Here is a 55,572-nt window from a genome sequence, read left to right on the forward strand (position 1 = left end):
GGGCGGAGACAACATCATCTGCGTCAGCTATTTCGGCTTCCCCGAGAAGATGGACAAACAGGCCCCCGAGGCCCTGGAGCGCATTCAAAGCGAGCTTCTCCGCAAATAGGCACCTAACTTACGCGCTTCTTTCCCTGTGAGACGCTTGATCGGAGTTCGGCTGGGTGTTTCACACAAAAAGCATATTGACAATTGAGCGGATATCGGATAAAACAAAGAGGAGTCATCCTACAAATAAAAGAAGGAGACCATCACCATGAAAATCGGATTCAACGAGGGCTGCAACCGTTTTTGTGAGAACCATTCTGTGCTGGAGGACCTGGCCCTGTGCGAAAAGTACGGATTTGACTATATCGACGTCCAGTCCGAGTGCCTGGACCGGGAGCTTGCCGCCGGGAAGTATACGCTGGAGCAGCTGGGCGACTTTTTCAAGACCCACAACCTTAAAATGCTCTCCTACAACGCGTTGATCTTCTTCAACATGAAGCAGACCCAGGCGGAGAAGGATGCCGTTATGGCGCAGCTGGATGAGATTATCCGCCGCTGCCAGATTCTGGACTGCAAGATGATTGTGGTGGTGCCCTCTATGGACCTGACGGTCCATGCCACCGTGGACGAGATCAAGGCCGACGCCGTGGCCGTTCTCAAAGAGATGGTGAAGAAGGTGGAGCCCTACGGCATCAAGCTGTCTTTGGAGTTCTGCGGCGCGCCCACCATGTCCATCAACCGCTTTGAGTATGCCTATGCCATTGTGGAGGAGGTGAATTCTCCCCTGGTGGGCGTGACCCTGGATCAGTTCCATTTTAACGCCATGGCCTCCGGCTGGGACACTCTGGAGAAGGCCGACGGTAAGAAAATCTTCGTCTGGCACCTGAACGGCACAGAAAACATGCCCTGCGGCGCAGCCTACAACAATGACGAAAAACGCCTCTGGCCTGGCGAGAGCGGCGACTGCCTGGACCACAAGCGCTTTGCGGATACCCTGAAAAAGATTGGCTTTGACGGGGACGTCTGCACCATCGAGGTGTTCCGGCCCGACTACTATAAGCTCTCCAGTGAAGAGAACATCAAAAAGGCCGCCGAGGTTACCCGTGCCCACGTGGAAAAGTACTGGTAAACCGCATATTGGAAATACGCGCCAGAATGGCCCCGGCATTGCCGGGGCCTTCGGCACAGTTTGAAAATGAAAAGGAGCGGAATTATGAGCAAGGTGTTTGGCTATCCCGAGTTTGACGCGTCCGGCGAGATGCTTCTGACCACCTACGACGGCGATTACGCCGCCATGATGATGGATATCCGGGTTTACACGCTGAAGGCGGGGGAGTCCCGCAAGTTCTGCCGGGTGGGGGAGGAGATCGCCGTGCTGCTGCTCGGCGGCCGTGCCGTCTTCACCTGGGAGACGCAGAGGGTGGAAGCCTCCCGCCGGAATGTTTTCAGCGAGGGGCCCTGGTGCGTGCATGCCTCCAGCGGCGTGGAAATTGCCGTTACAGCCGAAACCGGAACGGAGATTTTGGTGCAGTGTACGAAAAATGAGAGGAGTTTTCCCAGTCATCTCTACCGTCCGGAGGACGCCCCCTGGAAGTACTCCTGCGTGGGGAAATTCGGCGATGTGGCCAAACGGCGGGTCAATACCATCTTTGATCACGATATCTGCCCGGCTTCCAACATGGTTCTGGGCGAGGTGCTGAATGACCGGGGCAACTGGTCCGGCTATCTTCCCCACCGGCACCCCCAGCCGGAGACCTATTTCTTCCTCTTCGACCGTCCGGAGGGATTTGGGGCCAGCTTTGTGGGAGACGAGGTGTTTAAAAGCGTGGACCACAGCTTCTCCGCCATTCCCGGCGGGGCGCTTCATCCCCAGGCTGTGGCTCCTGGTTTTCAGATGTATACCACTTGGATGATTCGCCATCTGGACGGAAATCCCTGGCTTCAGACCGACCGCTGTGAGGATGAGCGGTACACCTGGCTTCATGAGATGTAAGAAAAATGGAGCAAGGGGCTTGCAAACTGCCGGAAGCTGTGTTAAAATGCAGATTAAAATTTCATAGATTGTGAGCCGGGGAGCCTGTGAGAACGGGCTGAGAGGAAGCGAACGCTTCGACCCGTAACCTGATTTGGGTAATGCCAACGTAGGGAGCCGTCCACTGTGCGTCATTTCGCATGGATTCAAAGCCCTCCCGGTTTTGGGAGGGCTTTTTGACTGCCGGAGCAGACCGGGCTTGCGATCAAAACAAAGGAGGAGCAAGGGATGCTGCAAGTGTTTGTCAACCATGAGGGAGGGCTCACAACCGCCGGTTATGGGCTGAGCGTTGCGATTCTGGCGCTGTGCCTTTTGGCGGGCTGGACGCTGGCGAATCGGGGAGAGAGGAAGCGGATGGACGTCCGGCAGCTGGCCTATTCCGCCATGGCGGTGGCCCTGGCCTATGCGGCGAGCTTTATCAAGGTTTTCAAAATGCCCTACGGAGGTTCCGTTACCTTGATGAGCATGCTGTTTATCGTGCTGGTGGGGTATTGGTATGGCGTGAAGACCGGGGTGCTGGTGGGATTTGCTTACGGGATTCTGCAATTTTTACAGGAGCCCTATTTCCTGTCGCTGTTCCAGGTCTGCTGCGACTATACGTTTGCCTTTGCCGCGCTGGGACTGGCGGGGCTCTTCCGGAAGCGGAAGGGCGGACTGGCGGCCGGTTACATTGCGGCGGTAATGGTTCGGGGAGTGTTTCACACTCTCGGGGGATATCTGTACTGGATGGATTACATGCCGGAGAATTTTCCCCAGGCGCTGCGGAATCTGTATCCTATCATTTACAACTATAGTTACCTGCTGGCGGAGGGAGCGGTGACGCTGGCTGTTTTGAAAATTCCTGCGGTAGAGAGTGCGCTGGAGCGTGTCCGGGGGAACGCCCTGCGGTGAGTCCGGTTCTTCGGGGGAGAGGGCGTATTGCGCCGGTCTGAGAAATACAATTCAAGAGACTTGTGCAAGCCGCCGGCTCAGCCGGCGGTTTGCATTTTTGAAAATAAAAATAAATCTTGACTTTCATAAAATTAAGGTTTATACTTAATTTTATGAAAGGAGGCCATGAGCATGACCAACATGCCCCCCTGGATGGCGGACCTGGACGAACAGGATTTGACTTTTGTGAAGCGCTTTTTGCTGGCCTCCGGCTCTTTAAAGGAGGTGGCGGCCCAGTATGGCGTCAGCTATCCCACGGTCCGGCTGCGTCTGGACCGCCTGATCCAAAAGATCCGCCTCAGCGACACGGTGGAAGCGGACCCCTATGTCTCCCTGGTAAAGCGTCTGGCGGTGGACGACAAGCTGGATTTCGACACCGCGAAGATTCTGATTGCCGCTTACCGGGAGGCCCGGAAAGAGAATGGAGGTTGAATGATGGCGATTGCGTCTAGATTTGTGATTGGTTTTTTGGTGTTTCTGCTGGTGCTTCTGGCGGGGGGCGTGTTCCTGCAAATCTTCCTCTCCAAACGGGAGAGCCGCTGGCCGGGGTTGGTTTTGCCGCTGCTGGCGTTTTTGCAGTCCCTGCTGCTGCCGCTGAACCTTATGGATACCGGCAGCGTGTCTCGGAATGTTCTGACGGTGCTGGTGACCCTGCTGGCGGGGAATATCCCCACGCTGGTTCTGCTAGCCGTCTATTGGGCGGTCCGGGAGAAACGCCGGGTGCGGGACCAGCTGGACAAAATGAAAATCGACGAGCTGTAAAGCGTGAGGGCCTCCCGGCGGGAGGCCCTTTTTCCGCCCCGGCGGCGTTTAGCGGGGAAAGAGGGGATTTTTCAGGAAAACCACTGTCAGGCCAAGTCCTCCCAGCATAGCCTGAACATGTAAAAACCTTTGGGAGGGCAAACCTATGGCACAAGTGACCAACTTTTTTGTAGGCGCCAACAGCGGCGAGGGCTTCCGGAATCTCTTTTCGGAGTTGGTGAACATGGAGGATACATATGATTTCATGGTTTTAAAGGGCGGTCCCGGCGTGGGAAAAAATACGTTTATGCGGGAAATTGGCCGAACCATGGAGAAGGCCGGAGCGGCAGTGGAGTACCTTTGGTGCTCAGGCGACCCCGATTCTCTGGACGGGGTGGTGATTCCGGAACTGCACTGCGCGGTAGCGGATGGCACGTCGCCCCACGTAATCGAACCCCAATACCCCGCTGCGGTAGACCGCTACGTAGACCTGGGCCGCTTCTATGACCTCACCGCCGCCAAAGCTGGGGCAGAAGAGGTCAAATCGCGTACGCATGCGTACAAGGCCGCCTATATCCGGGCGTATCACAGTCTGAAAGCCGCCCGGCAGGTGGAACTGGACGCGGTGGATGGCGTCAGAAAATCATTTGACTGCGAGCGCCTGGACCGGCGCGTGAAGGGGATCGTTGCCCGGGAACTCCGGGGCAAAGGCAGCGGCGGCAAAACGACTCGCCGGTTCCTCGGCAGCATCACGCATAAAGGCTATATCTGGCGCTACGACAGCGTAGATGTCCTGTGTCCCAAGGTTTACGAGTTTGCCGACGGTTGGGAGCTGGCGGGACCAGCGCTGTCCCGGCTTCATACCGCGGCGGTGGAACGGGGATGGGACGCCATTGCCTGCCTCTCTCCGGAGGACCCGGACCGCATTGAGCATCTGCTGATTCCGGGCCTGGGACTGGCGTTTGTCACTTCCCGTCCCGGTATGGATTATGGCAAAAAGCCCTACCGCCGCGTCCGGCTGGACGCCATGGTGGAGACGGAGGGGAAATCCCGCCTTCGGTTTCAGACGCGAATGGCGGCTCTGCTTCGGGAAGAGGCGGTGGACGCCCTGAAGGAAGCCAAGCAAAACCACGACGCGCTGGAGGCGGTTTATAACCCCTATGTGGACTTTGACGGCGTCCGGGCTCTGGCTGCGCTGGAGGCGGGGAGGCTCCTGAGTTATCTGAAATGACTTGCAGCAGCAAAGCCTGCCAGTTCTGGCAGGCTTTGCTGCTGTATTGTTAGTTTAGAAAATCCTTCAGCTTTTTGCTTCTGGAGGGATGCCGGAGCTTTCGCAGGGCCTTCGCCTCAATCTGCCGGATACGCTCCCGCGTGACGTTGAACTCCTTGCCCACTTCCTCCAGCGTCCGGGTTCGCCCGTCCTCAATGCCGAAGCGGAGCTTCAGCACCTTCTCTTCCCGGGGAGTCAGCGTGGACAGTACATCCATCAGCTGTTCTTTCAGGAGGGTGAAGGAGGCGGCCTCCGAGGGCTCCGACGCGCCCTCGTCCGGAATGAAGTCCCCCAAATGAGAGTCCTCCTCCTCGCCGATGGGCGTTTCCAGGGATACTGGCTCCTGGGCGATCTTCATGATTTCCCGGACTTTGTCCACAGGCATATTCATTTCCGCAGCAATCTCGTTGGGAGAGGGGTCGTGGCCCAGTTCCTGGAGCAGCTGGCGGCTGACCCGGATGACCTTGTTGATGGTTTCCACCATGTGAACAGGAATGCGGATGGTCCTGGCCTGGTCGGCGATGGCCCTGGTGATGGCCTGGCGAATCCACCAGGTGGCGTAGGTGGAGAACTTGAAGCCCTTGGTGCAGTCGAATTTTTCCACTGCCTTGATCAGGCCCAGGTTGCCCTCCTGAATCAGGTCCAGAAACAGCATGCCGCGGCCCACATAGCGCTTGGCAATGGAGACGACCAGACGGAGGTTTGCCTCCGCCAGCTTCTGCTTGGCGGTTTCCCCGTTCCGGAACTGCTTTTTCAGAAGGGATTCCTCCGCAGGATCAACCTCTCCGCCCTCCTCCCGGCGTCTCCGGAGCTCCGCCAGCTTTTCCGCCGCGTCGTTTCCGGCGGACATGGCCTGCGCGAGGCTGACCTCCTCCTCCGGCGTCAGCAGAGCGACCTTGCCGATTTCCTTCAAATACATGCGGACAGGGTCGTCGATGGAGAAGCTGTTGACCAGCGTGTTGGGGTCCACCAGCTCCTCTTCCTCCATGCCGGCGATCTCTTCCGCCGCCGGACCCTCCTCCGGCAGCTCCGGCAGAAGGTCCTCCTCGGCGCTGATGTCAATGTTCAGCGCCTCCAGGGAGTCGTAGAGCTGATCCATCTGCTCGCCTTCCAGGTTGAGATCATCCACGGCTTCCATCAGCTCGGCGGATTCCAGCTTGCCCTTTTTCTTGCTTCTGGCCAGCAGTTCCCGGAGCTTTTCGTTGTTAATCAGCCAGGAGGCGGCGGGGAGAGCGGCAACCTGCTTGTCGTCCAGGCGGACGATGCCGGCTTTTTTGGCCTCTTCGTCGGTCATGACGCGGGGAGCGCCTTCCGCCGGAGAGGCCGCCGCATCGGCGGCGGTTAAAATGGCGTCTTCCTGCTGGTCAAGCTCCTTGGGGGTGAATTCCTGTTTATTAGACATTCCGTTTTTCTCCCTTTTTGTCTTTATATTTTTCTGCCGCCGCCAACAAGGGGTCCGCCGCGCCGCCGGAGCGTTTTGCGGCTTCCGCCTGTATGATGCGTATGTAATCCGCCAAGGCCTGCCGCCCATTCTGAACGGATTCCGGCCGCTGGCAGACAGCGGTAATGTGGCTCATTTCCTCCGGGGTCAGCACCGCTGCCAGAGATGGCAACGCGGCGTCCCGTCCCTCTTCTCTGGCCTGCCAGAGAAGCGTGAAGACCCGGCCCAGCAGCGGGGAGGAAAATTCCGCCTCGCAAAGAGGCGGCTGATCGGGGAAGAGACTGCCGTCCAGCAGCAGCAGGCGGAGGACGCCCTCCTCCGCCCGGGCGGAGCGGAGATTTTCATAGCGCAGGGCCCGCTGGCTGGGCTGAGACTGGGCCGCCGGGTTCAGCTCCTTTCGGAGCTCGGCCCGGTTTTCCCTGGCAATTTTCCGCTTCCGGGCCCGCTGGACCTCCACTTTCATGGCGTCGGGGGTGATGCGGGCGGCTTCGGCGGCCCGGGAGGCGTAAATCTCCCGCTCCACCGCGCCGGGAAGTGTGGCCAGCAGTTCGCTGATTTCCTGGCTGTAAGCCACGCGGGCCTCGTCGCTGCCGAGGTCGTATTTTCCGGCGATTTGCGCCATGCGAAACTCCACGCCGTTCTCGCTGCCGCTGAGCAGCCGTTCGAAGGCGGCGGGGCCTTGATTTTTGATGAAATCGTCCGCGTCCTGCTTCACCAGCTCCCCCTCCCCGGTCCGCCGCCGGGGAAGCTGAAGGACCTTTACCGAAAATTCAGAGCCGTTCAGCAGCTGCAAAGCTCGCTCCGTGGCGATTTTTCCGGCGTTGTCGTTGTCGTAACAAAGCACCAGCTCCTTTGTAAATCGAGAGAGGAGGCGGATCTGCTCCGCCGTCAGGGCGGTGCCCATGGAGGCCACCGCATTGTCAAAGCCCGCCTGATGAAGCGTGACTGTATCCAGGTTACCCTCGCAGAGAATGATATTGGGGCGCTTGCTCTTCTTGGCCAGATTCAGACCGTAGAGAACCCGGCGCTTGCTGTACACCGGGGTTTCGGAGGAGTTCATATATTTGGGCTCGGATTTGTCCAGCACCCGGCTTCCGAAGGCCACCACGTCTCCCCGGGTGTCGATGACCGGGAGCATCAGGCGGTTTCGGAACTTGTCGTACAGTCCGCCGCTCTTGTTCTGTACCACCAGGCCGGCATCCAGCAGTTCTGATTTGGTATAGCCCTTTTGCGTCATGGCGATTAGCAGCGCGTCCCAGGCGTTGGGCGAGGCCCCCATGCCGAAGTTGACGGCGGTGGCCTTTCGAATCTGCCGCCGGCGCAGGTACTCCCGGACGGCCTCGCCCTCCGGCTGCTGGAGAAGCTGGTGGTAAAAACGGGCGGCGTCCCGGTTCAGGGCCAGGAGGCGGGCCCGGCGGCGTCCGGCCTCCCGGTCCTCCTCTTCCTCCGGAAGTTCCATTCCGGCCCGTTTGGCGAGAAAGCGCACCGCGTCGGGAAAGGGGAGGTTTTCCTCCTCCATGATGAAGTTGATGACGCCGCCGCCCCGTTTGCAGCCGAAGCAGTAATAAATCTGCTTGTCCGGCGAGACGGAAAAGGAGCCGGTTTTTTCACTGTGAAAGGGACAAAGACCAAAGAGATTGGAGCCCTTGCGGGTAAGGTGAACATAGCTTCCCACCACGTCCACAATGTCGCACCGGGCGGTCAGCTCGTCCATAAAGCTCTGCGGAAAGGCCACGTTTTGTCCCCTCCTTTTGGTAAGTCTAGCCGAAATATGCTGTTGTCATACCGAAAAAGTAGGATTTTCGGCAGAGGCGGGCATTTGACCACTATTTTTATATACGCCGCAGGTTTAAAATTTCCTCTTTTTTTCTTTGTTTTTTTAAAAAGTTTCCGGCGGGGGCTTTACAGGCCAGGGTGAGAGCGCTTAAAATAGAACGAGAAAGGAGGGTCCGCCATGCCCATTGAACTGTGGACGGCCCGGATGGAGCGTCCTCTGTCGGAACAGGAGCGGGAGGCGATTCTGCCTCTTCTGCCGCCGGCCCGGCGGGAACGGCTTGTGCGTATGCGGGAAGTGGAAAAGCAGCGGGAGCCCCTCTGCGCGTATCTGATTCTCTGTTTGGCCCTGCGGCAGCGCTATGGCTGGAAAAGCCTGCCCGAGGTGGCGCTGAACCAGCTGGGAAAACCTTATTTTCCAGAGCATCCCGGCGTACACTTCAACCTGAGCCACTCCAGCGGCGCGGTGCTGGTGGGTTTGTCGGACCAGCCCATTGGCGTGGATATCGAGCGCATCCGCCCGGTGGGCCAGCGGATAATGGTCCGGCTGGCTCATGTGAGCACGGAGGAGGCGTTTTTCCAGAGCTGGGTCCGCCGGGAGGCCCGGGCCAAGCGCAGCGGAAGCGGCCTGGGGACCGTTATGCGTTCCGAGTCTCCTTTGCAGCCGGGAGAATACTATTATGAGCTGGATACCTTCCCGGGATACGCCGCGGGCCTCGCCACCCGCAGCAAAGAGCCGCCGGGAAAGCTGCATCGCTATTCTCTGGACGAGATGCTGTAAGTGAATCACCGGGCAGGGACGCGCCTCTGCCCGGATTTTTTATCCCCAGGCGCAACCAAACCGTCCCCGCCGCCGACTATATAGGTGAAGGCGGCTTTCAAAAGGAGGGACCCATGTCATGGAGGATCAGGGCATCATCGCCCTATTTTGGGCGCGGTCGGAGGAGGCCATCCTGCTGGCGGCGGAGAAATACGGCGCGTACTGCGGGCAGATCATCCGCCGGGTGCTGGGGGACGGCCGGGACGCGGAGGAGTGCCTCAGCGACACCTGGCTGGGGGCTTGGAACGCCATGCCGCCCCAGAGGCCGGAGCGCCTGCCGCCCTTCCTGGGCCGCATTGCCCGGAACACGGCCCTGGACCGCTACGACTACAATACGGCCCAGTGCCGGAACAGCGGCTTCGAGGCGGTGCTGGAGGAGCTGGCGGACTGCGTGGGCGGCACGCCTCTGGAGGAGGATTTTGATTTTCGCCGCCTGGGGGAGTCCATCTCCGTCTTTCTGGACGGGGTGTCCCCGGCGGCCCGGCTGGCATTTCTGCGGCGTTACTGGTACTGCGAGGGCGTTGCGGAGATCGCCACGGGAATGGGGTTCAGCCAGTCAAAGGTAAAATCCCTGCTCCACCGGACCCGGAAGGGCCTCAGGGAGCATTTGAGGAAGGAGGGTTACGACCCGTGACAAGAGAAGAATTGTTTCGCGCCGTAGGAGAGGTCCGGGAGGACCAGATCGAGGCGGCGGAGACAGTGAAGAAGCAAAGCCGTCCCTGGCGGCGTCTTGCCGCTCTGGCGGCCTGTCTGGCGTTGGTAGCGACGGCAGCCGCGTTCCCTTGGCGCAGCAGAGGGCAGCCCCAGTGGAGCCACATTATATATAGCTTCAATCCAGGCGTGGTGAAGGAATTTTCGGAAGATGCCGGGAACACAGGCTCCGGCGGAGACCTGGACGGCGTCGATTACTGGACGGACAGCCCAACCCTGCCCAACCATCCCGACTATTCCGCCGGTGTGGAAATCGGCGAAATGGACGGCCCTGGGAATAATTCCGGAATGATGGGGCTTTCCTCCTGCGCGGCGTGGCTGTCCCCGGAGGAAATTTTTGCTCAGGACACGGAAATCTTCCGCGGAACCGTCCGGGAATTGCAATATTATCAGGTTGAGTTGGACGCCGTGGGGATGAGGACCTATTACACCCGTTGCCTGGTGGAGGTCACAGACCCCATCCGGGGGAGCTTGAAGGCAGGGGAGACATACAGCCTCCTCTGGCTGGGGGCCAAGGGCTATATGACGACCTCTCTCATTGGCCCGTTGGAGGACCTGGATGTGGGCAGCGAGGCTATTTTCATGCCCATTCGTACAGACCGGGACACCGGCTGGAAAGAAGGGGACAGCTATTTCTGCTACGCGGACCTTGCGGAGCTGTATCTTGGCGAGGGAATGCGCTACGTCTTCGCCTGTACCGGGGAGGGCCTGGCATTTGACCAGAGCGTCTATCCGGAGCTCGCGGAAGCGGAGACCCTGGACGAGGTGGCGGCGTATATCCGAGAGGCGGTGGAAAAAGAAGCCGCCCAGCCCGCGGCAGTCCCGCCGGTACCGCAAACGGACCCCTCTGAAGCAGACAACCCAGAGGAGGCGGACCCCGGCTATTTTTCCGATGGTCCCAATGGGGCGCTGGAAATACCGGCAGAGTAGAAAAAGAAACCGGGCAGGGAGGGTCCTGCCCGGTTTTCATTATTCTTCGCTGCCGCCGCTTCCGCTTGGATGTGTACCAGGTAAACGGAGCGCGCGAAAGCTCTTTTGCCTGCGTTTCTCTCGAGAAAAACAGGTTAACCCGGGGGCCAGGTCATGTCCCGGCCGGAGAGGACATGGAAGTGCAGGTGGAAGACGCTCTGACCGGCCTGCTCGCCGATGTTGGAGACCACGCGGTAGCTGTCCATTCCCTTTTCCTTGGCCAGTTTGGCGATGACCGCAAAGATGTGGGCCACGACGCCGCTGCTCTCCTCCGTCACCTCGGAGACGGAGGCAATGTGGGTCTTGGGAATCACCAGGAAGTGCGTGGGGGCCTGGGGGGCAATGTCGTTGAAGGCGAAGCAGACGTCGTCCTCATAGACCTTGGAGCTGGGAATCTCCCCGGCGATGATTTTGCAAAACAGGCAATCCGTCATGTAAAAACCTCCTTCGTTTTACTCCGGCAGGGCAGGGAAATCTCCGGCCCTGCCGTCTCATGGAGACAAATCCTAATCACAGTCAATGTGCAGCAGGTGCTTTCCGCAGTGAAGGCACTGGAAGAGATAGCCCTGAAGGCTTCCGTCCAGGGACAGTTCCGTGATATTTTCCCGGAACCAGGGGTCCAGCGCAGGGTCCTCCAGCACTTCCTCCAAAAGGCCAAGCTCCTTTAGTTCCCGATACCCGACATAACCCAAAAAGGCGCAGTAGTCGTCGCAGTGGGCGCGCCAGTATTCCTGCTGCCACCCGCAGTAGCCGGGAGTTCGGAGAGTCAGCTCCTCCAGTTTGGCAGGGTCGCTGACCTCGTCTGCGGACTCGCTGTCCTGAAACGCGCCGTCATATTTCTCCGCCGCCGCGCCGCTAGCGATGCAGTTTGGACACAGGTTTTCCACATTCTTTATGCTGTAGAAAGGACCCTCGTAGGTGACATACGTCTCCTTGCCGCAGCAGGGACAAACCGCCGCTTGTTCCCGCTTTATGAAAATCTTCGTTTGAAACGGGTCGGGATGGTATTGAAAATGGGGAATTGACAGGCTGCTTCGCCTCCTTTTTTTAAACGAATTGGTTGCGTCCGGCGTCATACTGGTAATTCAGCGCCGCCAGCGCCTCCCGGACCACCGCTTCGTCCGCGTCCAGGGCGGCGCAGAGCTCAGCGAGGCTGGAAAACTCGTCCCGGAGCTTTGTGTTGACAAAGCTCAGCAGAATCACAGGGTCCTTCGGAATCATGATTCACCGCCTCCCGTTGTGATATGCAGCGTGGAAGAGAGGGGATAGGAAACAGGGAACTCCCCTGGAAAGACGCCTCTGGGATGTTCCAGTCCCAGGGTATCGTAGTACTTGCCGGAAAAGGTCAGCCCGGCGGGGTCAAACGCGCTTTGGAGGGCTTTGACCGCCGCAAAGGGGTCCTGGGGCTCCAGGCCGAGGGCCTCCGCGGCAGCGGCCAGGGCGGCCTCTTTCCCGGCGGGCTCGCAGCCGGACTGGCGGCGCTCCTCCTCCAGAAACGCCCGAAACCGCGGCTCGTCCATCCAGAAGATCTGGGACAGGGGATTCGCGTCCCGGCAGTAGAGGACAAAGGACAAAAATTCCCGGAAGCCCCGCGCTACAGGCAGGACATAAGCCCCCTCTCCCGCCATGGGGTCCACGCAGAAGACCTGCTCCTCTTCCCTGAGAAGGAGGAAGTGAACGCCGTCGCAGCCAAGGCCGGCGAAGATTTCCGCTCCCTCCGGCGTGCAGAAATAGCGCTGGGACGGATCGCCCCATGGCTCCAGGCCAAGGGCGGCGTGGTCGATATCCAAGGCATAAAAGCGCCGCAGATCCTCCCGGCTGCTCACTGCTCCGCCACCACGGCGAAGAAGCGCAGGTCCTCGCCGCCCTCCGGGCTGTCGTTTATCAGGCTGTGGGCGTGGCCCTTGGGGCAGTAGTGGCAGCTTCCGGCCTCCAGCGGCTCGCAGCCGTCATCGTAAAGAATTTTGCCCTTTCCGGAGAGAATATAGATGATCTCGCTGCCGGTCTCATGGGTGTGCATGCCGATGGTGGCCCCTGGAATCAGCCTGCCCCGCATGATCTTATTCAGCGGGTCCGTGTACATCCTGGCGGCGACTTCCTTCTCGCCGCCCCGCATGCGGGGGATGATGGTGGGTTCCATCTTGTCGAATTCGATCAGCATTGTGTCTGCTCCTTTCCGCGCAGCTTCCCGGCGACGAAGTCGTCCACCATGGCCAGCGCGTCGTCCAGCTTCAAAACGTCCGTGCCGCCGCCCATGGCGCTGTCGGGCTTTCCGCCGCCCTTGCCGCCGCAGACGGGGGCGATGGCCTTGATGATGTCCCCGGCCTTCACGCCCCGGGCCACGGCCTCCTTGCCGCAGACCGCCAGGAAGGTGATTTTGCCGTCGTGGACGGAGGCCATGACGCCCACCACGCTGGGCTCCTTGTCCCGGAGGAAGTCGCCCATTTTCCGCAGGGCGTTGGCGTCCAGCTCGTTTTTCTGAGCCGTCAGGACCTGGAGGCCGTCCACGTCTTTGGCGCTCATAAGGAAGTTCCGGGCCTCTCCCAGGGACGCCTCGGTTTTGAACTTCTCCAGGGACTTCTGGAGCTCCTTCATCATGTCCAGCTGCTGGCTGATGCGGCCCTCCAGCTCGCCGGGGGTGGTCTTGAGCATCTGGGCGGCGTGAAGCAGCATCTGCTGGTTCCGGTTTACCGTCTCCAGGGTCAGCTTGCCCACGGTGGCCTCGATGCGCCGCACGCCGGAGGCCACGGACCCCTCGGACTTGATGCGGAAGGGACCGGCCTTGGCGGTGTTGTCCAGGTGGGTGCCGCCGCAGAACTCCATGGAGAAATCGCCCATTTCCACAACCCGGACCACGTCGCCGTATTTCTCGCCGAACATGGCCACGGCGCCCTTGCGCTTGGCCTCCTCGATGGGCAGGACCTCCGTCACAACGGGCAGACCCTCCAGAATGGCGTCGTTTACCAGCCGGTCAATCTCGCTGAGCTGCTCGGGGGTGATGGATTCAAAGTGGGTGAAGTCAAAGCGGATGCGGTCCGGCTCCACCAGGGAACCCGCCTGATGGACGTGCTCGCCCAAGACCTTTTTCAGGGCCGCGTCCAGCAGGTGGGTGGCGCTGTGGGCCCGGCGGATGGCCTTCCGGCGCTCCGGGTCGATCTGGGCGCAGACGGTGTCGCCCACCTTCAGCACGCCTTCCGTCATCCGGCCGGAGTGGAGGAATTTGCCGCCCTTGTTCTTCTGCACCTCCGTGACTTCAAAGCCGGTTTTGTCCGCGCAGAGCACGCCGTGGTCCGCCACCTGGCCGCCCATTTCGGCATAGAAGGGGGTTTTGTCCAGCACGACGGCGGCCTCCACACCGGCGACGATCTCGTCAACCAGCGCGCCCTCCGCCACGATGGCCACCACCTTGGCGTCCGTGATGCGGTCGTTTTCATAACCCACGAACTCCGTGGCGGGCACCTCGGAGCCAAATTCAATTCCGGCCCAGCCCAGGTCGCCCAGGGCCTCCCGGGCCTTTCGGGCGCGGATGCGCTGCTCCTCCATGAGTTGATCGAAGGCGGGGCGGTCCACGGTCATTCCCTCTTCTTCCACCATCTCCACAGTCAGGTCAATGGGGAAGCCGAAGGTGTCGTAGAGCTTGAAGGCGTCCGCGCCGGAGAAAACGGTCTCCCCCCGCTGCTTGTGGGCGGACAGAAGGTCGCTGTAAATCCGCATGCCGCCGTCGATGGTCTTGGCGAAGTTCTCTTCCTCGGTGCGGATGACCTTGGTGATATAGCCCTGCTTTTCCCGGAGGTCGGGATAGGCGGATTCGTTCTCATGGACCACCGTGTCCACGACATCGAAGAGGAAGGGCTTCTCCACGCCCAGGAGCCGCCCATGCCGGGCCGCCCGGCGGAGGAGACGGCGGAGGACATAGCCCCGGCCCTCGTTGGAGGGAAGCACGCCGTCGCAGATCATCATGACGGAGGAGCGGATATGGTCCGTGATGACCCGGAGGCTGACGTCGGTCTTGTGGCTCTCGCCGTAGTGGGCGTGGGTGATCTCGGAGACCTTGTTGGTGATGTTCATGACGGTGTCCACGTCGAAGAGGGAGCCCACGTTCTGGCACACGCAGGCCAGACGCTCCAGCCCCATGCCGGTGTCGATGTTCTTGTTTTTCATCTCCTCATAGTGGCCCTCGCCGTCGTTGACGAATTGGGAGAAGACGTTGTTCCAAACCTCAATATAGCGGTCACAGTCGCAGCCCACGGTGCAGCCGGGCTTGCCGCAGCCGTGCTCCTCGCCCCGGTCATAGTAGACCTCGGAACAGGGGCCGCAGGGACCTGCGCCATGCTCCCAGAAGTTGTCCTCCTTGCCGAAGCGGAAGATGCGCTCGGCGGGGATGCCGATGTCCTTGTTCCAGATTTCAAAGGCCTCGTTGTCATCCAGGTAGATGGAGGGATAGAGCCGGTCCTCCTCCAGGCCCACGACCTTGGTCAGAAACTCCCAGCAGAAGGGGATGGCGTCCTTTTTAAAGTAGTCCCCAAAGGAGAAATTGCCCAGCATCTCGAAATAGGTGCCGTGGCGGTCGGTCTTTCCGATGTTCTCGATGTCGCCGGTGCGAATGCACTTCTGACAGGTGCAGACCCGGTTCCGGGGGGGCTCCTCCTCCCGGGTGAACCAGGTTTTCATGGGGGCCATGCCGCTGTTGATGAGCAGCAGGCTCGCGTCGTTGGCGGGGGGGATCAGGGAAAAGCTGGGCAGGCGGAGATGGCCCTTGCTCTCGAAGTAGCTGAGGAACATCTCCCGCAGCTCGTTCAGGCCGTGATAGGGGTGTGACATAAATTTTTCCTCCCAAGTAGTAATGGTGGGTTATTCGATGATGATTTTATAATCAGAGCCGTCGGCCTCCTCGCCGTCTTCCTCACAGGGCACGGCGTAAAACCGCTTGCCGATCCAGCTGCGGAGATTTCGGATATCCTGAATCTGACTGGAACCAAATTCCTGATAGCAGGTAATCTTGCTGGACTGGTTCAGCGCGTCGTAGAAGTCGGTGACATAGACGGCATAGTCATCCAGGATGTTTTCAAAGGGAATTTGTGTGATGTCCTGGGGACCGCCGCCCTCTTCGCCATAGCAGTCCGGTTCCATTTCAAAAGACAGGGACGTGACATAGATGTCTTCCTGACCAAATCCCGGCTGCCAGTAGGGGTTTTTTCCAAGGTAAATTCCTTCCTCCACCATCCGGTACTCCGGCCCGGCATATTTCTCCGGGGTATAGTTTTGAAAATTCTTCATTTAATGATCGTTCCTCCACACAAAAAACGCCCCTGACAACGTCAGGGGCGAAGATTTTCTCCGCGGTACCACCCTAAATTATCCCCCATTATGGAAAGAGGACATCTTAAGCCATCCGGTAACGGGGATGAACCGGTCCGCTCCTCGCGGACCGCTCCAAAGTGGCGGCTGTGCGGCGTGGGCGAGGGGCTTTCACCGGCCCCCTCTCGCTGCGGGACTCGTTTCGCACAGTTGGCTTTATCATGGCGTTTCGCTTATTGAACCGTAGCTATTATATCGTATCCACGGCGTTTGTCAATGGGGAATTGGTGAAAAATAAAAAGATGCAGCGCAGACTTCGATGCGGGTTCCCCTCTATTTTTTCCGCCGGGGACCGACCGGCTTGCCGGTGAGGATACAGACGCCGGTCTGATCACATTTTCCGCATCCCATACAGTGGGAGGGGCCTTGAATGTGCTTGTGGATGGTGTATTGCAGCCAGGCCGCGCCCGCCACCAAACCGGCCAAGAAAATCCAGCCCAATACCACCATAACGCTCCCCCCGCTTTCCCTTATTTTATTTCTTTATATCATGGGAACCGCCCCTCTGTCAGTGGCATCTGCAACAGCCGGAGCCCCAGCAGCGGCAGCAGCGTCTGCACCGGACCGGGTATGGCGGGGAGGGGGAATTCCTGGGGATCAACGCATGTCCCGTCCGGGCGGGGCAGGGACCGCTGGACGCAGAGCACCGGCTCCGTCAGGCTGGAAAGGGTCAGGCTGTCCCGGGGAGAGAGACCGTAGGAAATGACGGTCTCGGCCTGTATCTGCGCCGGGAGGGCCTGGATGTCTCCCGGCGCCAGCAGGAGGCGGCAGACAATGCCGCCGCGCTCCCGGCGCTGCGCCAGCGCATGGCACCCCTCCGAAGTCAGGGCGAGCAGAGGCCAAATATGTTCCGTCAGCTCCTCTGCCCTCCGGGCCCTGCGGGTCCCAGGCGGCAGAAGGCGCGCCCAGTCCGCAGGGCAGCTGAAGATTGCGGCGTCCATCCCATTCCCCCATTTCATTTGACGGAAATTAGTCTTTGCGCAGGACGGGATTCCATGCAAAATTTCCTCGTCTTTTTCAGCTGGATATGGTATAATGCTGAGGAGAACTTGACTTCGAGGTGAGGCGCCTTGCATTTCTGGGAACATCTGAAAACGGTCCGTCGTCACCGCGCCCTGGTGCGGAAGCATTGCTTCCGCCTGGGGCTCTACTGGCAGGGGCTGACGCACGACTTGTCCAAGTACTCTCCGGTGGAGTTCTGGGCGGGAGTGAAATATTTCCAGGGCGATCACAGCCCCAACGACCAGCAGCGGAAGGAGCGGGGCTACAGCGCCGCCTGGCTCCATCACAAGGGGCGGAACCGGCATCATTTTGAGTATTGGACGGATTACCAGAAGGACGGAAGCGGCATCGGCGGGGTGGAGATGCCCCCGAAGTACGTGGCGGAGATGTTCTGTGACCGTCTGGCTGCCAGCAAGGTCTATAAGGGCAGGGATTTCGACCCCGGCGATCCCTATAAATTTTTTGAGCGGGGGAAGGGGCGGCAGCTGCTGCTTCATCCGGCTACGGCGGCGCTGCTGGAGCGTATCTTGATCATACTCCGGGACGAGGGCGAGGACGCGGCGTTTGCGTTTGTCCGCCGGGAGGTCCTGGGAAAAAGCTAGGAGGGATATCTTATGGAAGAACACAGCATCCGAAGTCTTTTGCAGCCGGGCGAGCAGCTGTTTTGGGAGGGCGCTCCGGAGCGGGGCTTCCGGCTCCAGCGGTCCGACGCGGTCACCATTCCCTTCAGTCTGGTCTGGTGCGGGTTTCTCTGTCTCATTATCGGCCCGCAGCTCCGCCTGGCGGCGATGGTGCCGCTTATGGGACTCGTCTATGTTCCATTTATCCTGGCGGGGGTCTATCTGCTCGTTGGCCGGTTTTTCCTCCGGGCCTGGCAGCTGTCGGCGGCGCGGTACGGCGTCACCGACAAGCGCGTGATTCTTGTCAGCCGCCGGGAAACGGTTTTCCTGATGTACGGCCAGATTCCCATGCTGCAAAAAGAGATTCGAAACGATGGCATTGGCACCATCTGGTTCCGCCCGCCTACATCCTGCGGAGCTGGGAAGCACCGTCACCGCGTCCCCGGCGTGGGCTTTGAGGAAATTGCCGGCGCGGAACAGGTTTACCGGCTGATAGAGAGACAGATGCTGAATCGGGAATAAAGGCGGCGTGAGGTACTCCAAGCGGGACGCCGGCCTCCATTCGAACCGCTTCCTGTGCCTCACCGCTGCCCTGCACAAGGGCGAAGAAGAGGATTTTCGGCGTTTGCCGCTCAGGATTGGTTTGCGGTATGACCCGCAAAGGGACCTGGGCGGCGGACGCAGCGGATGGAATGCGCTTTCGGGTGAAGGGGAACCTGAAATTTGACGGGGGGTCCTCTGTTTCTGGAAGAGCATATTCGTCGCCCCAGGACAATGCAGGGCTCCCCACGGTAGGAGATGACCTTGCCGGACCCATGGCGCTTTGGGCTGCCCGCCCTTGGGGCGGCGAACTACGTTCTCCGCCTCCGGGGTGCGGCAGACTGTGCTGATGCACTCCTATTCTAATCCATCTTTTGAGTGTTTACAGGTATGTTAACTATAGCGGTCAATCAGGCCGTTTTCATCGCAGGCTACAAAAATGTGAATCAGGCTGAAATCTTCCGCCCAAAAGGACAGGCCGCAAGAATCTCTGGTAATGATCGCCGCGCACTCCGCGTGTTTCGGCGTTTCCTTTGTGTCGATTTCGTCACAAGGGAAGATACCGAAATAGCCGCCGTTCTTCGTGTAAAGGCTGGCGCTACAATCTTCGTCACAGACAAGGGCGTTGTTCTCGTCGCGGTACACGGTTCCCCAGCCGTCCTTTGTGGCCTGCTTGTACGCCTTCGTTTTGCCGTAGCCCTTGTAAAGAGGAATGCTGGCAACGTCCGTCACAAAATAGCGCACTTCCCATTGTTTCTTGATTTTCCGGCCCTTTTGTGGTAAAAAATAAATGCGTCGGGACCGTTCCGCACCCTTTTGGGCGGGTTTGTGTCCTTTCGCATTTGATAGTACAACCTGCAAAATTAATGTTGACGAAAAAGATTTTTTGTGCTATGATAAACAGCAGCTTGAAGAGAGCACGAAATGCTTTGTTTTCATATCCGGATGAAGATCAGCGGCAGAGTATCTCGTTTGTTGTGCTGGTGTAGCTCAGTCGGTAGAGCAGCTGATTCGTAATCAGCAGGTCAGGTGTTCGAGTCACCCCACCAGCTCCAACCTGTGTTGACAAGAAAGATGCAGGCAAAAATCCCGCACTTCGGTGCGGGATTTTTGCGTATAAAAAAGTTATTTCCAGAAAATCAAGAACTATTGGAGACGATTAGGAGAAAAAGAAGCGTGAAATAAAAATAACACACCGAAGATGTAAGTGCAGGCGTAAAATAGCAAGGTACAGGAAGCAGCGGACAGTAGCTGCATATGCAGCCACCGTTCAAAGTTTACACGTTTTTTGAGCAGGAGATCTGCCGCGTATATCCGCAGGCATGCTTTTCAGCGTATCGGTAAACTTTCGCCGCATATGCGCCCAGCAGCCTGCGGCCGTGATTTCCGGCGGCAGCTATAGGCAGTTTGGATGTGTTCCACTACGCTGTACCGGGCGGCACATAGACCAACTCCCGCCGTAAAACACTTTGGCCGCACTTATGCAGCGAACTTCCGCATTCCGGGCAGACACGCTCCGCTTCCGGCAGCTCATGAATCAGTTGCTCCACAGGTAAATTGGAGAAATCCATCTCCCGTTTTCCGGTCCGTTTCTTTCGCCTGCGGGTGATCTGCTCCAGGCCAGGTTCCGGTATCGCAGGGTCTGCCAGTGCCTCGCCTCGTTGAACAAAGACATCTGCTCCGAAATGACCTGTGTTTATTCACTGGACGCGCCAAATCGCTGCTCCTGCATCAGGCGCAGCTGCTGAGTCAGCCCATCCACCTGGCGGTGCAGTATCGTGATCTCATCTTTTCCAGAACGGCCGCCGCACTTGCCATAGTCCCGTCCGGCATAAGGAACATAAGGTCCGCCCGCGACGTTCTTTCCGTCATGGTCAGGAACCGCTTTTTGCGCTTCTTCGCCTTTAGTATTTTTTCGATTCTAAGCCGGTCCTTCCATTGCAGATGTGAAAACATCCGTCCCTTCTGGTCAGTTATTCTTTTTGATGCTGTCGAGCTGTTCCGGGGTTTGCAGCAGTTTATCAAAGCCGAACATGCGTGGATGGTGCTGTTGGCGTAGTCGTTGACGTTGGAGCTGTGCCACTGGCGAACAGCCATACGCCGTCACAGCTTGCGTCGTAGGCGGCGCTGGGCTTGCCCTTATGGACCACGATGAAGTTTCGCGCCGTGCCGCCGACTTTCAGCTTGACGGTAGAGCCGACGGCCTTTGCGCTCAATGCGACAGATGCCATAAAATTTCCTCCTGTTTTGTATTACATCCACGGCGGAATGCCGTCCGGGCGCGGCCCCTCCAGCGCTGGCAGGGCAAAAGAAACCGGCGCACCCCGTTTCTTCTGGATGCACCGTTCCTGTTTTGCCCTCCTGCGTGCGTGGACATCTTTGGTGGAATGGAGCTTCCTGTGGAGTTTCGGGACCTCACCGATGATTTCACCCACTTGCCCGGCGTACTTCTGCCGTAATGCGTATGTGTCCCCGTGGGCCGCGTGCGCGTCCCACCCTTGGAATTGGTCTATGATTTTCTCCTTGGTTATTTCCCCGGCGGGGTATGCTTTCCGCCAGTAGCGGATGCCGGTTGCTCAATCACAGCGGAGCATTGTACCGGGTGAATCACCGATCTTGGTGGAAGGAGGAACTGCCCAGAGAGGAGGAGTACCAGACCGCCAGGGCCAGCCTGGAGCGGCGCGGCTGGAAGGTAGACGGTCACTCACTGCGGGCCGACATCAGTCCAAGACGAACTGAGCGGAGGCTTTTACAAGGCCGCCGCGCTGACGGATTTCTTGGATGATGTGGCGGAGCGGCGTCAATTCCGAAATTGGTTCCTGGGCCATTACCACGCCAACGCTGTCGTCCCAAAAAGTTTGCAGTGTTGTATGAACAGATCATCCGCCTGAATCCATAATCAAAAATTGCAGATAAGCAGAGCGGCATTGATAAAATAAATCAATACCGCTCTGCTTGTTTGCAATTCTTCTATTTACATAATCGCTCCATATGTTATAGTTCTTCAACACTTCGCTGAAACAGGGAAACAGACCAAGTCCCTGGTAAAGTCAACAATTCCATTCGCAATATCTGCTTCCGCCTCAAAGTATACTTCCGCAGATGCATCCACCCTGCTCCATTCCCGCCGGTGTCTTTCAAAACGAAAAATGGAAATATATTTTGGAGAAACAGGCTGCCTGTTCTCGTCTTACAAGCGAAATGCACAAGTCCGGGCGGCTCAAATCTGCGCAGTCATCTCTCGACAAACTAACGATGTTAGTTTAGATTGATGGCGGGTTTTCTTACCGGCAATACGGATATTTGAGAGGTCCTTAACCAGTTTTGCTATCTTTACCGTCAGTTCTTCAGGGGGTATCTGCTATGCCGAAAAGAGGCTTAAACCGGGAAATTGTAGTGGATGCTGCGATAGATCTCATTGAAAAGGCAGGATACGAAAACTTCTCCATGCGGGAGCTGGCGGGAAAGCTGCGGGTAAAGCCTGCATCTTTATACAATCACATTGAGGGCGCTGAGGCGCTGCGGCTGGAGGTGGGCCGGCATGCCATTTCCGCTCTGGTGCGGGCGGAGGAAGCGGCCGCCCAGGGAAAAGAGCGGGACGAGGCTATCCTGGCTTTGGCGGGGGCTTACCACCGCTACGCCCGAGAGCACCTGAATCTGTACCGCATCATTATGACTCTGCGGATGATGGAGCACGATCCTCTGCTGGACGATGCCCAGGCAATTGTAGAACCCATTTTGCAGGTGCTGGGCCAGTATGTCCTGGAGCCATTGGCCGCGACCCACCTCCAGCGGATGCTTCGAAGCCTGATCCATGGTTTCATCGCCCACGAGAACTCCGGCTACTTCTCCCATGCGGAGACGGGTGTGGAGGAGAGCTTTTGGTTCGCGGTCCGGGGGTTCCTGGACCGGGTGCACGATGAGGAGCGCAGGGCGCTGGAATCGAGTTTTCAGGACTGAATATAAAGAGCCATCGGGAGAAGCTGGAGTTTCCCGGAGGACGCTCTTCCCCCGCTCTCCAACGCATAGCTGTTTTGTTCATATCGGAAATCGCTTTATTAGGAAAGGAGGGATGTTGTGCAGATCGGAATGACAGAACTGATCCTGATCTTCATCGTGGCGCTCTTTGCCTTGGGCCCGGACCGGCTGCCCGGTTACGCAAAAAAGCTGGGTGAGGCCGTGTCGCAATTTCGAAAATACTCCGAGGAGGCTACCCGGGAGATCAAGGAGAGTGTGGTGGAGCCGCTGGAGGAAGCGCAGGCCCCCCTGCGGGAGGCGGTGAAGCCCCTGGAGGATCTGGATAGAACGGTCCGAGAAGATGTGAAGGATATCAAGGCTTCCTTTAACGGCATTGGAAAGCCCAAGAAAGCGGAGCCGGAAAAGAACCCAGAGGGTGAATCTGAGACGGGGAACGGACCGGAGGCGGAAAGCGGTTCCCAGGAGGCCACAGCCTGAGCCAAAACTCCGGAGATTCTGTAAGTGGGAAAATCTGAAACTGAAAAGCGCGGACAGCGCGGGAGGAATGCGTTATGAGATTGGGAACAACGGAACTGATTCTGATCCTGGCGGTGGTGGTTATCATTTTTGGCCCCACCCAGATTCCGAAACTGACAAAGATGTTCGGTAAGAGCGTCAAGAGCTTCCGGGAGGGAGCGGGCGAGGATGAGCAAAGCGGCAATGCCGGGAAGTCTGAGGAGTAAAGACCGTCGCCCGGACGGGGAAATGCCCCTGTCGGAGCACCTGCGGGAACTGAGGAACCGGCTTTTGGCCTGCCTGGCGGTGCTGCTGGTGTGCTCTCTGGCAGGACTGTATTTCGCGCCGGACATTGTGGAGCTGCTGCTGGGCATTGGCCGCAGTTACCGCTACCGGTTTGTGTACATCGCGCCCCAGGAGCTTTTAATGCAATATGTAACCATCGCCCTGGTCTTTGGACTGTGCGCGGCGCTGCCTATGGTGTTCTACCAGACCTGGGCCTTCGTACAGCCCGGACTCCGGCGGCAGGAAAAGGCCCTGTGCCTGTTCGCGATGGTCTTTGGATTGGGCTGCTTCTGCGGAGGAGTGTATTTCGCCTACCGGGTTATGCTGCCCTTCATGCTGCGTTTTCTCATCAGCCTCAGCGCCGGGAGCAGCGCCGCCGCATCCGTCTCCGTCCAGAGCTACATAGCTTTTCTGACTACAGTGTTTCTGGTCTTCGGGGCGGTTTTTGAGCTGCCGGTGGTATCGGTGATTCTAAACCGCCTGGGACTCTTAAAGGCCCGGTGGATGCGGAAGGGACGGCGGGTGATGATTGTGGTGATTTTTTTCACCGCCGCCGTCATCACGCCTCCGGACGTGGTATCCCAGGTGATGGTAGCGGCGCCCATCACGTATTTGCACGCGATAAAGTGGCAGCGCAGATTGATGGCCATGTGACGGTCCCAATCCTCCAGAGTGACCTCATGGAGGGGCGGCTGAATATCGGCGTGCCAAAATGCGTTGTTGACCAGGACATCTACCTGTCCTGTGAGCGATATGGTTTGCTCCAGCGCGGCTTTTACCTGTTCTTCACCGCACACATCGCAGCGAATGTAGGTGGCTTTTAACCCGCGCTGGCGGATTTGCGCGGCAGTCTGCTCACCGGCCTCATCCTGAATATCCCAGAGAATGGCATGGTATCCCATTTCCGCCAATCGCTGGGAGATATAACGCCCGGAAGCGCCGGCGCTGGCCCCCGCGCCTCCGGTAATGATAGCTGTTTTTTCCTGCATCATTATTTCCTCACAGGGAGGCGGGGCGGCGGTTCACCGCCCCGCCTCGCACTTAGTTTTCTTTGGACTCCGGGCGGCTCTTTTTCAGCTCCGCCTCGCCGTCCACCACAACACGGCCTTTCTCTTCTTCCAGCAGTTCCTTGCCCAAAGCGTTCTTGACAGCGCGGATCACGTCCATCTTGTCCGGGACGATTTCCCACTCCACCATACCCACAGGGATGAAGGTGTTGGGGGTACCCACCCGGATGATGGGGGACTTGAGGGCCCCGGCGTCCCGCTCAGTGACCTGCGCGGCGATTTCCGCGCCAAAGCCGCCCCGGACATTGGCCTCGTGGGCAATGACCAGGTGTCCGGTCTTGCGAACGGAGGCCATCACAGTATCGATGTCAAAGGGAATCAGGGTACGGGGATCAATGACTTCGCAGGAAATGCCCTGCTTTTCCAGGTCCTCGGCAGCGGCCAGCGCATCCTTGAGCAGCTTGTGCCAGGCTACGATGGTCACATCGGCGCCCTCCCGGCGGACCCGGGCCTGCCCGAAGGGAATCAGAGCGTCTTCCTCAGCTTCCGGGATGTCGGCCTTCTCGGTGTAGATGGTGGTGCGGCAATCCAGCCAGATCACAGGGTCGTTGTCCCGGATGGCGTACTTCATCATGCCATAGGCATCCTCCGGGAAAGTAGGCACCGCGATTTTCAGGCCGGGGTAATTCATCAGCCAGCCCTCAATGCACTCGGAGTGGTGCGCGCCGCACTGGGAGCCGATTCCCTGGGCCGAGCGGATCACCATGGGGACGGGACACTTCTGGTTGGACAGCCAATACTGCTTGCAGGCGCCGTGGGCGATTTCATTGATGGCCAGCACAACGAAGTCCGGATACATAAACTCCACAATGGGACGCAGACCCATCCAGGCGAAGTTCATGGACTCGTAGAGAGAGCCCATCTGCGCCGCGCCGTCGCCCTGGCAGCTGAACACAACGCCGGGCTTTTTCTGGAGTTTCAGCGCCATGGCCACGCCTGCGTCATAAAGCCAGTCCGCGCCGATGAGGCCGTCAATAGGCAGCAGGTGCAGGTCCTGGATGTCCTGCTGGTGATAGTCGCCGCCGATTCCCATGTTATAGCCGGTGGTGCGTTCCAGCATACCGGCAACATAGAGCTTCATATCGCACATGGTGAAACAGCCGTGGTTGCGGTGATAGGGCTTGATGTAATCGTCAGGCCCGACGAGAGGCATCAGGCCAGCCTCAAACGCTTCCTGATTGGTGCCGAAGTGGAACATGCCCACCAGCTTGCCCTTTTTGCTCTCGGTGGCGATCTTCTTATCAAAAAGGCGGCACCGCTGCATGATCTTGTACATCTCGACAAGCTGTTCTTTGCTGTAGGCCATAGTCGTGTGACTCCTTTCTATAATGGAATTTTGGTTAGTCCTCCTCGATGTAGCCGATGACCGCGCCCACGTTGTAGGTCTCGCCCACCTCGCCGGTGATTTCAGTGATTACTCCGTCATAGAGGGATTCCACCTGGGCGTTCATTTTCTCGGTTTTGATCTCGCAGAGCTCCTGGTCCTCCTCCACATGGTCGCCCACTTTGACGTGCCATTTCAGGATCTGGCCGGTCTTCATCTCGGAACCCAGCTTGGGGATGTTGATTTCCTGTTTCATAACAATTGTTCTCCTTTAAGTCATTTATTGTAGACGGCGCCGCCGTCTTACACACACAATGAAAGCAGATGTTTAATCTTTCAGATAAACGGTGATGATTGCCACCGCTACCACTAAGGTGTCGCCCGCGCCCATAGATGCCACATGAAGCCCCTTCTCGGCGGCTCCACCCAGGACGGGAACTACCTCCACATCTTCATAAAAGCTCACCGGCTCCCGGACTTGCTCCAGATCCAGTTTCTCCGGGCAAGGACAGCTGATCTGGACCCGGAGGGCGATACGCTCCGGACCCGCTCCGTGAATCTCCCGCACACCGGCCATGCAACAGTGGCTCAGGGCATCCTTGACTGCTTTTCGGGCGGCATTGGTCACGTCTCCGCCGTGCAAGTCCACCCCGGTGCCAATTTCGATCAAATACCGCTGTCTGCCCATACTCACTCCTCCGGCGCGGGACGCTTATGATACATCCAGGTCCAGGGGTCCTGGAGCACCTTGTCCAGAGAGGCGAAGAAGCTGACGACCTCCGCTCCATCACACAGGCCATGGTCGATGGTCAAGGCAAAGGTAGTGAGATTGGCGGGGACCACCTCGTCGTTCTCGTTGAACACAGGCACCCGGCAGTTCCGGCTGATCCCGAAGATTGCGCCCTGGGGCGGGGAGATGAAGGGCTGCTGGCTGTCGATGAGGGACGCGCCCAGGTTGGAAACCGAGAATGTGCCGCCCTCCAGCTTCACCCGCATGAGCTTGCCCCGCCGGATGTAGTCGTAGGTCTTTTTCAGCTCGGCGGAGATTTCCTCAATATCCTTACGGTCCGCGTGTTCCAGGACCGGCTCCATCAGCGCACCGTTGATGGTGGCCTGTACCGTCAGGTTGATATCCTCGTAATAAATGATCTGCTCTTTCTGCCGGGAGGCGTTCAGCGCCATGTTTTCCTCCAGGGCACAGGCTGCGGCCTTCACATACAGATCGCCAAAGGAAACCTTGATCCCCTTCTTTTCCAAGAGCTCTTTTCGGAACGCAATCATCTTGTCCACGTTCAAACGGACCTGTCCTGTTCCCTGGGGATATTCATGCTTGCTGAAAGTCATGCGTTCAGCAATCACCTTGCGCATCCCCTCCAGGGGCTTCACCTCTCGGATGAGGCGTCCCAGTTCGTCTTGCTGCGCCATATTTTTTCCTCCTGTTTGTTTTGTCCTTTGGAAAGGCTTTGCCTGTTATTTAAGCAAATTACGTGCCAACATCTGCGTCCTTGACCAAAGCGTCCAAGCTATGCTATAATAAAAACGTAAAATTTGACGAAAAGAGGGGAGGGGAATGATCAATATGGATCTGCCAAATCTTACGCCGGAACAACGCACCTCTCTGCCCCACAGCGCCGCACTGGCCTCGCTGACCCATGTGCTGGACGCGCTGAACGCCATGGTTTTGGTCCTGGATTCGGAAACCCGCATACGTTTTTTAATCAGGCATACCTGGAAGCCTATGGCGGTCCATTCCTGAAAGCCGGTATTCCGGCTGAAAGCCTGCTGGACATGCCGATTCCAAGTACAGATGACGTCGGGCCTATCCTGCACACGATCAAAACAGGAAAAGAGCTTCGAAATCACTATTTTCATGAATTTGAAAACCATTATTCCGGCTTGGCCGATGTGCTTCCCATAGAAACCGACGTATTTTCCGGTGTCATTGTCATCATGCAGGAAACCAAGCGCCTTCGGGAGATGTCCCGCAAAATCGCCCATTATAAGCAGCTGGCCAGCAGCCTCAAGCAGGAGCTGGATTCCAAGGAACATCTGCTGCCCAGGTTTCGGAGTATTATTGGTTCCTCCGCCCCCTTTGTGAAGGTCCTGAAAATGGGGGCGCAGGTGGCCTCCGCAAAAAGCTCTGTCTGTATCCTGGGGGAGAGCGGCACCGGAAAAGAGGTTTTTGCCGAGGCGATCCATTATTCCAGCCCCTTTTCCGAAGGACCGCTTATCAAGGTAAACTGTGCCGCTATTCCGGAATCTCTGATGGAAAGCGAACTTTTTGGCTACGAAAAGGGTGCGTTTACCGGAGCCAGCGCCAATGGAAACCCTGGAAAATTTGAGCTGGCCAATAACGGCACCCTGTTTCTGGACGAGGTTGGCGAAATGCCGCTGTCCATGCAGGTCAAGCTCCTCCGGGTTCTTCAGGAACGGGAGGTCACCCGAGTGGGGGGAAAGAAGTCTATAAAGCTCAATTTTCGTTTGATTACAGCTACAAACCGGAATCTGGAGCAGATGGTAAAGGAGGGTGCTTTCCGGGAGGACTTATATTACCGCATCTGCATCATTCCGCTCCATCTTCCACCCCTGCGGGAACGGCGTTCCGACATTCCCCTTTTGGCCCAGGAGTTCCTGTCTACATTGGATATGCCCCAATGGAAGGAGCGGCGCTTTTCCGAGGAGGTACAGGAGCGGTTCATGAATTACAGCTGGCCCGGCAACATCCGGGAATTGAAGAACTGTGTGGAACGCATGGCGATCCTCTGCCCGGAGGAAGAAATCCACGCCGAATATCTCCCTGCGGCCGTCGCAAAGGCGGAAAAGTCCCTGCCCGGCGGGAACGCGGTCCCGGACCTCAGCCAGTTCAAGCTTCACGAAATTCTGAATAAAGTTGAGTGCGACGCGATCCGCTCTGTTCTCAGCATTACCGGCGGGAACAAAGCAAAGGCGATTGAAATACTGGGAATCTCCAAGCGAAATTTTTATTTAAAGCTGGATAAATACGGCCTGCGCTGACACAAAACCCGCTCGAAGGACGTCTTTGAGCGGGCTACTTTTTGCCCGGAGTATCCTTTTTAGCCCGTCTTTCCGTTCACAATTGCCGGATGTCTTCCAAATGAACTGGCATGAAATTTGCTTTAATATCCAAACAGGAGGAGATACATGATGAACACCTGTATTTTTCATTCTGTCAATTCCGGGCTGTATCTCACAGACGGCGTAAACGGACTTTTGGTGGACGGCGTCCACGATGGGCCAGAGCAGGGATTTTCGCCCATGCCCGCCTTCTTAAAGCGGCAGCTTGCGGAGCACACCGGACTGTTCGCCCATGTGAACAGTGCGCTGTTTACCCATCTGCACAAAGACCACTATCAAAAAGACGGGGTTGCGGAGCTGCTGCGGACCCTTTGGCCTCCCAAGATATATGGCCCCAGCATGCCGGAGACCTCCGCCGCCGTCCAGCCTCTTCAAAGCGGCGTCTACTGGGTCCATCTGCCGGGCATTCAGGCGTTTGCGGTGGATACGGTCCATGATGGGGCACAGTACCGGACAGACCCACATCAGTCTTACTTTGTTTCCATAGGGGGAGAAACCTTTTTCTTTGCCGGAGACGCGGCCTTGTCGCCAGAGGACGCCGACGTCTTCTCAGACATCCGCACCAGGGGACTCACAGCGGGCTTTTTCAATCTTTACCAGCTGGCCTCTCCTCAAGGGCAGGCTTTTATCCGCTGCTTGAAGCCGGAACGGGTTTTTCTGATCCACCTGCCTTTCCGGGAGGATGACCGCTACCATTACCGCAGTCTGGCGAGGCAAATCGCAAAGAATCTGCCGGGAGATATACCGAAGGCGGAAATCCTGCCGCATATGTCCTGGATCGACGAAAAATCTGCGCCTTATTGGAATACAACTGGAAAGGAGAAGCAAATAAATGAAGATGCGTTTTTTAGAATCGCCCAGCAATGATCCCTATTTCAACCTGGCACTGGAGGAATACGTTTTCGAGCATCTGGATCGGAGCTATTCCTATTTCATGCTGTGGCAGAATTTCAACACCATTGTAGTGGGAAAATATCAGAACACAGCAGAGGAGATCAACCAGAGCTTCGTAGATGAGCACGGTATCCGAGTGGTACGGCGGCTCTCCGGCGGCGGGGCCGTTTTCCACGACCGGGGAAATTTGAACTTTACCTTCATCGTCGATCAGGGGAGTAATCCGGATTTTAACTTCAAGGTATTTGTGGAGCCGGTGGTACAGGCCCTGGATCGGTTTGGTATTCATGCGGAGTTCAATGGCAGAAACGACATCACCATTGATGGGATGAAGTTCTCCGGAAATTCCCAGTACACCCGCCATGGCCGCCTGCTGCACCATGGCTGCATCATGCTGGATTCCAACCTGACCAATGTGGCGGACGCACTGAAGGTCAAGGACGCCAAATTTGATTCCAAGGCCGTCAAATCTGTGCGCAGCCGGGTCACCACCATCAACTCCCACGCCTCCGTCCCTATCTCTATGGAGGATTTCAAGCGGGCTCTGACGGAATGCGCCATGGACAGCGGTGAGCTGGAACCCTATACGCTGACAGAGAAGGACCTGGAGGCCGTCCGGCAGCTCCGGGAGCAGAAGTACTCCACCTGGGAGTGGAACTATGGGCAGTCTCCCGCCTATGATATGCGCAAGGAAATGAAGTTCCCGGCAGGCTTGATTACCGCCTGCCTGAGCGCGGAGGCTGGAAAAATCAAGGCGCTCCGTTTCTATGGCGATTTCTTTGGAAACGGCGATCTGGAGGAACTGGAACAGGCTATGGTTGGACTGCCTTTGGACGAACACTTGGAGTCCGCTCTCGAACCCCTGCATGTGGAGCGATACATCAGCGGCATCACCGCCGGAGAGTTGGCTCGTCTGCTGCGGTATTAAGCAGGATATCCCCCCTCCCCACAGAACAAGACCCTCTCCAGCGTCCTATCTTTGAGGAACGCTGGAGAGGGTTTTGCCTTGCTTATTTAAGCGCCAAACAATTTCTGGGGATTGTCCGATACCATCGCTTCCACTGCCTTTTCACTGAGCCCCATCTCCTGGAGCCTGGGGAGAATGTCCTCAAACACATGGGTCCAATTCCAACGAGCCAAATCCTTTGCGTCCTGCTCCGAATAGACCCAGGGAGCTCCCAGCATGCGGATGATGCTGTCATGAGAGAGAATCAGCCTGTCTCCGTAGCCGCTGCCCGCCAGCCCCACGATTTCTGCCAGGCGGCGGCTCTCCGGCAGGGCTCCGGTAAAACCCTGAATGCCCAGACGGTCAAAGCCGCCGTAGACGCCCTGCTCGAAGATGTTCAGAAGTTCGTGCATATCTGTGCAGTTGTCCAGATGCCCGATCATAATGTGTTCCGGTTTCGCGCCGTAAGCAATCAGACGGCGGGCCTGCTCCGCACCCATTGTGCCGCCCTGGGTATGGGTGATGATACGAGTCCCGGTTTCCGCAGACACCTGACCCGCCGCCCGGAGAAACAAGTCCTCATATTCCGTGATTTGTCCCGCGCTGGTGGCTACCTTGATAACTCCGGTCCGGATGCCGGTATCCCCCACGCCCTGAAGAATTTCCTGGCGCATCATTTCGTAGATTTCCTCTGCCGCGTTTCCGTAAGACATACGGAATTTGAAGTACGCAGGCGCACCTTCCCCCTCGTAGTAATAGCCGGAGCTGGCTACGATGTACACGCCGGTCCGCTCCGACACGGCTTTCAGAAAATCCACTTTCCGTCCGCAGTCAGCCGGAGTGGCGTCGATCACTGTTTGCAGCCCGCAGCGATCCTTGGCATCCAGCAGAACGGCGGCGGCCTGCTCCAGAGTTTCTTCCCAACGGAATGGAGCTCCGCCTTCCCAGCCGGGATAGCCGAAAAGCACATGCTGGTGGGACAGGCACCGCCCCAGTTGATTCGCCGGAACGGGGCCGGTCACGGTTTGAACAGATAGGGCCATAGAATATCCTCCTCATAATTGTAATGTTAGGATATAAAAGCAAATTTCGTGCCAGCAGTTTTCGAAAAGCGACGCCGAAAATCCGTCTAAAAAGGAGACTGTGTGCTTTTTTGATACCCAATTCTTGGAATACGCAGGCAAATTCACGGCGAAGAGATGGCACAAAACTTGCTTAATAATATTTCAATTCGCTTACCCGCGAAAATAAAAGGGAGGTACTTAGCAATGGAAGGAACAATGCGCGCGTGGATTTTCACTGCCCCTGGAAAGATGGAAATGCGGGAGGTTCCAATCCCCAAGATCGGCCCCAAGGATATCCTGTTTAAGGTGTCCTACGCGGCGGTGTGCGGCTCAGACCTGCACGCCTTCGATCATGGCATGGCGGTCCAGCACTGGCCTATCACCCTTGGCCATGAGTTCACCGGCTATGTGGTCGAAGCCGGCAGTGAGGTCAAGGACATCCCTGTTGGGACGCGCTTTATGGGCACCAACATCCAATGGTGCGGCGAGTGCCCGGCCTGTAAGTCCGGCAATGTGTTCAGCTGCCCCGACGTGACGAAAAACGGCCTGGGTTTCGGCGTGGACGGAGTGTTCGCCGAGTACAGCGTTCTGCACAACGCCATGCTGAATGTCAGCGTCTATCCTTTGCCGGATAATGTAAATGATCTGGTGGGCGCTACCTGCGAACCCATGTGTGTTGGAGCGGGCATGGCCGATGCCCTGGACGTGCAGGACGGGGATCATGTGGTGGTCTATGGCGCGGGAATCATCGGGCATGGCATTGTCCAGGCCATTAAGGCCAGGAACCATTGTGAGGTGGCGCTCGTCAACCGGTCCACCTTCCGGTTGAGCCTTGGCAAGGAAAGCGGAGCTGATTACGTCATCAGCCCCACGGCGGACAAGCCCGCTATCGACACAATCCGTGAGATTTGGGGTCCCTCCGAATACCCCTATCACTACGGCAAGGACAGCGAAGCCTGTAATGTGGACATTGTGGTAGAGTGTACCGGAAGCCCCGCCATCGTGGCTGAGTGCTTCCACGTCGTGCGCCAGGGAGGAAAGGTCAGTCTGGTGGCAAGCTATACCGACGATGCCCGGAGTACTATCGCGCCGGCGGATCTCTTCTATAAGAGCATCAAGCTGGTGGACGGTCTGTGCGGCAATTTCGGGAAGTCTGTGCAGCTCATGAGTGAGGGCAAATTCAAAACCACTCATCTGATCACTCAGGTCTTCCCCCTGGAGCAGCTGCCCGAGGCCATCACGGCAGCGAAGAAAACCTCCAACAGCTGCAAAGTCTGTGTGAAGGTGGACCCCAACGCCCCGGATTATCCTTACAACAAGCAGGATTAAATTGTGTGAACAGCCGCCCTGCCGGATGGCAGGGCGGCATGAAAAGGGAGGGATATTTATGCCTGGCACAATAAGCAAATCTCGCCGGATGATTGCCTACACAGGCGTTTTGATCATCAATTTCATGGCAATGTACCTGATTTCCAGCGTAGGCGTCTATAGCTATACCGTCGCGGGCGTATTCAACAGTCTATCCTCGGTCAGCATGATTTTCACACTGGAGTGTGTGGCTCGGGGCGTCACGATTTCCGTCGGCGGAAAGATCGGCGACAAGGTCGGACACAAAAAGCTCTTTATCTTTGCGGTGGCCCTTTACATAGTTTGCTATGGCGTTGCTGCTTTTGCCACCAGTTTTTGGATGTTCACGATTGCCCGTATGATATCCGGCTTGGCCTGGGGCTTGTTCATGATGAACGGGTTCGTTCTGCTCTCGGCAATTTTCGGGCAGACGGACGCCCCCAAGTATTCCGGTTACAATCAGTCCCTCACAACAGCGGCCATGATTTTGGCCGCGCCGATTGCCGGCGTTGTATGCGGAATCAATTGGCGAATCCAATTCTACGTGGCAGTCATTCTGCTGCTGTTCGGCCTGGCGTGCTGTGTTTATGGTATCCCGGACATTCCTCCCGCAGCCGGCAAAAACGCTAAGATGGATGTCTTAGGCGTAATTTTCATAGCGGTTACTCTGGTCCCTTTTTCTCTCGCTATGAACTGGGGAAGCTCTTACGGCTGGACAAGCCCCTTGATTTTGGCACTGGCAGCTGTGTCTCTCGTTGGTCTCTTCGTTTTAATCTTTGCCGAGCGGAGAGCGGCAGATCCGGTTATTCCAATCAAGTTATTTAAAAACCGCTTTTATGTCTGTATTCTGCTTCTGATGTTCTTTTATTCCGTGGTAAACGGCGCTGGAAATTACGGCCCCGCCTACGCTCAAGAGGCGCTGGGAGCCAGCAGCCAAATTGCCGGCCTGATCAATGTTCCAGGCATGATTACGGCAGTCATTCTAACCACGGTCTTTGGGAACTATGCGTCCAAGACAGGCAGATATAAAGTCATGGTCATGATCTGGGCCGCAGGCGCGGTGATTGGCGGCGCTCTCTGGGCGCTGATGGGAGCTGCTCCCACATCTTCTATGGGTCTTTTGCTGCTGTTCGCCGGAGCGTTTCCCCTGGCTACGGTCAACAGCGTTAACCAGATTGCGCCCTATACCTATCCCATGACCATTTTGCAGCCCCAGGACCTTGCTGCCGGGCTTGCCTTTATGGGACTGGCCGGGGCACTGGGCTCCACCATCGCCGGCGGAATCTGCGCCGCGCTGATGAATGGTGCAGGCGGCCTCGCCGCTGTCTTCAAGGTTCCCCTTGTATGCGCGGCTGTCATGCTGGTGTGTGCGGTTCTTTTCAAAGACAGCAGAAAACAGTAATCCCGCCAGAGCAGAGCTGGGAGAACGATCTCCTGTTTCCAGCCGCACAGATTGCCGCTTATTTTTCTATCAGCACATACGGCAACGGGTTCAATAGCATCCCATGACGTGGCATCCTTATCTGGATGCCACGTCATTGATTCAGAGGCGCTTTCTGAACCTGCGGGAATACCGCTGAAAATGTGATGATTCCTTTTGTGTAGTAATTGGTCAGCCGTCCCCCATGGCGGGTAACAATGGCCCTGGCCGTGGACAGGCCGATCCCGTATCCCCCGGTAGATCTGGCACGGGAGGAATCTGCCCGGTAGAATCGGTCAAAGTAGCGTGGCAGCTGCGCGGCATTCAATCCTGCACATGGATTGGAAACCGAAATCCGGACGGTCCGGCCCCGCCGCGATATGGACAGCCGGATCGTCCCGCCTGCGTCACAGTATTTGACTGCATTATCCAGAAGGATGGAAAAGAGACGGAACAAGTCATCCTGTACGCCTCGCAGCTCCACTTCGGTGGCAACTTCCGCCGCCAGCAATTTTCCCTCAGCCTCCGCTAAGGGCTGAAACGCTTCTGCGCTGGCTATGGCAATGTCGGTAAGAGAGAACACCTCCGCAGTCCCCTCTTTGATGGTCTCCTCCGTGCGGGCCAGCTCCACTAAATTTTTAATCAGCTTATCCAGCCGGGCAATCTGCGTCCGGGCGCTCTCCAGCCATTGGTTTTCCCCGCAGGAATCCGACAGCAGATCCATGTCCGCCGACAGAATGGAAAGGGGAGTTTTCAGTTCATGGGAAGCGTCGGTCACAAATTGCCGCTGCCGCTCCAGGTTTTGGACAAAGGGACGAATGGCACGTTTGGAGAGAACCAGAAGCAGAAAAAATACCGTTAGCGCACATACCAAAAAGACAATTGCGATAATGCGGAGGGTATTGTTTGCCGCCTGAAGCAGCAGGAAGCAGTCCAGGACAATCAGCGTGCTGCCTCCGCTCTCATTTGGGAATACTCCGAAGCGGTAATAGTCCACATAGCCTTTGCCGGCTCCGGACTCGATCACTTTGCTGATTGTTTCTGTAACAGATTGGCGGTCAAAAGCCGCAATATGCTCCAAATCTACGGACTTCACTTCCCGCCGCGCGGTGAGCTCCACAAGGAAATAGCGGGTCTCAAAGGCCGTTTCCGGTGTAACCTGAAACTCAAAGTCAGAAGGATCAAACCGCACGCCGGATGGAAGAAAGGTCCCGCCATTTTGATACAACAGCGAAATAGCCCAGTCCGCCCGCCGGGTGGTGATCCAGTGGGTCCCCGCGCCGATGGAGACGCAGAGAACCGTCATGGTCCCCAGAAGGGATGCCATGGCAATGGCGATAAATTTTTTGCGGAGCGAACGGATCATGGGATTTCCTCCAGCAGATATCCCTGCCCCCGCCGGAGGGAAATACGGACATTGGCCCCAGCCGACTCCAGTTTCCGCCGGAGGTAGGAAATATAGGCCCAGACCACGTTAATCTCCGCCTCGCTGTCATAACCCCAGATATGGTCCATGAACTGCTCTGTGGAGATGGGCCGTCCCGTCTGCCGCATGAGCAGCTCCAGCATCTGAAATTCCTTGTTCCCCAAACGGACGCAGGCGGTCCCGCATTTCAGCTCAAAGGTGGAGCGGTTCAGTGTGACGTTTCCCGACGTCAGCACGCCAGGGGTGTACTCGCCGCCCCGGCGGGTCAGGGCCCGGACACGGGCAATCAGCTCCCGGCTGTCAAAGGGTTTGGGAAGATAGTCGTCCGCCCCGCTCTCAAGCCCGACCACCCGGTCCTCCACCTGACTCTTCGCCGTCAGCAGTAGCGCCGGCGTCACCACATTCCGTGCCCGAAGGGAACGCAGGACCTGAATGCCGTCCAGTTTTGGCATCATGATATCCAGAATCAGACCGTCATAGTTTTCCGCCAAAGCGTAATCCATTGCGTCCTGCCCATTGTGAACCACATCGGCAGAATAGTGCTCCCGTCTTAGAAGAGCTTCCAGCACCATGGTCATCTCCGGCTCGTCATCCGCAATCAAGATTCGCATGAAAGCACCTCCTGCCGTCACATTGGCTTTTCCTCGGTAAGCTTGACGCTCACGGAGAGTTCCTGTCCTCCGCGGGATACGGTTACTTTGACTGTATCGCCTGCGCTGTGCCGGTTCAGTACCGTGGAAATATCCGCGGATTCGCTGATGGCTGTTCCGTCGATTTGAATGATACGGTCCCCTGCCTTTAAGCCGTTGTCTTCAAAGGTCTGCGCGATATACAGGCCAGGCTTGTCAAAATATGTCCGCCAGCCCATAGTTGGCCTGGATATCCTGGTCACTGCGATCCCCAGCTGAGGCCGTCCGGTGACATAACCGTGCCGGATCAGCTCCTGCGCAACCTCCCGCACGGTATTGGAGGGAATGGCGAAGGCAAGGCCCTCAATGCCGCTTCCGGCGGACTTGGAATTTACCACGCCCACCAGTTCCCCCTCCAAATCGAACAGGCCGCCTCCCGAATTGCCCGGATTGACCGCCGCCGTGGTTTGCAGCAATGTCATGGGCTGTCCGTCTATGGTGATCTCCCGGTCCCTGGCGCTGATGATGCCCTCCGTCACGGTTCCTCCCAGTTCCCCCAGTGGGTTGCCGATGGCAATCACGAAGTCGCCCACCCGCGCCTTGGATGAGTCCGACAGCTTTGCGGGCGTCAATCCCGCCGCTTCGATTTTCAGCACGGCCAGATCCGTCTTGGAGTCTGTGCCAACCAGCGCGGCATCGTAAGCGTCCCCGCCATTCAGGCGGACCCGGACGGCGCTGGCTCCGTCAATGACGTGGTGGTTGGTGACGATGTACCCGTCCGCCGTCAGGACTACGCCGCTTCCCGCGCCCTCCGTGACGTATTCCTGATAGAACGGGCTGACCTGTTTGGTTTCCGTAAAGACCTCGACGACGCTGGGCGCGGCCTTGTACACCGTGTCCGCCAAATCGATCACAACAAGGGATGCGGCGGATGCGGCGGTAGAAAACAGATGGATGCACAGCGCCATTACGCAGAGGACTGTCAGCATGTGTCTGCATGGTTTCATAAAATTCGTTCCTTTCTCTGCTTATATTTGTTTATTTACCCATAGAGATTTCCTTAAGGCTCCGTCTCTGCCTGGCCTGTATGGATTGGATGAAACTGCGTCAACCACAAACCGCATTGAAGCGAGCCGTTTTCTGTAAGAGAAAAGGACAGCGGAATCACATCCGTATCTTTCCGCAGCATGATATGACCGGCGCCGTCTTCCCCTGTTACAGCGTCGATCACAGAGCCTTCCGAAAGGAAGAGCACCGTCTCCCCTAATTGCTGATTTTGTTGGTCAAATACGGTCAGCAGGAACGCGCCGCGCCGGGGCAAACCGGAAATCTGCAATTCTCCGCTGCTGTCCAGCCGGTAATCCGTATCGGTTTTCCCAAAAGACAAATGCACGGTATCACCGCAGAGGACAGGTCCATCCTCCCAGGAAAAACCAGCCATGATCGTAAGCGCGTTTTCTTTATCCGGCGGCCTGTCTCCTTTCACATGGAGAAAGCCTCTGAAAAAGAACAGCAGGACAACAACGATTGAGGCGGCGGCACATGTTTTTCGGACGGTCATTTCTTCACCTCCCCGCCCTGGGTAATCTCTCTTTCCAAAAGTATAATGCCGCAACTCAAAAGGAACTTAAAAAATTGGATGGATGTGAAAATTTTTCTTTTAACTCGGTTTTAAGTACCCGGTTTATAATGGCCCTATCAAAACAAGAAGGAGGGGTCATTCTTGATAGAAATCGAGCATTTGACCAAGCGATATGGGGACCATACAGCGGTTTCCGATTTGAGCTTCACCGTAGACAGCGGCCAAATCTACGGCTTTCTCGGACCGAACGGAGCGGGAAAGTCCACCACTATGAATATCATGACCGGATGCCTATCTGCTACGGAGGGTTCGGTCCGCATTGACGGCCACGACATTTTCGAGGAACCGGAACAGGCCAAGCGGCTGATTGGCTATCTCCCGGAGCAGCCCCCGCTTTACATGAGCGAGACGCCGGAGGAATATCTGCGGTTTGTGGGTGAGGCCAAGGGGCTGCGGGGTGCGGAGCTGACCCGCCAGATCGGGGAAGTGATCCGGCAAACGAAACTTTCGGATGTAAAACATCGCCGCATTTCTACCCTCTCCAAAGGCTATAAGCAGCGGGTAGGCATCGCTCAAGCCCTGCTGGGCAATCCCAGGGTCATCATTCTGGACGAGCCCACCGTGGGGCTGGACCCCATTCAAATCATTGAGATACGGGATCTCATCAAAGAGCTGGGACAAACCCATACCTTTATTTTCAGCTCTCACATTCTCTCTGAGGTACAGACTATCTGCGACCAGATCATCATGATCGCCAAAGGAAAGCTGGCTGCCTTTGGCACGCCGGAAAATTTGGAGCAGCATCTGCTGGCCCCCAACGAGGTGCGCCTGATCGCGGATGCCGCTGCCGGCGAGGTGCGGGAGCTTTTGGGCGGAGTGGAACACATCACCGGCCTGACGCTGGAGGAGACGGATTCCGGCCTTACGGCGGTCCGCATCAAAACGGATCTCAGCGACGTCTATGCCCTCTCCCGCGCGGTGTTCTCCGCCTTTGCCGCCAGTGGAAAGGCTCTGCTGGAACTGACGGTAAAAAAAGCCAGCCTGGAGGACATCTTCCTGGAGTTGGCTGAAAACGAGAATACCGAACCAGCATCCCTCGCTTTTGAGGAGGGGACTGCGGAAAGCGAGGTGACACAGGAATGATCGCGGTATTAAAGCATGAGCTGAAAAGCTACTTCCACACCTTGACAGCCTATGTATTCGGCGCGGGACTGCTTCTGGCGGTGGGACTCGGCGCCCTGCGGTATAATCTCCAGGCGGCGGTGAGCAACTTTGAATATGCCCTCAGCTATTTCAGCATTGTTCTCGCCGTGATTGTCCCCATCCTGACCATGCGGGTCATCGCGGAGGAGCGAAAGCAGAGGACCGATCAGCTTCTGTACGCGCTCCCCATCACCACTGCGCAGGTCATTGCGGGCAAGTATCTGGCACTGCTGACAGTTTACCTGATTCCATTGTGTATCATCGCGGTTTATCCACTGATCTTCTCCCGATTTGGAGACGTGTATCTGCTGACATCCTACGGCTCCATCCTGGCGTTCTTCCTTATGGGCGCGGCGCTGATTGCCCTTGGGGTGTTCATCTCCTCCCTGACGGACAATCAGGGCTTCGCCGCCGGAATCAGCATTGCCGTGATTCTGCTGAACTATTACAGCGTCAGCCTGTCGGAGTATGTCTCCACGACCGCTTTCGGTTCTATGGCCGCTCTGTGCGTACTTATCCTTGCTCTGGGAGCGGTTATCAAGTATCTGACCAAACATGAAAATCTGGCCTATGCCGTCTGCTTTGTCCTGATTGCGGCCATCGCGGTTGCTGGATTCACGGATAACACAAGGTTCGAGGGGCTTCTGCCTGCCGTGATGACCAAACTATCCCTCTTTGACCGCTTTACCGGGTTTGTCAACGGCGTATTCGATCTGACCGCTGTGGTCTACTACGCCAGCGTGGTTGTGCTCTTCCTGTTCCTGTCCGTCCAGTCGCTGGAGAAACGGAGGTACAACTGATGAAAAACCGAAACGCTTTTCGCGGCGGAGCTTATGCGTTGGCGATCTCCACGGTGGTGCTGGCCATTCTGATTGTGGTGAACATATTTGCCTCCTCTCTTCCGTCTTCCGCCACCAGGTATGACATCAGTGCCTCCAAGCTCTACTCCATCACCAGCAATACCAAGGTGGTGGTCAATGCTTTGGAGCAGGATGTGACCATCTACTGGATCGTGCAGTCCGGTGAGGAGAACGAGGTGGTTGAAAATCTGTTAAGCAAGTACGACAGCCTCTCCGCCCGCGTTACCGTGGTGAAAAAGAACCCCGATGTCTACCCCACCTTTGCCGGGCAATACACAGATGAAGCAGTCCAAAACAACAGCCTCATTGTGGAATGCGGCGAACGCAGCCGTTTCATCAGCTATGGCGACATCTTCGTGCAGGAGCCGGATATTTACTCCTACTCCTACAACACTTCCTTTGACGGCGAGGGGGCTATCACCTCCGCCATCGACTATGTAACCACCGAGGAACTGCCCCAAATCTACATCCTGGAGGGTCACGGGGAGGCTGATCTTCCAGCCTCCTTCCAGGAGCAGATCGAGAAGGAAAACATGGAGGTCAAGCCTCTCTCCCTCCTGACAGTGGACGATATCCCGGAGGATGCAGACTGCGTCATGATCTATGCGCCGTCCAGCGACATCTCCCAGGAGGAAAAGGAACTGCTGGAACATTACGCGGCGGAAGGCGGCAAGCTGTTTGTGGCGGCCGGCCCGGTGCAGGACGGCATCCTGGAAAACCTCTACAGCCTTCTGGCTGACTATGGTGTGCGTGCCAACGAAGGCGTGGTGGTGGAGCCGGATCGGGAGCACTATTCCTTCCAGGGCCCCCTGTCCCTGTTACCCGCCATGAACAGCCATGCCATCACAGATTCCCTGATGGAAGAGAACTATTACCCAACCATGCCGGTTTCTCTTGGCCTGACAGTTCCCGAGGACTCCGAAGGCGTTGTGGTCCTTTTGACTACTTCCGATACTGCGTTCAGCAAGCTGGAGGGCTACGCCATGACAGATTATGAGAAAGAGGAGGGAGATATTGATGGTCCCTTCGCCTTGGCTGTCTCCATCGACACCGCTGGAGCGGGCCGGATTGTCTGGTTTACATCGTCTCATTTCCTGAATGATATGCACAACGCCGTCTCCTCCGGGGCCAATGCCAATCTGGGGATGCTGGAGCAGTTTGAAGCCCTCGGCGCGGCCTTCATCATTGAAGACGTGGAGGACTTTGGCCAATATGGGCTGGACAATCCGGTTTGTACGGTCAGCCTGACCACAGCGGACCGGTCCTTCGAGATCAGGCTGGGGGATTACAGCAAAATGGACTCCCAGCGGTATATCTCCATCGGGGACGGCAATGTGTACTTAGTCAAACACGACCCCTTGGACGAGTTCTCCGCCAAGCTCAGTGCGGTTATTGACCACGATCAGATCCCCGCGTTCGGGCAAGTGACCCGGATTCAATTCTCCGGCAGCGAACATTATACGGTGACGTATCAGGAGGAAAGTCCTGACACCTATTGCGGCGAAGATGTCTATTTCACCCAAATAAACGGGAAGACGGCACCTCTGGACACAGAGCTGGTAAAGGGCTATTTGCGGCGCATTTCCAATCTGACCCTGACCGATTACGTTTCTTACAACGCAACAGACGAGGAGCTCCGCACATATGGCCTGGACCAGCCGGAGCTAACGGTCACAGTAGAGTATACGCCGGATGAAGAAAACAGCAGGGAAACCTCTTTTATCCTCCACATCAGCCGCGATCCTGCAACGGAGCCGGGAAATGACTCAGAAGATGAGGAATACTCCGCCTATGTGCGGGTAGGCGAGTCCCGGATTCTTTATCAAATCTCCTCAGACCGATATGAAACTCTGATGGACGCGTCCTATAATACCCTGCGGCATCAAGAGCTTCTCACCGCTGATTTTGCGGACATCCGCCAGATCGATGTCTCTTTGGAGGGAAGCCAGTATACCTTCACGCCCAAGAGCAAGGGCAATGAAATTTCCTGGTTCTATCAGAACGAGGAATTGGAAACCATCGATTTCCCGGACGCGCTGGCAGCCTTGACTGCGGAGGAGTTTACCAGTGAGCGGCCTGCGCAGAAGGAGGAAATCCGCTTAACGGTTCTCCTGGAGAACGCGCGGTTCCCGGAGGTGGAGATTGCGCTGTACCGCTATGACGGCGCCTGCTGTCTCGCGGAGTTGGACGGTGAGAGCATCGCTTTGGTAGCGCGGGAAAGCGTCGTTGATTTGATTGAGGCGATCCGTTCCATTGTCCTATGATTGACGGGCAAAGTAAATCAGAGGCAGCTCCTGCATACACAGAACCTGTTCACATGGAAACAGCAATCTTATACAGCAGAATAACAAAGTTGGGAAGATATCTTGCTGATTTAATAGCGCAAGACCCTCTAGCCATTCAAAAATTATTCATATAAACACAAAGGCGGTAATCATTGAGAAATCACTCAATGATTACCGCCTCTGCTTTTTTATAAGAAAGATCATCCTGTTGGCTTTCCAGTGCAGCTCTTAATGTCGCCTTTACGATTTTTATAGAACGTTTATCGCAACCGTAAAGCATATGAACGATTTCCTCCACTTCGGGGTCTCGAATCGCTCTTTCAGGGTAAAAGATGGAATCTGCTGGAATAGACAGCACTCTGATCAGTCTACAAAGGACCTCAAAACTTGGCCTTTTTCCTTCATTTTCAATTCGATAGAGATAGCGCTCAGTGATATCCGCCCGCTCTGCCACTGTTTCTATAGTCAGCTCTGCGCGAAGGCGAGCAGCTTTTGCTATTTCGCCAAATAATTCAGGATATCTCTGTACCATCGGTTCACCTCCCTCTATATAGTAACAATTTGTCGTGTGTTGATAATGGCATAACAGTTCAAATATTAAGAACTAATAATTCATAAAACAAAAATTATACATTAAGTGCTGAAATCTAATGGTTTTGACTCGTTTTCCAAGGAGGGGTTTTAATTGTTGTCAATGAGAAAACATAGCTTCAACATGCAAAAGACTTAATCATTAAAATCGCATGGCTCCGGAAATAGGCATCATAAAAATCTATACCGAAGCCATCGAAGATGATTCGTTTTATACTGAACTTTCAGGCCACCTTTTATATGAATTAGAAAAAACTGAGCATATATGGCACTCTTTTTTGCCATATTTGCTCAGTTTTTCTTGCCGTAAAATCTGGCTGCCATATATAGCGAAATACCCATGATCACAGTCTCAGACCCCCAAAAATCTGAGATTGGAGATTATGCAGATGCAAAAATGGCAAGAAAACCGAAATTATCGGCGCATTAAAGACGAAAATGGCAATGTTATTGCCAATATCATCACAGTTGATGGCGTAGATGTGGAGGTTACAGAAGAAGTGTTCCTCGCCTATTCTCAAATGGACCGCCGGGAACGGTATCTGGATGAGCAGCAAGAAGAACACCCGCAGGTTTCTTTGGAACTGTTAAGCGCCTATGACGTTCCCATCAATCTTTATACGCAGCGGCACGAAATTTCCGCCGAGGATTCCGTCATACAGCGGGAAGAACATGCGGAGGTTATCGTACATAAGGAGCGCCTTGTCTCTGTACTGAGTTCGTTGAGCACAGAGGAACAGGAACTCATTCAAGCCCTCTTTTTTGATGGCGAGTCTGTCCGGGAATACGCTAAAAAGCTCGGCGTTTACCACCGGACAATTATTTATCGCCGAGACAAGCTGCTGGAAAAACTGCGCAAGAAAATATTTTCTTAAAAAAGTTTTATCCACCTCGCTGTTTTTTCGGGATAGGAGTGAGAGGGAAATACCATAACGGCCTCTCGCTGCTCTTTGAAAACCAAATATCAGCAGTACGGGGAACCACCTGAACAGACGAGCGTCCAGCAGCGCACGCCATGACGTCGGAGGAAAGCAAAAGCGAATACCCCTCACCGCTCCAGCCGGGGCCGTGAGGGGGCCTCTGACGAGCGAGAATGCCACCCGCTGGGACAGCCTTTGGCAAGGCCGCCAGCGTTGACTCTGTCCGGGTACATAATGAGATGCCTTTGCATGGCCTGAGATCCAGGCTGTGGGGCTGCCCTGGGGTTGAAAGCAGTAGAGACCCTTGATATACGCCCGCGCAGGTCTTGCCGGACCTGCCCCGTACTGTTCCCGATCCACCGGGGCGCGAGCTGCAAATACGGTGGAGCTGACTGAAGAAATTGAAATTGTTTAGAGGAACTTTACGGATGATTTATCATAACAGGAAAGATGCCCGAGAGGAGATCGGCCATATTTTCAAGGATTTACTCCCCACTCAAGGAATGCCGGAACGCCCGGAGCAGATCGCCCTGAGCCATCGGATGCTGGAGGCCATGCAGGACGGCGGCATCGCCCTCTGTGACGCCGGAACAGGTATCGGCAAGACCTATGCCTACCTCGTGGCCGGAACTGTATTCCACGGCCTGCGGCCCTCCCGGCCTATCCTTATTTCCACTTCCAGCATCGCTTTGCAAAAGGCTGTGCGGGATGAATACCTCCCCTTCCTCTCCGCCATTCTGGCAGAGGACAAGATGTGCGAAGAACCCATCCAGGCGGTGATCCGCAAGGGCAAATCCCACTACGTCTGCGACCAGCGCTTGGAACGGCGGCTGGGTCAATTGGACCTCCGCAAGAAGAACTGGAGGGCCGGAACCGCCCTGCTCTCCCTGCGGGAGAAGCTGGATCTGGACGAGGTGCCCCGTCTCAGCGGCTATGACCGGGAGCGGGTTTGCGTCCCCAAGGTCTGCGACTGCCAGCGGGAGAACTGCCGGTACCGCACATTTTTGGACAGCTGCGACGGCAGTCAATATCCCTTCCAGATATGCAACCACAATCTCCTTCTGGCGGACGCCATTCACCGAGGGACAGGCCGCCAGCCCATCCTGCCGGACAGCCTTGCCATCATCATCGATGAGGCCCACAAGCTGCCGGAGACGGCCCGACACATGTTCGGCGTTACCCTCCGAGCCGAGGACATCCAGGGTCTCATCCACGATCTGCGGCGGGAGAAATACCTGCTGGCGGCGGACGCCCTGGCGGACACCTCCCGTCTCTTCCTTCGGAAGCTGGAACGGCCTCACAACCCGGACCGGCGCTTTTCCGAATACGCCCGGCTGCTGGTGGCCCCGAACCGGGCGCTGACGGTAGTACAAAAACAGGTCAATCCTCTGCTCTCTACCGCTACCCGAAGGAGGCTTGAAAAACTGGCCTCAACGGTAGCCCTGTTCTGCGAAGGACATCCTGACATGGTGTTCTATCTGGCGGAGGACGCCCGCGACACCGTCATGCTCTGTGCCACAGTGGCGGATCTGACCGCCCAGCTCCAAAGTACCCTCTGGAACCAGCCCAGGCCCATCATCCTCACCTCCGGCACCCTCGCTGTGGGCAGCGATTTTCACCGCTTCCGGGAGGAGTCTGGATTGCTGGAGGACAGCCGGGTAACGGAGTCTGTCTCGCTCTCCCCGTTCGATTACCGGGAAAACTGCCTGTTGTATGCACCTCAGTTTTCCTCTGGTCAAAAAAGCGAAATGTACTATGACAAACTTGCCGACGAGATTGCCCTGCTGCTGGAAGCTGCCTGCGGACACGCCCTGGTCCTCTTCACCTCCTACGCCGCCATGTCCGCCGTGAAGGAACGGCTGTCGGAAAAGGACCTCCTCTGGCCCCTGTTCACCCTGGGCCGCAACGCGGTCCATACCACGGAGCAGTTCAAGGCCAGTCCGGGCAGCGTCCTGCTGGCTACCGGCGCGGCCTGGGAGGGCTTCGACTTCCCTGGCGACTGCGTATCCCTGCTGGTGATCCCCCGCCTGCCTTTCGCCCGCCCGGACGCCCTGAAAGAAAAAGAGCGGGAGAGCTTTCCAAACCTCCACTCCTTTATCCGGGCCATTGTCGTGCCAGAAATGCAAATCAAGCTGAAGCAGGGTTTCGGCAGGGCCATCCGCACCGAAACGGACACCTGCGTCGTCGCCATTCTGGACGAGCGTTCTGTCCCCGGCCAGCGTTACTTCGAGGACGTGAAAACCGCCCTGCCGGACATGCGGATCACGGACAGCCTTCGAGATGTGGAGGCGTTCATCCGCAGCGTGAAAGGGCCGGACTACTTTCTGGAGGACGGCAGATGATCAATGTCAAAAGCGAAATCCAGTACATACTGGTCACGCAGACCCTGGAGGATATGGCCCAGGCGGGCTTCCTGACAGCGGAGGAATTGACAACAGCCAAGCGCCTCGCCGTAGAGAAATACCGCCCCTCGACTGTGTGGGAATAGTTCTGGATATCTCCGGCGAGGTGTGGTAGTGTTGGCGTTGCCAAAACGGGAAGGAGGCTGAAGCCCATGGCAGCAAACGTAAAAATCATCCCGCCCAAGGAGAAGGAACGTACCGCCCTGCGCGTCGCCGCCTATTGCCGTGTCAGCACGGACCACTCTGAGCAGGCTTTGTCCTATGCCTCCCAAATCCGCAATTACACGGACCTCATCAATAGCCACGAAGGCTGGGAGCTGGTGGACGTTTACGCTGACGAAGCGGTCAGCGGCACAAAAACGGACAAGCGGGAGGACTTCAACCGTATGCTCTCCGACTGCCGGAAGGGCAGGATCGACAAGGTTTTGGTGAAGTCCCTCTCCCGCTTCTCCCGAAACACGAAAGATTGCCTCGCCTCTCTGCGGGAGCTGATGTCCCTCGGCGTCAGTGTCCAATTCGAAAAAGAGAATATTGACACGGAAACGCTCACCACGGAATTCCTGGTGAGCGTTTTCGGCGCTCTGGCCCAGCAGGAATCCGTATCCATATCAGAGAATGGACGCCAGGGCTTCCGCCGCAGGATGGAGCTGGGCCAATTCATCACCACCAAGCCGCCCTACGGCTACCGTCTCAAGGGCAGCGGAAACCTGGAGATCATTCCGGAGGAGGCGGAGCTGGTGCGTTGGGTATTCGACGCTTACCTCAGCGGCCACAGTGTTGGCTGGATTGTAAATGATTTAATCAGCCGGGGCATTCAGGACCGGAAGGGCGTGGTTCACTGGACCACCCGCCAGATTTACTACTGGCTTTCCAATGAAAAATACATCGGAGATACCCTTTGCCAAAAGACCTATAAAACCGGATTTCCCTTTACGCAGAAGATCAATCATGGCGAAGTGGACCAGATCTACGTTGAAGGCTCCCACCCCGCCATCATCAGCCGGGAAACCTTCGAAAAAGCTCAGGCCCTCCGGCAGAGGAAAAAGAAACGCCGGGACCGCCCCGACGGCGTCTACCCGCTGTCCCGGAAAATGTACTGTGAGGCTTGCGGGGAGGCCCTCTACCGGAGGACCACTCGTAAGGGCACCGCCGCCTGGCACTGCCGGAACCACCTGAAAAACGCGGCCTCCTGCTCGGTGGGGCCTATCCCGGAGGAGAACATCCACGCCGCTTTCGTGCGGATGTACAACAAGCTCCGGCTTCATGAAGGCGTCATCCTCAAGCCCGCCCTGGGCCAATTGGACGCTCTGAACGAGGCCCGCCAGCGGAACAATCCCGCCATGCTGGCAGTGAATCAGGCCATCGCGGAAGCGTCCGAGCAGAGCTATAAAGTCAGCAGCCTTCAAAACAAGGGACTGCTGGACACCGCCGCCAGCACCGCTAAACTGCGGGAGATCGAGGGCAGACTGGCAAATCTCCGGAAAGAGCGCCGCCGTCTGCTGAAGGACGGGGACCTGGAGGCAGCGATGGAAGCCTTTCGTCAAATGGTGAGCAGCATCCGTGAGGGGCCGGGCCGCTTGGAGGGCTTTGATGAAATCCTGTTCGCCGGTCTGGTGGAGAAGATTACAGCAGAGTCACGAACCCGCATCCGATTCCGGCTCTATGGCGGCATTGAACTGGCGGAACAGGTTCAGGAGGACGGAACATGATCCGGAAGATTTTGTATGGCTATCAAATTCAGGATGGGAAACTGGTCATTCAGCCCCAGGAGGCCGAGGTGGTAAAACGTGTATTTTCCATTTATCTGGAAGGGACATACCAATGGAAAATCGCGGATATTTTGAACGCTGACGGCATTGTTTACAGCCAGGAACGGCCTCAATGGACCAAGTACCGGACGGGCTTCATTCTGAAGAACCCGCGCTATATGGGGGCGGATGATTACCCTGCTGTCGTCAGCGGCGAAACCTTCCAAAAGGCACAGGAAATCATTCAAAAAAGAAAGAAAGCCGCTGTCAGAGCAGACCGCCCGGTCCTTCAATACCGAGAGAAGCTGTGCTGCGGAGAATGCGGGAGCGTCTTAAAACGTCGGTTCAGCGGAAGGAAACGGAATGATACGCTGTATCTGCAATGTGAGAGCTGTGGAATCAGGGTTCAAATAAAAGACCATGATCTGCTGGCGGAAGTGGAACGGCAGGCAGAAGCATATGTACCTCCGGAGCCGGAGCATATGCCTTATGAGCCTTCCGCCGAGGCAGTCCGCTTGACCAATGCCATCAACCGGGGACTGGAACGCCCGGAACAACCGGAAGAAATTGTGAAACGGATTCTTCAAGGCGTCTCCGCCTGTTATGACTGCTTTGTGAATGAGCCGGAGCCGGTCAATGTCCTTGACGCTCAGGCAGTTCAATCTATCACCATTACTACGGACAACGTGGTTACGGTGACATTCAAAGGATAGTGTAAACCTACCGGGAAAGGACAGAACATGGAACAGGCTGTACGAGAAAAACGAATCCGAATCATCCCCGCCACGAAAGAGCCACAGACAGCAGGGAGGCCCTCCGGCAGAAAGCTGCGGGTGGCCGCCTACTGCCGGGTCTCCACCGACAGCGAGGACCAGCTCACCAGCTACACCGCCCAAAAGGAATATTACACGCAGAAAATTGAGGAGAATCCTGATTGGGAGCTGGCCGGAATTTTTGCCGACAGGGGCATTACCGGCACCAGCATGAAAAAACGGGCGGAATTCAACCGCATGATTGCTGCCTGTAAACGGGGCCGGATCGATATAATTCTCACCAAATCCCTCTCCCGCTTCGCCAGGAACACCGTGGACTGCCTGGAAACGGTGCGGATTCTGCGGGCCAGGGGCATCGGCGTTCGCTTCGAGAAAGAGGGCATCGACACGCTCACCGAGTCCGGCGAGTTTATGATCACACTGTTCAGCGGCTTTGCTCAGGCGGAGAGCGAGTCTATCCGCAACAATGTGATCTGGGGCATCCTCAAAAGCCGGGAGGCTGGGAATGTTCCCTTCCAATATACCAAATTGTTAGGCTATCGCCGGGGCGCGGAGGGCAATCCGGAGATTGACCAGTCGGAAGCGGAGGTGGTGCGGCGTATCTACCGCCGTTATCTGGACGGGGCCAGCATCTTTGGAATCCAGAAGGAGCTGGAGCGGGATCATGTTCCAACCGCCACAGGCGTGAAGCAGTGGTCCTGGCAGACAATCCGCAACATTCTCATAAATGAGCGTTACATGGGGGACGCCCTCCTGCAAAAAACGTACACCGTGGACTGCATCAGCAAAGAGGTCCGGAAAAACAACGGTGAGTTTCCTATGGTTTATGTGGAGAATAATCACCCGGCAATCATATCCAGGGATATGTTTTATCGGGTAAAAGCAGAGATGACCCGCCGGGCCAGCAAACGGAAGGTCATGCAGAAAAGCGGAAAGACCGAGCAGGGCAAATATTCCGCTAAATACGCCCTCAGTGAGCTGCTGGTGTGCGGGGAGTGCGGGACGCCATATAAACGCTGCACCTGGGCCAGGAACGGCAAGAAGCGGATCGTCTGGCGTTGTATCTCCCGCCTGGAGTTCGGAACGAAATACTGCCACGGGTCCCCCACGCTGGACGAGGACCGGCTTCACAGGGCCGTCGTGGCCGCCCTGAACGAGTACGGAGCCATCCGGGTTGAGGTGAAAGCGGGAGTCCTGGAGCTGGCGGGGCTGGCGCAGAGCCACGGCGAAGGCGATGGTGTGAGTCTTCTGGAACTGAAGCAGCGGCTGGATGCCCTGACGGCGGAACAGGCTCTTCTGCTGGACAAGATTCTGGAGGATATGGACAACTTGGAACTGAACTCCCAGCTCGAGGCTGTAACGGCGGAGAAACAGGACATCCTAGACCAGATGCAGGCTCTTGAAAAGGACGAAAGCCAGAGGAGCCTCCGGGCCTCCAGGCAGCGGGAGATGGAGGCGTGGCTGGACCAGCAGGCAATGCGGTTCACAGAGTACGAGGATAGCGTCACACGCAGGTTTGTGGAGCGAATCACGGTGGTAGATGCCAATACCATCCAAGTCAAAATCAAGGATATTGATGTGGTGATCAGCGAAGGGCTGTGCTGAGCGAAAGCATGAGGAAAGAGCGCAGGACCGGAGAGGCAAATGCCGACTCCGATCCTGCGCTCTTTGTTTGTGGCAAAAACTCCTGAAACCATTGTGCTGCAACGGTTTCAGGTCTGCATCTTTTTCCCCCACACAAGGAATGTTAAGTTAACGAAATATTATATTAAAAAGTTACGAAAATGCAGAAAATCGCATGGTTTAGATATAATTTATAAGAATTTAGTTTCGCTGAATTTTAAGGCTTTTTCGAAATATCTAGTTTGACCAATGGAGTAAAACCACACTCATCGTTTATTAGATAATTTAATCATGTGTACACATGAGCAGCTAAAAGCTGCTCATTTTTATATATTTGCCATATAGATTGAAATTTTGGAAGGAATATGATACCATGGATACAACAAGAAGTGACAAAATCAAAGCAGGCTTGCAAAGGAGCTTTCAGAGCGGCAAATCAGCCAAAGCATCCATCGTATGTTATGGGTACAAAGTAGACTCTAAAGGCAAGCTTCAGACCTATTCTGCAGAGGCCGCTCATGTGCTTTACATTTTTGAGAGATTTGCCGCTGGTGACAGTCTTGGGAAAATATCCGATGTACTGTTTTTGATGGATATTCCATCGCCTACCGGAAAGGAAATCTGGAGCAAAGAAACCATTTCGAAAATCCTTAGCAATGAAAAATATACCGGAGATGTTATCTTGGGTAAAACCCAGGTTAAAAATGGTGTACAAGTCAAGACCATTGACATTTCAACCAAGACTACTTTAACAAACCATCATCCTGCAATCATTTCAAAGGAACTGTTCGATTCCGTTCAAAAAGAAAAAAGCCGCAGGCATCGTTCGCGCGAGAGATAGAAAAATGTGAAAAGGGGCCGTATGGGTACTGTCAAAATGATACCTCCCAAAGCCAGTTTCCCACCCAAATTAAAGGTGGCAGCATATTGCCGGGTCAGCACCAAAGCTGCTGAACAACTATCAAGTTTGGCAATGCAGGAACAATATTACGAGAAGCATATTAAGCAAAACCCAGACTGGATTTTTGCGGGAGTATATTCCGACGTTGGCAGTGGAACGAGGATAAAGGGGAGGAGCAGATTTAAAGCTCTGCTTTCTGCCTGTCGGCGCGGCAAGGTGGATATGATCCTCACGAAATCGGCCCACCGTTTCGCACGCAATACAGTAGACGCTTTGAAAACGATTCGGATGTTGAGACACCGGAATGTTGATATTCATTTTGAGCGCGAGAATATCCATTTTCGCTATGAAAGCTCCGAGTTTATGCTGATGCTGATTTGTGCCCTGGCACAGGATGAAAGCTACTCCAAAAGCAAGGATATCAAATGGGGTTTGCGCAAATCATTTCAGAACCCAGACTCCAAATACTATCAGCGAATATGCTACGGATATACCCATGATCAGGAAGGTAAGCTCATTATTCATGGGGAGCAGGCTGAAATTGTTCGATTGATTTATGAGATGTCCGCATCAGGAGTCAGCCTTGCAAGGATATCTGTGCATTTGGAGGATATGGGGATTCCTTCGCCAAGAGGAAAGGAAGTCTGGAGTAAAGAAACCTTGCGGAAAATACTCAATAATGAGAAGTACATGGGCAGTGTAACCCTGCAAAAGACATTTGTCGAAAACTATCTGGAGCATAAGCAGATTAAAAATAGAGGGCAGTTAGATATGTTTCAAGCGGCCTATCATCATGAGCCCATCATTTGTATAGATAGCTAATAGAGATTATTACATTTCCTTTCAAAGTCATTGTTAAATATTTATGGTCTATAGGGGGATAACACGAATGAGGCTTATTAAAATAAAATTGTCTAATTTCCGTTGCTTTGGGCCAGAGGAGCAGACAATTCTTATTGATAACCTGACCGTTTTTATTGGGAATAACAGTGCAGGAAAAACGGCTGCGTTGTCTGCTTTGAACTGCATGTTCTCTGAGAACAGCAATGACCGGCTTTTGCATAGGAGCGATTTTCATCTGCCCAAAGGGAAAAAGCCTGAAGAAATGGAAGAGCAGTCTTTATATGTTGAGGCGGTATTCCAATTTGATGAATTGGAGCCTGAGGGGCAGGGTGGCGAATATGCTATACCTTATTTTTTCCAACACCTGGTCGTTGAAAACCCAGGCGAAGCACCTTGCCTCCGTATCCGATTAAGCGCAACATGGGAAAAAAGCAGTACTCTTGAGGGGTCTATTGACAGTCAGATTTGTTACATTACTTGCCCAGAGTCTGAAGAAATTCTTGAGGATCATTGTGTGAGAGCTCAGCGGCATGATTTGGATAAAATACGTGTAATATATGTTCCCGCAGTTCGTGATCCATCAAAACAGTTAAAAAATGCTTCTGGCTCTTTGATGTACCAGATCATGAGCAGTATTAACTGGAGCGCTGAAACGAAAGACCATATAAAAACAAAAGTGCAGGAATTGAACACCCAGCTTGAACGAGAAAAGGGTGTTTCTATATTTGGAAATTCTATTGCAAAACAGTGGAAAGAATATGATTCAGACAACCGTTATTCTACTGCAAGCCTGAGATTCAGCGGTACAGATATTGAAACATCCATTAGGAACACCGAGGTAGTATTTGAACCGACGGTTACAGGAAAAGAGTATACAATTGATCAGATGGGTGATGGCCTCCGCTCTCTCTTTTATATTTCCTTAGTTGACAGCGTGTTGGATGTTGAGGAGCAAATGCGGAAAGAAATCAAGTCAGACCCAGAAAACACCTCTTTCAACCGTAAGCCCCCCATTTTAACAATTGTAGCGTTAGAAGAGCCGGAAAACCACATTGCTCCACATTTGCTTGGTAAATTGGTAGGCAATCTACGAAGCATTGCAGGAAAACCACATGCACAGGCGATTATAACATCTCATTCTCCTGCTATCCTAAAAAGAATTGAACCTGAAAATCTTCGGTATTTCAGGCTCACAATTGATGGCGCTACATCAAAAGTTCGGGGAATCACTTTGCCTAGTGAAAAAACAGAGTCAGAGCAGTATAAATATATCAAAGAGGCTATTAGGGCTTACCCAGAACTATATTTCGCAAAGTTAGTCATCCTCGGTGAAGGAGAAAGCGAGGAACTCATTTTACCGAAATTTTGGGAAGTTGTTCATGAAAACGTTGACCTTAGCGGTATTTCCATTGTTCCTTTAGGCGGCCGCCACGTGAATCACTTCTGGCGGCTTCTTCATGATTTGCAGATACCTTTTATAACACTTTTAGACCTTGACAGAGAACGGGACGGCGGTGGCTGGGGCCGCATAAAGTATGCGCTTACACAATTGTTGCAAATAGGGGCGGAGAGAGAAAGGCTGCTTGATACCACGAAAGGGATTATGTCTGACGATGACCTTGAACGCATGCATGACGGGAGTGTACTTGACACAGAAAATATGCAGGCTTGGATGAATCGTTTAGAGGAATATCACGTTTTTTTCTCCGCACCATTGGATATTGACTTTTTGATGTTGGAGCATATGGGAGACCAATATAAGAAAACGCTAGGAATGCGGGAAGGGCCTAGAATTACGATTGATGAAGATCAAGTCTATATCAAAGATTTCGAGACAACGGGTCAATGTCATCCCAAGTATGACGAGCGAATTGAAACAAGCATTCGGCAAACGCTAAAAGAACATGGAGGTAATGGAGAAACTTATACAGATGAACAGAAGAAACTCATGATTTGGTATAGCTATTTCTTCTTGAACAGAGGAAAACCGGCTTCACATATTGCCGTCCTATCCTCTATGAGCGGAAATCAGCTGAAAGCGTCTATGCCGCCTGTGCTTTCGCGGCTGATCACAGTGGCTGAGCAGATGCTGAAAGGCGAAACTTCATGAATATTATTTCACCTGAAGAATGGATACCTTGTGATGGTGTTATCCTTGAACGTGCCGCAGACAAAGCGGTTCGCAGCGGTTCTCATGTGTTAGTGATTGCTGGACCAGGTGCCGGAAAGACGGAACTATTAGCGCAAAAGGCTGCTTACCTGCTCCAAACAAATCAATGTAGAGATCCCCAGAGAATATTGGCCATTAGTTTCAAAAAGGATGCTGCTCAAAATTTAAAAGAGCGTGTAGAACAGCGTTGTGGAATCGAAGCGGGGGGACGCTTTATATCCATGACTTATGATGCTTTCTCCAAAAGCTTGCTGGATCACTTCCTATACGCTTTACCTGCTACTCTTAGACCGCAGCCTGAGTATCAAATCAATGATGATGCCGTTATCGATGCGGCATTTAAAAAAGCGGGGTTTAAAAATCCTGAAGGGTTACGAGGGAGCAGACTAAAGAAATATTATGATGACTCTTTATCGGGTGTTACTTTGTCAATTGTTAAGCGCGGGTTTGCAGAGGCTGCATGGCCACTGCTTTTGAATGGGTTCGACCATCAGGCCCCCACTTTAACTTTCAAAATGATTAGTATACTGGCAATCTATCTCGTAAAAACAAACCCTTTTATTCAGCGGGCCCTGCATTTGACTTATTCTTATGTATTTTTAGACGAATTCCAAGACACAACGAGCCTCCAGTATGAGCTTATCCGGCAATGCTTTTTCGGCTCTTCTTCAAAAATAACAGCGGTAGGTGATAATAAGCAAAGAATCATGATTTGGGCCGGAGCCGACAAAGCTATTTTCAATAAGCTTTTTAAAGAGCTTTCGCCTGAACCTGTGCGATTGATTATGAATCATCGTTCCGCACCAAGACTTGTTGCGTTACAAAGGACCATGTATGATTCCTTGAATGAACAAGCTACACAAGTAGAAACTTCTAGCAAATGGAATCCGGCTGATGGGGATATTGATCTTCTCATTGCAGACAATGAGGAGTTGGAAGCACATGCAATTGCGGAGGATATTGCAAGTGAGATTTCAAATGGAGCTAAACCGAATGAGATTTGTATTTTATGTAAACAGCGGCCAATGGACTACTCTTCAGCTATTATTTCTGAACTAAAAACTCACAGGATTTCCGCTCGAATTGAAACTGAGTACCAAGATCTTGTCAAAGAGCCGATTATTGACTTGCTGATCAGAATGATCCTATGCGCTCTCAGCAAAAAACGGCCTCACGATTGGGAATATATTCAAAACTTTCTCGTGAGTTTGAATGGAATTGGCGCAAATCAAGTACATCAAGAATATGATCAAATGCAAGAGGCGCTAGCATCTCAAATGGAATGTTTGAAAACAGAATTAATAAAAGGCATGGATCAGATTTGTATATCCAATGTGCTAAATAGCTTGGTTGACTTTTTGGGCGCAGATAAAATAAAAGCTAACTTCCCTGAATATCGGCAGAGAAATCGCTTAGAAGAATTAATAGCCAAGTTTGAAGAGTTGTTCTGGGAAAGTTTGAATGAAGCAAACGGTGATTGGGAATTAGCTGTAGAAATCTTTCGG

The 55,572-nt window shown here is 55.3% G+C and carries 57 protein-coding genes, 1 tRNA gene, 1 pseudogene and 1 riboswitch (1 of these 60 only partly in view); of the genes and pseudogenes, 35 read left to right on the forward strand and 24 right to left on the reverse strand.

Going from position 1 to position 55,572, the window contains the following annotated elements:
• Window positions 1-256: 256 nt before the first annotated feature.
• From QZ329_RS04710 to QZ329_RS04735, 6 genes are all read left to right on the forward strand, one after another.
• Window positions 257-1,117 carry a sugar phosphate isomerase/epimerase family protein gene (locus QZ329_RS04710; protein ID WP_295748881.1) on the forward strand — a complete coding sequence of 287 codons (861 nt, stop codon included), beginning with the start codon at window positions 257-259 and terminating at the stop codon, window positions 1,115-1,117.
• 84 nt (window positions 1,118-1,201) lie between these two features.
• A complete protein-coding gene (locus tag QZ329_RS04715; protein WP_295748884.1) occupies window positions 1,202-1,981 on the forward strand; it encodes a 5-deoxy-glucuronate isomerase in 780 nt (259 codons plus the stop codon).
• Window positions 1,982-2,047: 66 nt separating this feature from the next.
• A riboswitch (TPP riboswitch) is annotated at window positions 2,048-2,153 on the forward strand.
• Between the two features lie 95 nt (window positions 2,154-2,248).
• Window positions 2,249-2,911: an energy-coupled thiamine transporter ThiT gene (locus tag QZ329_RS04720; protein WP_295748887.1), complete on the forward strand. Its 663-nt coding sequence runs from the start codon at window positions 2,249-2,251 to the stop codon at window positions 2,909-2,911.
• A gap of 165 nt (window positions 2,912-3,076) precedes the next feature.
• Window positions 3,077-3,382, forward strand: a complete 306-nt coding sequence (locus QZ329_RS04725; RefSeq protein WP_295748888.1) for a DUF2089 family protein — start codon at window positions 3,077-3,079, stop codon at window positions 3,380-3,382.
• Entirely contained in the window at window positions 3,383-3,712 is a 330-nt protein-coding gene (locus QZ329_RS04730) for a hypothetical protein (RefSeq protein ID WP_295748889.1), read from the forward strand.
• A gap of 145 nt (window positions 3,713-3,857) precedes the next feature.
• Window positions 3,858-4,922, forward strand: coding sequence for a hypothetical protein (locus QZ329_RS04735; RefSeq protein ID WP_295748892.1), 1,065 nt, complete (start codon window positions 3,858-3,860; stop codon window positions 4,920-4,922).
• Window positions 4,923-4,971: 49 nt separating this feature from the next.
• On the opposite strand, the gene rpoD is transcribed toward QZ329_RS04735, so the two are convergent.
• Both rpoD and dnaG read right to left on the reverse strand, forming a co-directional pair.
• The gene (rpoD, locus tag QZ329_RS04740; RefSeq protein WP_295748895.1) at window positions 4,972-6,363 is read right to left on the reverse strand and encodes an RNA polymerase sigma factor RpoD; all 1,392 of its coding nucleotides are present in this window, start codon (window positions 6,361-6,363) and stop codon (window positions 4,972-4,974) included.
• Entirely contained in the window at window positions 6,356-8,137 is a 1,782-nt protein-coding gene (gene dnaG / locus QZ329_RS04745; protein WP_295748897.1) for a DNA primase, read from the reverse strand. Before dnaG ends, rpoD begins: the two co-directional genes overlap by 8 nt.
• Window positions 8,138-8,356: 219 nt before the next feature.
• On the opposite strand from dnaG, the gene QZ329_RS04750 reads away from it, so the two are divergent.
• From QZ329_RS04750 to QZ329_RS04760, 3 genes are all read left to right on the forward strand, one after another.
• Entirely contained in the window at window positions 8,357-8,956 is a 600-nt protein-coding gene (locus QZ329_RS04750) for a 4'-phosphopantetheinyl transferase (protein WP_295748902.1), read from the forward strand.
• 118 nt (window positions 8,957-9,074) lie between these two features.
• Window positions 9,075-9,629 (forward strand): RNA polymerase sigma factor, encoded by a 555-nt coding sequence (locus QZ329_RS04755; protein ID WP_295748905.1) that lies wholly within the window; start codon window positions 9,075-9,077, stop codon window positions 9,627-9,629.
• Window positions 9,626-10,636, forward strand: coding sequence for a hypothetical protein (locus QZ329_RS04760; RefSeq protein WP_295748908.1), 1,011 nt, complete (start codon window positions 9,626-9,628; stop codon window positions 10,634-10,636). Before QZ329_RS04755 ends, QZ329_RS04760 begins: the two co-directional genes overlap by 4 nt.
• A gap of 134 nt (window positions 10,637-10,770) precedes the next feature.
• Here QZ329_RS04760 and QZ329_RS04765 read toward each other — a convergent pair whose 3' ends face one another.
• The 8 genes from QZ329_RS04765 to QZ329_RS04800 form a co-directional block, all read right to left on the reverse strand.
• The gene (locus tag QZ329_RS04765) at window positions 10,771-11,109 is read right to left on the reverse strand and encodes a histidine triad nucleotide-binding protein (protein WP_295748910.1); all 339 of its coding nucleotides are present in this window, start codon (window positions 11,107-11,109) and stop codon (window positions 10,771-10,773) included.
• Between the two features lie 72 nt (window positions 11,110-11,181).
• Complete coding sequence (locus tag QZ329_RS04770) at window positions 11,182-11,751, reverse strand: CbrC family protein (RefSeq protein ID WP_295748913.1); 570 nt, start codon at window positions 11,749-11,751, stop codon at window positions 11,182-11,184.
• Window positions 11,723-11,896 carry a DUF4250 domain-containing protein gene (locus QZ329_RS04775; protein ID WP_295748916.1) on the reverse strand — a complete coding sequence of 58 codons (174 nt, stop codon included), beginning with the start codon at window positions 11,894-11,896 and terminating at the stop codon, window positions 11,723-11,725. Before QZ329_RS04775 ends, QZ329_RS04770 begins: the two co-directional genes overlap by 29 nt.
• Window positions 11,893-12,501 carry a hypothetical protein gene (locus QZ329_RS04780; RefSeq protein WP_295748919.1) on the reverse strand — a complete coding sequence of 203 codons (609 nt, stop codon included), beginning with the start codon at window positions 12,499-12,501 and terminating at the stop codon, window positions 11,893-11,895. The genes QZ329_RS04775 and QZ329_RS04780 overlap by 4 nt, the downstream gene beginning before the upstream one ends.
• Window positions 12,498-12,836, reverse strand: a complete 339-nt coding sequence (locus tag QZ329_RS04785; protein WP_295748922.1) for a cupin domain-containing protein — start codon at window positions 12,834-12,836, stop codon at window positions 12,498-12,500. Before QZ329_RS04785 ends, QZ329_RS04780 begins: the two co-directional genes overlap by 4 nt.
• Window positions 12,830-15,496 (reverse strand): alanine--tRNA ligase, encoded by a 2,667-nt coding sequence (alaS, locus tag QZ329_RS04790; RefSeq protein WP_295748925.1) that lies wholly within the window; start codon window positions 15,494-15,496, stop codon window positions 12,830-12,832. The genes QZ329_RS04785 and alaS overlap by 7 nt, the downstream gene beginning before the upstream one ends.
• A 30-nt stretch (window positions 15,497-15,526) precedes the next feature.
• Window positions 15,527-15,952, reverse strand: a complete 426-nt coding sequence (locus QZ329_RS04795) for a hypothetical protein (RefSeq protein ID WP_295748927.1) — start codon at window positions 15,950-15,952, stop codon at window positions 15,527-15,529.
• A 569-nt stretch (window positions 15,953-16,521) separates the two neighbouring features.
• On the reverse strand, window positions 16,522-16,974 hold the full coding sequence (locus QZ329_RS04800) for a hypothetical protein (RefSeq protein WP_295748929.1): 453 nt from the start codon (window positions 16,972-16,974) through the stop codon (window positions 16,522-16,524).
• Between the two features lie 129 nt (window positions 16,975-17,103).
• Here QZ329_RS04800 and QZ329_RS04805 point away from each other — a divergent pair, with 129 nt between their 5' ends.
• Together QZ329_RS04805 and QZ329_RS04810 are read left to right on the forward strand one after the other, a co-directional pair.
• A complete protein-coding gene (locus QZ329_RS04805) occupies window positions 17,104-17,637 on the forward strand; it encodes a DUF5662 family protein (protein WP_295748932.1) in 534 nt (177 codons plus the stop codon).
• Window positions 17,638-17,649: 12 nt separating this feature from the next.
• On the forward strand, window positions 17,650-18,177 hold the full coding sequence (locus QZ329_RS04810) for a hypothetical protein (RefSeq protein WP_295748935.1): 528 nt from the start codon (window positions 17,650-17,652) through the stop codon (window positions 18,175-18,177).
• Window positions 18,178-18,588: 411 nt separating this feature from the next.
• Here the strand turns inward: QZ329_RS04810 and QZ329_RS04815 are convergent, their stop codons facing one another.
• Entirely contained in the window at window positions 18,589-18,927 is a 339-nt protein-coding gene (locus tag QZ329_RS04815) for a hypothetical protein (protein WP_295748937.1), read from the reverse strand.
• A 247-nt stretch (window positions 18,928-19,174) separates the two neighbouring features.
• Between QZ329_RS04815 and QZ329_RS04820 the strand changes: the two genes are divergently transcribed.
• Window positions 19,175-19,250, forward strand: a tRNA-Thr gene (locus QZ329_RS04820).
• A gap of 215 nt (window positions 19,251-19,465) precedes the next feature.
• Here the strand turns inward: QZ329_RS04820 and QZ329_RS15575 are convergent.
• Together QZ329_RS15575 and QZ329_RS04825 are read right to left on the reverse strand one after the other, a co-directional pair.
• Entirely contained in the window at window positions 19,466-19,591 is a 126-nt protein-coding gene (locus QZ329_RS15575) for a transposase (RefSeq protein WP_365351460.1), read from the reverse strand.
• A gap of 625 nt (window positions 19,592-20,216) precedes the next feature.
• Entirely contained in the window at window positions 20,217-20,426 is a 210-nt protein-coding gene (locus QZ329_RS04825) for a hypothetical protein (protein WP_295748939.1), read from the reverse strand.
• 1,132 nt (window positions 20,427-21,558) lie between these two features.
• On the opposite strand from QZ329_RS04825, the gene QZ329_RS04830 reads away from it, so the two are divergent.
• The 4 genes from QZ329_RS04830 to tatC all read left to right on the forward strand — a co-directional run bounded on the left by QZ329_RS04830 (window position 21,559) and on the right by tatC (window position 23,607).
• Window positions 21,559-22,155, forward strand: a complete 597-nt coding sequence (locus QZ329_RS04830; RefSeq protein WP_295748942.1) for a TetR/AcrR family transcriptional regulator — start codon at window positions 21,559-21,561, stop codon at window positions 22,153-22,155.
• Window positions 22,156-22,272: 117 nt separating this feature from the next.
• The gene (locus tag QZ329_RS04835; protein ID WP_295748943.1) at window positions 22,273-22,650 is read left to right on the forward strand and encodes a twin-arginine translocase TatA/TatE family subunit; all 378 of its coding nucleotides are present in this window, start codon (window positions 22,273-22,275) and stop codon (window positions 22,648-22,650) included.
• A gap of 74 nt (window positions 22,651-22,724) precedes the next feature.
• Window positions 22,725-22,895, forward strand: coding sequence for a twin-arginine translocase TatA/TatE family subunit (locus tag QZ329_RS04840; RefSeq protein ID WP_295748944.1), 171 nt, complete (start codon window positions 22,725-22,727; stop codon window positions 22,893-22,895).
• Window positions 22,896-22,917: 22 nt separating this feature from the next.
• Window positions 22,918-23,607 (forward strand): twin-arginine translocase subunit TatC, encoded by a 690-nt coding sequence (gene tatC, locus QZ329_RS04845; RefSeq protein ID WP_295748946.1) that lies wholly within the window; start codon window positions 22,918-22,920, stop codon window positions 23,605-23,607.
• Between the two features lie 5 nt (window positions 23,608-23,612).
• Here tatC and QZ329_RS15580 read toward each other — a convergent pair.
• From QZ329_RS15580 to QZ329_RS04865, 5 genes and pseudogenes are all read right to left on the reverse strand, one after another.
• A pseudogene (locus QZ329_RS15580) lies at window positions 23,613-23,945 on the reverse strand (SDR family NAD(P)-dependent oxidoreductase); the annotation flags it as partial.
• Window positions 23,946-23,994: 49 nt separating this feature from the next.
• Complete coding sequence (locus QZ329_RS04850; protein ID WP_295748948.1) at window positions 23,995-25,326, reverse strand: transketolase C-terminal domain-containing protein; 1,332 nt, start codon at window positions 25,324-25,326, stop codon at window positions 23,995-23,997.
• A 34-nt stretch (window positions 25,327-25,360) separates the two neighbouring features.
• Window positions 25,361-25,600, reverse strand: coding sequence for a biotin/lipoyl-containing protein (locus QZ329_RS04855; RefSeq protein WP_295748951.1), 240 nt, complete (start codon window positions 25,598-25,600; stop codon window positions 25,361-25,363).
• A gap of 72 nt (window positions 25,601-25,672) precedes the next feature.
• Complete coding sequence (locus QZ329_RS04860) at window positions 25,673-26,032, reverse strand: Lin0512 family protein (protein WP_295748954.1); 360 nt, start codon at window positions 26,030-26,032, stop codon at window positions 25,673-25,675.
• Between the two features lie 2 nt (window positions 26,033-26,034).
• Window positions 26,035-26,769 (reverse strand): 2-oxo acid dehydrogenase subunit E2, encoded by a 735-nt coding sequence (locus QZ329_RS04865; protein WP_295748956.1) that lies wholly within the window; start codon window positions 26,767-26,769, stop codon window positions 26,035-26,037.
• Between the two features lie 145 nt (window positions 26,770-26,914).
• Between QZ329_RS04865 and QZ329_RS04870 the strand changes: the two genes are divergently transcribed.
• The 4 genes from QZ329_RS04870 (at window position 26,915) to QZ329_RS04885 (ending at window position 30,262) form a co-directional block, all read left to right on the forward strand.
• Window positions 26,915-27,100 carry a hypothetical protein gene (locus QZ329_RS04870; protein WP_295748959.1) on the forward strand — a complete coding sequence of 62 codons (186 nt, stop codon included), beginning with the start codon at window positions 26,915-26,917 and terminating at the stop codon, window positions 27,098-27,100.
• A 194-nt stretch (window positions 27,101-27,294) separates the two neighbouring features.
• Entirely contained in the window at window positions 27,295-28,359 is a 1,065-nt protein-coding gene (locus QZ329_RS04875) for a sigma-54 dependent transcriptional regulator (RefSeq protein ID WP_295748962.1), read from the forward strand.
• 147 nt (window positions 28,360-28,506) lie between these two features.
• The gene (locus QZ329_RS04880) at window positions 28,507-29,307 is read left to right on the forward strand and encodes a hypothetical protein (protein WP_295748965.1); all 801 of its coding nucleotides are present in this window, start codon (window positions 28,507-28,509) and stop codon (window positions 29,305-29,307) included.
• The gene (locus QZ329_RS04885) at window positions 29,273-30,262 is read left to right on the forward strand and encodes a lipoate--protein ligase (protein ID WP_295748968.1); all 990 of its coding nucleotides are present in this window, start codon (window positions 29,273-29,275) and stop codon (window positions 30,260-30,262) included. The genes QZ329_RS04880 and QZ329_RS04885 overlap by 35 nt, the downstream gene beginning before the upstream one ends.
• Before the next feature lie 86 nt (window positions 30,263-30,348).
• Here the strand turns inward: QZ329_RS04885 and QZ329_RS04890 are convergent, their stop codons facing one another.
• Window positions 30,349-31,323, reverse strand: a complete 975-nt coding sequence (locus QZ329_RS04890; RefSeq protein ID WP_295748971.1) for a phosphotriesterase-related protein — start codon at window positions 31,321-31,323, stop codon at window positions 30,349-30,351.
• Window positions 31,324-31,548: 225 nt separating this feature from the next.
• On the opposite strand from QZ329_RS04890, the gene QZ329_RS04895 reads away from it, so the two are divergent.
• Window positions 31,549-32,673 carry an alcohol dehydrogenase catalytic domain-containing protein gene (locus tag QZ329_RS04895; protein ID WP_295748974.1) on the forward strand — a complete coding sequence of 375 codons (1,125 nt, stop codon included), beginning with the start codon at window positions 31,549-31,551 and terminating at the stop codon, window positions 32,671-32,673.
• A 58-nt stretch (window positions 32,674-32,731) separates the two neighbouring features.
• Complete coding sequence (locus QZ329_RS04900) at window positions 32,732-34,093, forward strand: MFS transporter (protein WP_295748977.1); 1,362 nt, start codon at window positions 32,732-32,734, stop codon at window positions 34,091-34,093.
• Window positions 34,094-34,226: 133 nt separating this feature from the next.
• Here the strand turns inward: QZ329_RS04900 and QZ329_RS04905 are convergent, their stop codons facing one another.
• The 4 genes from QZ329_RS04905 to QZ329_RS04920 are packed head-to-tail and all read right to left on the reverse strand — an operon-like array spanning window position 34,227 to window position 37,727.
• Window positions 34,227-35,477: a HAMP domain-containing sensor histidine kinase gene (locus tag QZ329_RS04905; protein WP_295748980.1), complete on the reverse strand. Its 1,251-nt coding sequence runs from the start codon at window positions 35,475-35,477 to the stop codon at window positions 34,227-34,229.
• A complete protein-coding gene (locus QZ329_RS04910) occupies window positions 35,474-36,148 on the reverse strand; it encodes a response regulator transcription factor (RefSeq protein WP_295748983.1) in 675 nt (224 codons plus the stop codon). The genes QZ329_RS04905 and QZ329_RS04910 overlap by 4 nt, the downstream gene beginning before the upstream one ends.
• Window positions 36,149-36,165: 17 nt before the next feature.
• Complete coding sequence (locus QZ329_RS04915) at window positions 36,166-37,173, reverse strand: trypsin-like peptidase domain-containing protein (protein ID WP_295748985.1); 1,008 nt, start codon at window positions 37,171-37,173, stop codon at window positions 36,166-36,168.
• A gap of 53 nt (window positions 37,174-37,226) precedes the next feature.
• A complete protein-coding gene (locus QZ329_RS04920; RefSeq protein WP_295748988.1) occupies window positions 37,227-37,727 on the reverse strand; it encodes a hypothetical protein in 501 nt (166 codons plus the stop codon).
• A 162-nt stretch (window positions 37,728-37,889) separates the two neighbouring features.
• Between QZ329_RS04920 and QZ329_RS04925 the strand changes: the two genes are divergently transcribed.
• The 3 genes from QZ329_RS04925 to QZ329_RS04935 are packed head-to-tail and all read left to right on the forward strand — an operon-like array spanning window position 37,890 to window position 42,075.
• Entirely contained in the window at window positions 37,890-38,891 is a 1,002-nt protein-coding gene (locus QZ329_RS04925) for an ABC transporter ATP-binding protein (RefSeq protein WP_295748991.1), read from the forward strand.
• Window positions 38,888-39,751 (forward strand): ABC transporter permease, encoded by an 864-nt coding sequence (locus QZ329_RS04930; protein ID WP_295748994.1) that lies wholly within the window; start codon window positions 38,888-38,890, stop codon window positions 39,749-39,751. Before QZ329_RS04925 ends, QZ329_RS04930 begins: the two co-directional genes overlap by 4 nt.
• A complete protein-coding gene (locus tag QZ329_RS04935) occupies window positions 39,751-42,075 on the forward strand; it encodes a DUF4340 domain-containing protein (RefSeq protein ID WP_295748997.1) in 2,325 nt (774 codons plus the stop codon). The genes QZ329_RS04930 and QZ329_RS04935 overlap by 1 nt, the downstream gene beginning before the upstream one ends.
• Window positions 42,076-42,256: 181 nt before the next feature.
• On the opposite strand, the gene QZ329_RS04940 is transcribed toward QZ329_RS04935, so the two are convergent.
• Window positions 42,257-42,628, reverse strand: coding sequence for a helix-turn-helix transcriptional regulator (locus tag QZ329_RS04940; protein ID WP_295749000.1), 372 nt, complete (start codon window positions 42,626-42,628; stop codon window positions 42,257-42,259).
• A gap of 448 nt (window positions 42,629-43,076) precedes the next feature.
• Between QZ329_RS04940 and QZ329_RS04945 the strand changes: the two genes are divergently transcribed.
• The 10 genes from QZ329_RS04945 to QZ329_RS04990 all read left to right on the forward strand — a co-directional run.
• The gene (locus tag QZ329_RS04945; RefSeq protein ID WP_295749003.1) at window positions 43,077-43,562 is read left to right on the forward strand and encodes an ECF-type sigma factor; all 486 of its coding nucleotides are present in this window, start codon (window positions 43,077-43,079) and stop codon (window positions 43,560-43,562) included.
• Window positions 43,563-44,035: 473 nt separating this feature from the next.
• A complete protein-coding gene (locus QZ329_RS04950; RefSeq protein WP_295749006.1) occupies window positions 44,036-45,949 on the forward strand; it encodes an ATP-dependent DNA helicase in 1,914 nt (637 codons plus the stop codon).
• Window positions 45,946-46,095, forward strand: a complete 150-nt coding sequence (locus tag QZ329_RS04955) for a hypothetical protein (RefSeq protein WP_295749009.1) — start codon at window positions 45,946-45,948, stop codon at window positions 46,093-46,095. Before QZ329_RS04950 ends, QZ329_RS04955 begins: the two co-directional genes overlap by 4 nt.
• 66 nt (window positions 46,096-46,161) lie before the next feature.
• On the forward strand, window positions 46,162-47,718 hold the full coding sequence (locus QZ329_RS04960) for a recombinase family protein (protein WP_295749012.1): 1,557 nt from the start codon (window positions 46,162-46,164) through the stop codon (window positions 47,716-47,718).
• A complete protein-coding gene (locus tag QZ329_RS04965; protein ID WP_295749015.1) occupies window positions 47,715-48,470 on the forward strand; it encodes a recombinase family protein in 756 nt (251 codons plus the stop codon). The genes QZ329_RS04960 and QZ329_RS04965 overlap by 4 nt, the downstream gene beginning before the upstream one ends.
• 27 nt (window positions 48,471-48,497) lie before the next feature.
• Window positions 48,498-50,135 carry a recombinase family protein gene (locus tag QZ329_RS04970; RefSeq protein WP_295749017.1) on the forward strand — a complete coding sequence of 546 codons (1,638 nt, stop codon included), beginning with the start codon at window positions 48,498-48,500 and terminating at the stop codon, window positions 50,133-50,135.
• A 391-nt stretch (window positions 50,136-50,526) separates the two neighbouring features.
• Window positions 50,527-50,994 carry a recombinase family protein gene (locus tag QZ329_RS04975; RefSeq protein ID WP_295749020.1) on the forward strand — a complete coding sequence of 156 codons (468 nt, stop codon included), beginning with the start codon at window positions 50,527-50,529 and terminating at the stop codon, window positions 50,992-50,994.
• A gap of 21 nt (window positions 50,995-51,015) precedes the next feature.
• Window positions 51,016-51,876 (forward strand): recombinase family protein, encoded by an 861-nt coding sequence (locus QZ329_RS04980; protein ID WP_295749023.1) that lies wholly within the window; start codon window positions 51,016-51,018, stop codon window positions 51,874-51,876.
• A gap of 67 nt (window positions 51,877-51,943) precedes the next feature.
• Window positions 51,944-54,007, forward strand: a complete 2,064-nt coding sequence (locus QZ329_RS04985; RefSeq protein ID WP_295749026.1) for an AAA family ATPase — start codon at window positions 51,944-51,946, stop codon at window positions 54,005-54,007.
• On the forward strand, window positions 54,004-55,572 hold the 5' portion of the coding sequence (locus tag QZ329_RS04990; RefSeq protein WP_295749029.1) for an ATP-dependent helicase. It continues 300 nt past the right edge of the window; only the first 1,569 of its 1,869 coding nucleotides appear in the window; it begins with the start codon at window positions 54,004-54,006; its stop codon lies beyond the right edge, outside the window. Before QZ329_RS04985 ends, QZ329_RS04990 begins: the two co-directional genes overlap by 4 nt.

The organism is uncultured Oscillibacter sp., assembly GCF_910579365.1.
In the GTDB taxonomy this organism is placed as follows: domain Bacteria; phylum Bacillota; class Clostridia; order Oscillospirales; family Oscillospiraceae; genus Oscillibacter.

What these genes read in the sequence shown, in the direction of transcription:
- QZ329_RS04945 (WP_295749003.1), top strand. Translation starts at nt 43,077, where the DNA reads ATGCAAAAATGGCAAGAAAACCGAAATTATCGGCGCATTAAAGACGAA.
- QZ329_RS04960 (WP_295749012.1), top strand. Translation starts at nt 46,162, where the DNA reads ATGGCAGCAAACGTAAAAATCATCCCGCCCAAGGAGAAGGAACGTACC.
- QZ329_RS04810 (WP_295748935.1), top strand. Translation starts at nt 17,650, where the DNA reads ATGGAAGAACACAGCATCCGAAGTCTTTTGCAGCCGGGCGAGCAGCTG.
- QZ329_RS04875 (WP_295748962.1), top strand. Translation starts at nt 27,295, where the DNA reads ATGCAGGAAACCAAGCGCCTTCGGGAGATGTCCCGCAAAATCGCCCAT.
- QZ329_RS04880 (WP_295748965.1), top strand. Translation starts at nt 28,507, where the DNA reads ATGATGAACACCTGTATTTTTCATTCTGTCAATTCCGGGCTGTATCTC.
- QZ329_RS04710 (WP_295748881.1), top strand. Translation starts at nt 257, where the DNA reads ATGAAAATCGGATTCAACGAGGGCTGCAACCGTTTTTGTGAGAACCAT.
- QZ329_RS04750 (WP_295748902.1), top strand. Translation starts at nt 8,357, where the DNA reads ATGCCCATTGAACTGTGGACGGCCCGGATGGAGCGTCCTCTGTCGGAA.
- QZ329_RS04935 (WP_295748997.1), top strand. Translation starts at nt 39,751, where the DNA reads ATGAAAAACCGAAACGCTTTTCGCGGCGGAGCTTATGCGTTGGCGATC.
- QZ329_RS04910 (WP_295748983.1), bottom strand. Translation starts at nt 36,148, where the DNA reads ATGCGAATCTTGATTGCGGATGACGAGCCGGAGATGACCATGGTGCTG.
- QZ329_RS04735 (WP_295748892.1), top strand. Translation starts at nt 3,858, where the DNA reads ATGGCACAAGTGACCAACTTTTTTGTAGGCGCCAACAGCGGCGAGGGC.
- QZ329_RS04840 (WP_295748944.1), top strand. Translation starts at nt 22,725, where the DNA reads ATGAGATTGGGAACAACGGAACTGATTCTGATCCTGGCGGTGGTGGTT.
- QZ329_RS04720 (WP_295748887.1), top strand. Translation starts at nt 2,249, where the DNA reads ATGCTGCAAGTGTTTGTCAACCATGAGGGAGGGCTCACAACCGCCGGT.
- QZ329_RS04920 (WP_295748988.1), bottom strand. Translation starts at nt 37,727, where the DNA reads ATGACCGTCCGAAAAACATGTGCCGCCGCCTCAATCGTTGTTGTCCTG.
- QZ329_RS04755 (WP_295748905.1), top strand. Translation starts at nt 9,075, where the DNA reads ATGGAGGATCAGGGCATCATCGCCCTATTTTGGGCGCGGTCGGAGGAG.
- QZ329_RS04985 (WP_295749026.1), top strand. Translation starts at nt 51,944, where the DNA reads ATGAGGCTTATTAAAATAAAATTGTCTAATTTCCGTTGCTTTGGGCCA.
- QZ329_RS04940 (WP_295749000.1), bottom strand. Translation starts at nt 42,628, where the DNA reads ATGGTACAGAGATATCCTGAATTATTTGGCGAAATAGCAAAAGCTGCT.
- QZ329_RS04725 (WP_295748888.1), top strand. Translation starts at nt 3,077, where the DNA reads ATGAGCATGACCAACATGCCCCCCTGGATGGCGGACCTGGACGAACAG.
- QZ329_RS04970 (WP_295749017.1), top strand. Translation starts at nt 48,498, where the DNA reads ATGGAACAGGCTGTACGAGAAAAACGAATCCGAATCATCCCCGCCACG.
- QZ329_RS04800 (WP_295748929.1), bottom strand. Translation starts at nt 16,974, where the DNA reads ATGGACGCCGCAATCTTCAGCTGCCCTGCGGACTGGGCGCGCCTTCTG.
- QZ329_RS04785 (WP_295748922.1), bottom strand. Translation starts at nt 12,836, where the DNA reads ATGCTGATCGAATTCGACAAGATGGAACCCACCATCATCCCCCGCATG.
- QZ329_RS04955 (WP_295749009.1), top strand. Translation starts at nt 45,946, where the DNA reads ATGATCAATGTCAAAAGCGAAATCCAGTACATACTGGTCACGCAGACC.
- QZ329_RS04890 (WP_295748971.1), bottom strand. Translation starts at nt 31,323, where the DNA reads ATGGCCCTATCTGTTCAAACCGTGACCGGCCCCGTTCCGGCGAATCAA.
- QZ329_RS04965 (WP_295749015.1), top strand. Translation starts at nt 47,715, where the DNA reads ATGATCCGGAAGATTTTGTATGGCTATCAAATTCAGGATGGGAAACTG.
- QZ329_RS04900 (WP_295748977.1), top strand. Translation starts at nt 32,732, where the DNA reads ATGCCTGGCACAATAAGCAAATCTCGCCGGATGATTGCCTACACAGGC.
- QZ329_RS04870 (WP_295748959.1), top strand. Translation starts at nt 26,915, where the DNA reads ATGATCAATATGGATCTGCCAAATCTTACGCCGGAACAACGCACCTCT.
- alaS (WP_295748925.1), bottom strand. Translation starts at nt 15,496, where the DNA reads ATGTCACACCCCTATCACGGCCTGAACGAGCTGCGGGAGATGTTCCTC.
- QZ329_RS04825 (WP_295748939.1), bottom strand. Translation starts at nt 20,426, where the DNA reads ATGGCATCTGTCGCATTGAGCGCAAAGGCCGTCGGCTCTACCGTCAAG.
- QZ329_RS04865 (WP_295748956.1), bottom strand. Translation starts at nt 26,769, where the DNA reads ATGGCGCAGCAAGACGAACTGGGACGCCTCATCCGAGAGGTGAAGCCC.
- QZ329_RS04850 (WP_295748948.1), bottom strand. Translation starts at nt 25,326, where the DNA reads ATGGCCTACAGCAAAGAACAGCTTGTCGAGATGTACAAGATCATGCAG.
- QZ329_RS04770 (WP_295748913.1), bottom strand. Translation starts at nt 11,751, where the DNA reads ATGACGCCGGACGCAACCAATTCGTTTAAAAAAAGGAGGCGAAGCAGC.
- QZ329_RS04905 (WP_295748980.1), bottom strand. Translation starts at nt 35,477, where the DNA reads ATGATCCGTTCGCTCCGCAAAAAATTTATCGCCATTGCCATGGCATCC.
- tatC (WP_295748946.1), top strand. Translation starts at nt 22,918, where the DNA reads ATGCCCCTGTCGGAGCACCTGCGGGAACTGAGGAACCGGCTTTTGGCC.
- QZ329_RS04730 (WP_295748889.1), top strand. Translation starts at nt 3,383, where the DNA reads ATGATGGCGATTGCGTCTAGATTTGTGATTGGTTTTTTGGTGTTTCTG.
- QZ329_RS04975 (WP_295749020.1), top strand. Translation starts at nt 50,527, where the DNA reads ATGGATACAACAAGAAGTGACAAAATCAAAGCAGGCTTGCAAAGGAGC.
- rpoD (WP_295748895.1), bottom strand. Translation starts at nt 6,363, where the DNA reads ATGTCTAATAAACAGGAATTCACCCCCAAGGAGCTTGACCAGCAGGAA.
- QZ329_RS04715 (WP_295748884.1), top strand. Translation starts at nt 1,202, where the DNA reads ATGAGCAAGGTGTTTGGCTATCCCGAGTTTGACGCGTCCGGCGAGATG.
- QZ329_RS04765 (WP_295748910.1), bottom strand. Translation starts at nt 11,109, where the DNA reads ATGACGGATTGCCTGTTTTGCAAAATCATCGCCGGGGAGATTCCCAGC.
- QZ329_RS04885 (WP_295748968.1), top strand. Translation starts at nt 29,273, where the DNA reads ATGAAGATGCGTTTTTTAGAATCGCCCAGCAATGATCCCTATTTCAAC.
- QZ329_RS04860 (WP_295748954.1), bottom strand. Translation starts at nt 26,032, where the DNA reads ATGGGCAGACAGCGGTATTTGATCGAAATTGGCACCGGGGTGGACTTG.
- QZ329_RS04930 (WP_295748994.1), top strand. Translation starts at nt 38,888, where the DNA reads ATGATCGCGGTATTAAAGCATGAGCTGAAAAGCTACTTCCACACCTTG.
- QZ329_RS04915 (WP_295748985.1), bottom strand. Translation starts at nt 37,173, where the DNA reads ATGAAACCATGCAGACACATGCTGACAGTCCTCTGCGTAATGGCGCTG.
- QZ329_RS04795 (WP_295748927.1), bottom strand. Translation starts at nt 15,952, where the DNA reads ATGAAGAATTTTCAAAACTATACCCCGGAGAAATATGCCGGGCCGGAG.
- QZ329_RS04775 (WP_295748916.1), bottom strand. Translation starts at nt 11,896, where the DNA reads ATGATTCCGAAGGACCCTGTGATTCTGCTGAGCTTTGTCAACACAAAG.
- QZ329_RS04855 (WP_295748951.1), bottom strand. Translation starts at nt 25,600, where the DNA reads ATGAAACAGGAAATCAACATCCCCAAGCTGGGTTCCGAGATGAAGACC.
- QZ329_RS04895 (WP_295748974.1), top strand. Translation starts at nt 31,549, where the DNA reads ATGGAAGGAACAATGCGCGCGTGGATTTTCACTGCCCCTGGAAAGATG.
- QZ329_RS04830 (WP_295748942.1), top strand. Translation starts at nt 21,559, where the DNA reads ATGCCGAAAAGAGGCTTAAACCGGGAAATTGTAGTGGATGCTGCGATA.
- QZ329_RS04950 (WP_295749006.1), top strand. Translation starts at nt 44,036, where the DNA reads ATGATTTATCATAACAGGAAAGATGCCCGAGAGGAGATCGGCCATATT.
- QZ329_RS04980 (WP_295749023.1), top strand. Translation starts at nt 51,016, where the DNA reads ATGGGTACTGTCAAAATGATACCTCCCAAAGCCAGTTTCCCACCCAAA.